General features: G+C 57.6%; 57 protein-coding genes, 3 tRNA genes and 1 pseudogene (1 of these 61 only partly in view). 29 read left to right on the top strand and 32 right to left on the bottom strand.

The genetic code is table 11. The annotated features are described in order from the left end of the window. Window positions 1-3: 3 nt before the first annotated feature. Genes folK through C5F52_RS13825 form a run of 5 tightly spaced genes read right to left on the bottom strand, consistent with a single transcriptional unit; the run spans window position 4 to window position 4,471 of the window. Complete coding sequence (folK, locus tag C5F52_RS13845) at window positions 4-483, bottom strand: 2-amino-4-hydroxy-6-hydroxymethyldihydropteridine diphosphokinase (RefSeq protein ID WP_104798940.1); 480 nt, start codon at window positions 481-483, stop codon at window positions 4-6. Window positions 484-492: 9 nt separating this feature from the next. Next, entirely contained in the window at window positions 493-2,037 is a 1,545-nt protein-coding gene (pcnB, locus tag C5F52_RS13840) for a polynucleotide adenylyltransferase PcnB (RefSeq protein ID WP_104798939.1), read from the bottom strand. Then, window positions 2,034-2,705, bottom strand: a complete 672-nt coding sequence (locus tag C5F52_RS13835; RefSeq protein WP_104798938.1) for an HAD family phosphatase — start codon at window positions 2,703-2,705, stop codon at window positions 2,034-2,036. The genes pcnB and C5F52_RS13835 overlap by 4 nt, the downstream gene beginning before the upstream one ends. Then, the gene (gene hda, locus C5F52_RS13830; RefSeq protein ID WP_104798937.1) at window positions 2,705-3,391 is read right to left on the bottom strand and encodes a DnaA regulatory inactivator Hda; all 687 of its coding nucleotides are present in this window, start codon (window positions 3,389-3,391) and stop codon (window positions 2,705-2,707) included. Before hda ends, C5F52_RS13835 begins: the two co-directional genes overlap by 1 nt. 6 nt (window positions 3,392-3,397) lie before the next feature. After that, window positions 3,398-4,471 (bottom strand): AI-2E family transporter, encoded by a 1,074-nt coding sequence (locus tag C5F52_RS13825; RefSeq protein WP_104798936.1) that lies wholly within the window; start codon window positions 4,469-4,471, stop codon window positions 3,398-3,400. Between the two features lie 82 nt (window positions 4,472-4,553). On the opposite strand from C5F52_RS13825, the gene purM reads away from it, so the two are divergent. Continuing rightward, window positions 4,554-5,582, top strand: coding sequence for a phosphoribosylformylglycinamidine cyclo-ligase (purM, locus tag C5F52_RS13820; RefSeq protein WP_104798935.1), 1,029 nt, complete (start codon window positions 4,554-4,556; stop codon window positions 5,580-5,582). Between the two features lie 55 nt (window positions 5,583-5,637). Here purM and C5F52_RS13815 read toward each other — a convergent pair. Both C5F52_RS13815 and murJ read right to left on the bottom strand, forming a co-directional pair. After that, a pseudogene (locus tag C5F52_RS13815) lies at window positions 5,638-6,348 on the bottom strand (SirB1 family protein); the annotation flags it as partial. Between the two features lie 12 nt (window positions 6,349-6,360). Next, the gene (gene murJ / locus C5F52_RS13810) at window positions 6,361-7,926 is read right to left on the bottom strand and encodes a murein biosynthesis integral membrane protein MurJ (protein ID WP_104798933.1); all 1,566 of its coding nucleotides are present in this window, start codon (window positions 7,924-7,926) and stop codon (window positions 6,361-6,363) included. Window positions 7,927-8,010: 84 nt separating this feature from the next. Here murJ and rpsT point away from each other — a divergent pair, with 84 nt between their 5' ends. Beyond that, window positions 8,011-8,310, top strand: a complete 300-nt coding sequence (rpsT, locus tag C5F52_RS13805) for a 30S ribosomal protein S20 (protein ID WP_104798932.1) — start codon at window positions 8,011-8,013, stop codon at window positions 8,308-8,310. Between the two features lie 135 nt (window positions 8,311-8,445). Here the strand turns inward: rpsT and C5F52_RS13800 are convergent, their stop codons facing one another. Further along, entirely contained in the window at window positions 8,446-8,769 is a 324-nt protein-coding gene (locus tag C5F52_RS13800; protein WP_104798931.1) for a DUF3579 domain-containing protein, read from the bottom strand. A 222-nt stretch (window positions 8,770-8,991) separates the two neighbouring features. Here C5F52_RS13800 and C5F52_RS13795 point away from each other — a divergent pair, with 222 nt between their 5' ends. The 3 genes from C5F52_RS13795 to C5F52_RS13785 are packed head-to-tail and all read left to right on the top strand — an operon-like array spanning window position 8,992 to window position 11,437. Continuing rightward, on the top strand, window positions 8,992-10,194 hold the full coding sequence (locus C5F52_RS13795; protein WP_104798930.1) for an aspartate aminotransferase family protein: 1,203 nt from the start codon (window positions 8,992-8,994) through the stop codon (window positions 10,192-10,194). Continuing rightward, the gene (gene argF, locus C5F52_RS13790; RefSeq protein WP_104798929.1) at window positions 10,191-11,132 is read left to right on the top strand and encodes an ornithine carbamoyltransferase; all 942 of its coding nucleotides are present in this window, start codon (window positions 10,191-10,193) and stop codon (window positions 11,130-11,132) included. Before C5F52_RS13795 ends, argF begins: the two co-directional genes overlap by 4 nt. Then, window positions 11,132-11,437, top strand: a complete 306-nt coding sequence (locus C5F52_RS13785; protein WP_104798928.1) for a YkgJ family cysteine cluster protein — start codon at window positions 11,132-11,134, stop codon at window positions 11,435-11,437. The genes argF and C5F52_RS13785 overlap by 1 nt, the downstream gene beginning before the upstream one ends. 5 nt (window positions 11,438-11,442) lie before the next feature. Here C5F52_RS13785 and C5F52_RS13780 read toward each other — a convergent pair whose 3' ends face one another. Continuing rightward, complete coding sequence (locus C5F52_RS13780) at window positions 11,443-12,663, bottom strand: FAD-dependent monooxygenase (RefSeq protein ID WP_104799075.1); 1,221 nt, start codon at window positions 12,661-12,663, stop codon at window positions 11,443-11,445. Between the two features lie 81 nt (window positions 12,664-12,744). Here C5F52_RS13780 and C5F52_RS13775 point away from each other — a divergent pair, with 81 nt between their 5' ends. Next, entirely contained in the window at window positions 12,745-13,716 is a 972-nt protein-coding gene (locus C5F52_RS13775; protein WP_104798927.1) for a tripartite tricarboxylate transporter substrate binding protein, read from the top strand. 32 nt (window positions 13,717-13,748) lie between these two features. Beyond that, entirely contained in the window at window positions 13,749-15,116 is a 1,368-nt protein-coding gene (gene yegQ / locus C5F52_RS13770) for a tRNA 5-hydroxyuridine modification protein YegQ (RefSeq protein ID WP_104798926.1), read from the top strand. A 99-nt stretch (window positions 15,117-15,215) separates the two neighbouring features. On the opposite strand, the gene acnB is transcribed toward yegQ, so the two are convergent. Genes acnB through C5F52_RS13750 form a run of 4 tightly spaced genes read right to left on the bottom strand, consistent with a single transcriptional unit; the run spans window position 15,216 to window position 20,600 of the window. Continuing rightward, the gene (acnB, locus tag C5F52_RS13765) at window positions 15,216-17,807 is read right to left on the bottom strand and encodes a bifunctional aconitate hydratase 2/2-methylisocitrate dehydratase (protein ID WP_104798925.1); all 2,592 of its coding nucleotides are present in this window, start codon (window positions 17,805-17,807) and stop codon (window positions 15,216-15,218) included. A gap of 43 nt (window positions 17,808-17,850) precedes the next feature. Continuing rightward, window positions 17,851-18,600, bottom strand: a complete 750-nt coding sequence (locus C5F52_RS13760) for a hypothetical protein (RefSeq protein WP_104798924.1) — start codon at window positions 18,598-18,600, stop codon at window positions 17,851-17,853. A 13-nt stretch (window positions 18,601-18,613) separates the two neighbouring features. After that, window positions 18,614-19,594 carry a CoA ester lyase gene (locus C5F52_RS13755; protein ID WP_104798923.1) on the bottom strand — a complete coding sequence of 327 codons (981 nt, stop codon included), beginning with the start codon at window positions 19,592-19,594 and terminating at the stop codon, window positions 18,614-18,616. Between the two features lie 19 nt (window positions 19,595-19,613). Further along, a complete protein-coding gene (locus tag C5F52_RS13750; protein ID WP_104798922.1) occupies window positions 19,614-20,600 on the bottom strand; it encodes a malate dehydrogenase in 987 nt (328 codons plus the stop codon). A 220-nt stretch (window positions 20,601-20,820) separates the two neighbouring features. On the opposite strand from C5F52_RS13750, the gene C5F52_RS13745 reads away from it, so the two are divergent. The 8 genes from C5F52_RS13745 to C5F52_RS13710 all read left to right on the top strand — a co-directional run bounded on the left by C5F52_RS13745 (window position 20,821) and on the right by C5F52_RS13710 (window position 27,223). Further along, window positions 20,821-21,558, top strand: coding sequence for a GntR family transcriptional regulator (locus C5F52_RS13745; RefSeq protein WP_236657878.1), 738 nt, complete (start codon window positions 20,821-20,823; stop codon window positions 21,556-21,558). A gap of 96 nt (window positions 21,559-21,654) precedes the next feature. Next, on the top strand, window positions 21,655-22,086 hold the full coding sequence (sdhC, locus tag C5F52_RS13740) for a succinate dehydrogenase, cytochrome b556 subunit (RefSeq protein WP_104798920.1): 432 nt from the start codon (window positions 21,655-21,657) through the stop codon (window positions 22,084-22,086). Between the two features lie 17 nt (window positions 22,087-22,103). After that, window positions 22,104-22,469 carry a succinate dehydrogenase, hydrophobic membrane anchor protein gene (gene sdhD, locus C5F52_RS13735; RefSeq protein WP_104798919.1) on the top strand — a complete coding sequence of 122 codons (366 nt, stop codon included), beginning with the start codon at window positions 22,104-22,106 and terminating at the stop codon, window positions 22,467-22,469. A gap of 3 nt (window positions 22,470-22,472) precedes the next feature. Continuing rightward, window positions 22,473-24,269, top strand: coding sequence for a succinate dehydrogenase flavoprotein subunit (gene sdhA / locus C5F52_RS13730; protein WP_104798918.1), 1,797 nt, complete (start codon window positions 22,473-22,475; stop codon window positions 24,267-24,269). Between the two features lie 13 nt (window positions 24,270-24,282). Next, window positions 24,283-24,987, top strand: a complete 705-nt coding sequence (locus C5F52_RS13725; RefSeq protein WP_104798917.1) for a succinate dehydrogenase iron-sulfur subunit — start codon at window positions 24,283-24,285, stop codon at window positions 24,985-24,987. A 31-nt stretch (window positions 24,988-25,018) separates the two neighbouring features. After that, window positions 25,019-25,342, top strand: coding sequence for a succinate dehydrogenase assembly factor 2 (locus tag C5F52_RS13720; protein WP_104798916.1), 324 nt, complete (start codon window positions 25,019-25,021; stop codon window positions 25,340-25,342). Window positions 25,343-25,392: 50 nt separating this feature from the next. Continuing rightward, a complete protein-coding gene (gltA, locus tag C5F52_RS13715) occupies window positions 25,393-26,706 on the top strand; it encodes a citrate synthase (protein ID WP_104798915.1) in 1,314 nt (437 codons plus the stop codon). A gap of 133 nt (window positions 26,707-26,839) precedes the next feature. After that, a complete protein-coding gene (locus C5F52_RS13710) occupies window positions 26,840-27,223 on the top strand; it encodes a hypothetical protein (protein WP_201747020.1) in 384 nt (127 codons plus the stop codon). Between the two features lie 36 nt (window positions 27,224-27,259). Here the strand turns inward: C5F52_RS13710 and C5F52_RS13705 are convergent, their stop codons facing one another. Together C5F52_RS13705 and C5F52_RS13700 are read right to left on the bottom strand one after the other, a co-directional pair. Next, window positions 27,260-27,580: a DUF5710 domain-containing protein gene (locus tag C5F52_RS13705; RefSeq protein ID WP_104798914.1), complete on the bottom strand. Its 321-nt coding sequence runs from the start codon at window positions 27,578-27,580 to the stop codon at window positions 27,260-27,262. Window positions 27,581-27,597: 17 nt separating this feature from the next. Then, entirely contained in the window at window positions 27,598-28,494 is an 897-nt protein-coding gene (locus C5F52_RS13700) for a recombination-associated protein RdgC (protein WP_104798913.1), read from the bottom strand. Window positions 28,495-28,711: 217 nt separating this feature from the next. Here C5F52_RS13700 and C5F52_RS13695 point away from each other — a divergent pair, with 217 nt between their 5' ends. The 4 genes from C5F52_RS13695 to C5F52_RS13680 are packed head-to-tail and all read left to right on the top strand — an operon-like array spanning window position 28,712 to window position 32,343. Then, window positions 28,712-29,800: a TRAP transporter substrate-binding protein gene (locus C5F52_RS13695; RefSeq protein ID WP_104798912.1), complete on the top strand. Its 1,089-nt coding sequence runs from the start codon at window positions 28,712-28,714 to the stop codon at window positions 29,798-29,800. Window positions 29,801-29,815: 15 nt separating this feature from the next. Further along, the gene (locus C5F52_RS13690) at window positions 29,816-30,655 is read left to right on the top strand and encodes a Rossmann-like and DUF2520 domain-containing protein (protein WP_104798911.1); all 840 of its coding nucleotides are present in this window, start codon (window positions 29,816-29,818) and stop codon (window positions 30,653-30,655) included. Further along, window positions 30,652-31,803 (top strand): alpha-hydroxy acid oxidase, encoded by a 1,152-nt coding sequence (locus tag C5F52_RS13685; protein ID WP_104798910.1) that lies wholly within the window; start codon window positions 30,652-30,654, stop codon window positions 31,801-31,803. Before C5F52_RS13690 ends, C5F52_RS13685 begins: the two co-directional genes overlap by 4 nt. A gap of 33 nt (window positions 31,804-31,836) precedes the next feature. Then, on the top strand, window positions 31,837-32,343 hold the full coding sequence (locus C5F52_RS13680) for a hypothetical protein (protein ID WP_146100085.1): 507 nt from the start codon (window positions 31,837-31,839) through the stop codon (window positions 32,341-32,343). On the opposite strand, the gene C5F52_RS13675 is transcribed toward C5F52_RS13680, so the two are convergent. Further along, complete coding sequence (locus C5F52_RS13675; protein ID WP_104798908.1) at window positions 32,340-32,741, bottom strand: hypothetical protein; 402 nt, start codon at window positions 32,739-32,741, stop codon at window positions 32,340-32,342. The genes C5F52_RS13680 and C5F52_RS13675 overlap by 4 nt on opposite strands. A 247-nt stretch (window positions 32,742-32,988) precedes the next feature. Here C5F52_RS13675 and C5F52_RS13670 point away from each other — a divergent pair, with 247 nt between their 5' ends. Continuing rightward, window positions 32,989-33,630, top strand: a complete 642-nt coding sequence (locus C5F52_RS13670) for a hypothetical protein (RefSeq protein WP_104798907.1) — start codon at window positions 32,989-32,991, stop codon at window positions 33,628-33,630. A gap of 159 nt (window positions 33,631-33,789) precedes the next feature. Here the strand turns inward: C5F52_RS13670 and C5F52_RS13665 are convergent. From C5F52_RS13665 to rph, 4 genes are all read right to left on the bottom strand, one after another. Beyond that, a tRNA-Ser gene (locus C5F52_RS13665) sits at window positions 33,790-33,879 on the bottom strand. 52 nt (window positions 33,880-33,931) lie between these two features. Continuing rightward, entirely contained in the window at window positions 33,932-35,146 is a 1,215-nt protein-coding gene (hemW, locus tag C5F52_RS13660) for a radical SAM family heme chaperone HemW (RefSeq protein ID WP_104798906.1), read from the bottom strand. Window positions 35,147-35,156: 10 nt separating this feature from the next. After that, on the bottom strand, window positions 35,157-35,762 hold the full coding sequence (rdgB, locus tag C5F52_RS13655) for an RdgB/HAM1 family non-canonical purine NTP pyrophosphatase (RefSeq protein WP_104798905.1): 606 nt from the start codon (window positions 35,760-35,762) through the stop codon (window positions 35,157-35,159). Between the two features lie 30 nt (window positions 35,763-35,792). Further along, a complete protein-coding gene (rph, locus tag C5F52_RS13650; protein ID WP_104798904.1) occupies window positions 35,793-36,527 on the bottom strand; it encodes a ribonuclease PH in 735 nt (244 codons plus the stop codon). A 114-nt stretch (window positions 36,528-36,641) separates the two neighbouring features. On the opposite strand from rph, the gene C5F52_RS13645 reads away from it, so the two are divergent. The 4 genes from C5F52_RS13645 to C5F52_RS13630 all read left to right on the top strand — a co-directional run bounded on the left by C5F52_RS13645 (window position 36,642) and on the right by C5F52_RS13630 (window position 40,762). After that, a complete protein-coding gene (locus C5F52_RS13645; protein WP_104798903.1) occupies window positions 36,642-37,565 on the top strand; it encodes a YicC/YloC family endoribonuclease in 924 nt (307 codons plus the stop codon). Next, window positions 37,565-38,188: a guanylate kinase gene (gene gmk / locus C5F52_RS13640; protein WP_104798902.1), complete on the top strand. Its 624-nt coding sequence runs from the start codon at window positions 37,565-37,567 to the stop codon at window positions 38,186-38,188. The genes C5F52_RS13645 and gmk overlap by 1 nt, the downstream gene beginning before the upstream one ends. A gap of 16 nt (window positions 38,189-38,204) precedes the next feature. Then, entirely contained in the window at window positions 38,205-38,408 is a 204-nt protein-coding gene (rpoZ, locus tag C5F52_RS13635) for a DNA-directed RNA polymerase subunit omega (protein WP_104798901.1), read from the top strand. A gap of 77 nt (window positions 38,409-38,485) precedes the next feature. Further along, complete coding sequence (locus C5F52_RS13630) at window positions 38,486-40,762, top strand: bifunctional (p)ppGpp synthetase/guanosine-3',5'-bis(diphosphate) 3'-pyrophosphohydrolase (RefSeq protein ID WP_104798900.1); 2,277 nt, start codon at window positions 38,486-38,488, stop codon at window positions 40,760-40,762. A gap of 13 nt (window positions 40,763-40,775) precedes the next feature. Here the strand turns inward: C5F52_RS13630 and greB are convergent, their stop codons facing one another. The 8 genes from greB to C5F52_RS13590 form a co-directional block, all read right to left on the bottom strand. After that, window positions 40,776-41,318, bottom strand: a complete 543-nt coding sequence (greB, locus tag C5F52_RS13625) for a transcription elongation factor GreB (RefSeq protein WP_104798899.1) — start codon at window positions 41,316-41,318, stop codon at window positions 40,776-40,778. Window positions 41,319-41,332: 14 nt separating this feature from the next. Further along, entirely contained in the window at window positions 41,333-41,779 is a 447-nt protein-coding gene (locus C5F52_RS13620; RefSeq protein ID WP_104798898.1) for a glycine zipper family protein, read from the bottom strand. Window positions 41,780-41,789: 10 nt separating this feature from the next. After that, complete coding sequence (locus tag C5F52_RS13615; protein ID WP_104798897.1) at window positions 41,790-42,491, bottom strand: substrate-binding domain-containing protein; 702 nt, start codon at window positions 42,489-42,491, stop codon at window positions 41,790-41,792. 14 nt (window positions 42,492-42,505) lie between these two features. Next, complete coding sequence (locus C5F52_RS13610) at window positions 42,506-44,722, bottom strand: molybdopterin cofactor-binding domain-containing protein (RefSeq protein WP_104798896.1); 2,217 nt, start codon at window positions 44,720-44,722, stop codon at window positions 42,506-42,508. Then, a complete protein-coding gene (locus C5F52_RS13605; RefSeq protein ID WP_104799073.1) occupies window positions 44,719-45,189 on the bottom strand; it encodes a (2Fe-2S)-binding protein in 471 nt (156 codons plus the stop codon). Before C5F52_RS13605 ends, C5F52_RS13610 begins: the two co-directional genes overlap by 4 nt. Window positions 45,190-45,194: 5 nt before the next feature. Further along, on the bottom strand, window positions 45,195-46,160 hold the full coding sequence (locus C5F52_RS13600) for a tripartite tricarboxylate transporter substrate binding protein (protein WP_104798895.1): 966 nt from the start codon (window positions 46,158-46,160) through the stop codon (window positions 45,195-45,197). Between the two features lie 178 nt (window positions 46,161-46,338). Continuing rightward, window positions 46,339-46,415 (bottom strand) — tRNA-Arg (locus C5F52_RS13595). Between the two features lie 123 nt (window positions 46,416-46,538). Next, window positions 46,539-46,615: transfer RNA gene (locus C5F52_RS13590), tRNA-Ile, on the bottom strand. A gap of 96 nt (window positions 46,616-46,711) precedes the next feature. Here C5F52_RS13590 and C5F52_RS13585 point away from each other — a divergent pair. Beyond that, entirely contained in the window at window positions 46,712-47,647 is a 936-nt protein-coding gene (locus tag C5F52_RS13585) for a DMT family transporter (protein WP_201747019.1), read from the top strand. A gap of 25 nt (window positions 47,648-47,672) precedes the next feature. Here C5F52_RS13585 and C5F52_RS13580 read toward each other — a convergent pair whose 3' ends face one another. Together C5F52_RS13580 and hrcA are read right to left on the bottom strand one after the other, a co-directional pair. Continuing rightward, window positions 47,673-48,530, bottom strand: coding sequence for a metal-dependent hydrolase (locus C5F52_RS13580; RefSeq protein ID WP_104798893.1), 858 nt, complete (start codon window positions 48,528-48,530; stop codon window positions 47,673-47,675). A 162-nt stretch (window positions 48,531-48,692) separates the two neighbouring features. Beyond that, complete coding sequence (hrcA, locus tag C5F52_RS13575; protein ID WP_104799072.1) at window positions 48,693-49,694, bottom strand: heat-inducible transcriptional repressor HrcA; 1,002 nt, start codon at window positions 49,692-49,694, stop codon at window positions 48,693-48,695. Window positions 49,695-49,732: 38 nt separating this feature from the next. On the opposite strand from hrcA, the gene C5F52_RS13570 reads away from it, so the two are divergent. The 3 genes from C5F52_RS13570 to rapZ are packed head-to-tail and all read left to right on the top strand — an operon-like array spanning window position 49,733 to window position 53,174. Further along, entirely contained in the window at window positions 49,733-50,629 is an 897-nt protein-coding gene (locus C5F52_RS13570) for an NAD kinase (protein ID WP_104798892.1), read from the top strand. After that, window positions 50,626-52,302: a DNA repair protein RecN gene (gene recN, locus C5F52_RS13565; protein ID WP_104798891.1), complete on the top strand. Its 1,677-nt coding sequence runs from the start codon at window positions 50,626-50,628 to the stop codon at window positions 52,300-52,302. The genes C5F52_RS13570 and recN overlap by 4 nt, the downstream gene beginning before the upstream one ends. Further along, window positions 52,299-53,174, top strand: a complete 876-nt coding sequence (gene rapZ / locus C5F52_RS13560; protein ID WP_104798890.1) for an RNase adapter RapZ — start codon at window positions 52,299-52,301, stop codon at window positions 53,172-53,174. The genes recN and rapZ overlap by 4 nt, the downstream gene beginning before the upstream one ends. On the opposite strand, the gene mutY is transcribed toward rapZ, so the two are convergent. Then, window positions 53,164-54,258: an A/G-specific adenine glycosylase gene (gene mutY, locus C5F52_RS13555; protein WP_104798889.1), complete on the bottom strand. Its 1,095-nt coding sequence runs from the start codon at window positions 54,256-54,258 to the stop codon at window positions 53,164-53,166. The two genes, rapZ and mutY, sit on opposite strands and share 11 nt — an antisense overlap. Beyond that, the gene (gene mutM / locus C5F52_RS13550) at window positions 54,243-55,058 is read right to left on the bottom strand and encodes a bifunctional DNA-formamidopyrimidine glycosylase/DNA-(apurinic or apyrimidinic site) lyase (RefSeq protein WP_104798888.1); all 816 of its coding nucleotides are present in this window, start codon (window positions 55,056-55,058) and stop codon (window positions 54,243-54,245) included. The genes mutY and mutM overlap by 16 nt, the downstream gene beginning before the upstream one ends. Window positions 55,059-55,097: 39 nt before the next feature. On the opposite strand from mutM, the gene C5F52_RS13545 reads away from it, so the two are divergent. Then, window positions 55,098-55,289 carry the 5' portion of a tetratricopeptide repeat protein gene (locus C5F52_RS13545; RefSeq protein WP_104798887.1) on the top strand. The gene runs 1,452 nt beyond the window's last position, so 192 of the gene's 1,644 nt are visible here — the first part of the coding sequence; it begins with the start codon at window positions 55,098-55,100; its stop codon lies beyond the right edge, outside the window.

Here is a 55,289-nt window from a genome sequence, read left to right as displayed (position 1 = left end):
AGATCAGCGAATTTTCTCAATCGTTTGATGGCTCACGGCCGCCAACAAATCGGCCGTGACGCGTTCAGGACACACCTGCGCCAAGGGCACCAGCACAAAGGCCCGTTCTGTCCACCGTGGGTGCGGCAAGGTCAACTCTGTCGTGGCAAGTTGTGCGTCGCCATGAAAAATGAGGTCTAAGTCCAAGGTACGCGGCGCATTTTTATAGGGCCGCTGGCGGCCATGCGCTTGCTCAATTTGCTGCAGGACATGCAACAAATCCAACGGCGACAGCTGGGTCTCAAGCAAGGCCACCGCGTTGATGAAATCCGGCCCTGAAGCTTCGTGAGGTGCCGTTCGGTACAGCGACGAAGCGCGTACCACGCGGGTATCGTCGAGCTGGGTCAGATCGCCCAAGGCCTGCTGCACCACCGCTCTCGCATCGCCCAGGTTGGCGCCAAGTGCCACACATGCCAACACGGGTGACACGCTCAAGGCCGCCATCGTCACCGCTTACTCTGCGCTGGGCGCGCTCTCGCCGCCGCCCGTAGGCTTGCGACGACGACGACGGCGCTTTTTAGCAGCCCCATCGGAAGCCTCGGTCTCACCTTCGGGCTCCACCTCGCGGAAACGCGGGTCCACCACAGGTTTTTCGGCACGACGCACCGAGTGCACGCGCGGCGTGCGCTGGGCTTTTTGCTGCTCCAAACGGACTTGTTGCAACAAGTCTTCGCGCGTGGCGTCGTCGGCCATGCTGAACTCTTGCCACCAGTCGGCCAAGACCACATCGATCTCGCCCACATCAGCACGCAAGCGCATGAAGTCAAAGCCAGCACGGAAGCGCACTTGCTCGACCATGGTCCAAGGACCGCTGCCCACGCGTTTGTCGAAGCGGGGCTGCATGGTCCAAATTTCGCGCATGTCCGCACCCAACTTGCCTCGGCCCGACACATCGCCAATCCGAGACTCAAACACCTCGTCAATCGCATCTTGCAGCGCAGGGAATGACGGCTGTTTGACGCGTCGCTGAGCCCAAATATCACGCACATCTGACCACAACACGCACGCCAACAAGAAGCTAGGCGCCACAGGCTTGCCCTCGCCCACACGGCGATCGGTATCGCTCAAAGCGGCTTTCACGAAGGCGTCATCCGCACGCTCAACCACGATGTCGAGCAAGGGGTAAATGCCTTTGTGCAAACCTTGAAGCTTGAGCTGTTCAAGGCTGGCAAGGGCATGGCCGGTTTGCAACAGCTTGAGCATTTCGTCAAACAAGCGGCTTTGCGGCACATCGGCCAGCAACTTGACCGCGCGTTTCAACGGCGCAGCTGTTTTGGCCTCTAGCTTGAAGCCCGAAGCCGCCAATTTGGCCGCAAAACGCACCGCACGGATGATGCGCACGGGGTCTTCGCGGTAGCGCAAAGCGGGGTCGCCAATCATGCGGATGACTTTTTTCTTCGCATCGGCAATGCCGCCGTGGTAGTCGATCACGTTACCCGTTTCGGGGTCGTAGTACATGGCGTTGATGGTGAAGTCACGGCGTGCCGCGTCTTGGTCTTGCGGACCCCACACGTTGTCGCGCAGCACACGACCGCTGGCGTCGACGGCGTGTTTCATGTTGGCCAGCTCTTGCTTGCTGCTGCGCTCGTTGCCTTTGACTTGCTCGGCATCGGCGTTGTCCAAATGCGCACGGAAGGTGGACACCTCAATCACCTCATGCTCGCGACCGCGGCCATACACCACGTGCACGATGCGAAAGCGTCGGCCAATGATGAAAGCGCGACGGAAAGCCGCTTTGACCTGCTCGGGTGTGGCATTGGTGGCCACGTCGAAGTCTTTGGGCTTCAAGCCCAACAGCAAATCGCGCACCGCACCGCCCACGATGTAGGCCTCAAAACCGCGATCTTGCAGGGTGCGAACCACGTTGAGGGCACGCTCGTCGACCCAGTCGACGTTGATGCCATGCACCTTGGCAGGCACCACTTGGCGTTTGCCCAAATTGGGCTTGGTGCTGTCAGGCGATTTGCCCATCAGCTTGTTGATGAATTGTTTGATCATTGTTTTGGGAAGAGTTCCAAAATCGGCCAGCCTTTTTCTAAGGCCACGGCGCGCAGTGTGTTGTCGGGATTGGTCGCCACGGGGTGGTTGACGCGCTCCAACAGGGGCAAATCGTTGCGGGAATCGCTGTAGAACGTGGTGTTCACATCAGTCCAGTCCAAGCCTTCGCGTGTGAGCCATTGTTGCAGACGTTGCACTTTGCCTTCGCGCAAAGTCGGCACACCGCTGATTTCGTTGGTGAACCAGCCCTTGGCATCGCGCACCAACTCCACCGCAATCAGCTCGTCCACGCCAAAGGCTTTGGCAATCGGGCGGGTCACAAACTCGTTGGTCGCGGTGATGATGATGACGCGCTCGCCCGCATCGCGGTGCTTCTGCACCAAAGCCAAGGCTTCGGGTCGAATGGCCGGTTGAATCACCTCTTGCATGAATTGCGCGTGCGCCTCGGCCGCCACTTCGGGGCTGCGTTGGCAAAACGCCTCGGCGGCAAAGCGCACGTATTCATGAATATCCAAAGTACCCGCTTGGTAATGGGCGTAGAACTCATCATTTCGCTGACTGAACGTGTCGCGCGCATGCCAACCCAGCCGCACGGTGAATTCGCCCCACGATTGGTCTGAGTCAATTGGCAGCAAGGTGTGGTCTAAATCAAATAAAGCGAGTTTCATCACATGTTTTCCAGCATTGATTTGAGCAACGGAATGGTGATGGCGCGTTGCGTTTGCAAGGCGTAGCCATCCAGTTGATCGAGTAATTGAATCAGGCTGCTGAGGTCGCGGCTGAAACGCTTGAGCATGAAGTCCATCACCTCATCGCTCAAAAACACGCCCCGCTCATCCGCCTGTTGGCGCAGCACCGCGCGACGCTCGGGCTCGCTCAGAACCTGCAATTGAAAAATATGGCCCCAGCCCAAACGGGTGCGCAAGTCTTCGCGCAGCATCAAGGCGCTGGGCGGCACATCCCCTGCCGACAAGACCCAGCGCTGCTGGCCATCGTCCGGCGTCATGGCGTTGACAAACCAATTGAACGCGGCGTGCTGCTGCACGGCGGTGTAAAGATGCACATCGTCCAAAATGACCACCCGCCACGCGTCATCAAACGCCGTGGGTTCAGACACCGACGCGTCCATCCAACCCACCGCACACCCTTGATCGCGCAACGCAGCTTGGGCCGCACGCAACAAATGGGTTTTGCCAGAGCCGCCTTCACCCCACAGATATGTAGGCACAGGCGAACGCATGTCACTGGCCACCCACAACTGAATGTGCTGCCAAGCCGCCACATTGGGGCCAGCCAAAAAATTAGTCAGACTTGGGCCCGAAGCCAAGCCAATGTCGAGCGCGATTTGCTGCATGCGGCGTCAATGCCCTCGGTACAAACGGCTGGCGTGGTACTGCGCGCGCAGACGACGAATGGCCACCAGCAACACGGCACTGACTGGCAAAGCCACCAACACACCGACAAAACCAAACAATTCGCCAAACGCCATCAAGGCAAAGATGACATGCAAGGGATGCAAACCAATGCGCTCCCCCACCAAACGCGGCGTCAACACAAAACTCTCAATGACTTGACCCAAGCCGTACACCACGCCCACCATAAGCAGCGCTTCAGAAGGCGAAAACTGTAGAAATCCAGCCAAGGCCGCCAACACCAAGCCCACGCCAAACCCGAGGTACGGCACAAACACGGCCAAACCGGTGAACACACCGATCGGGAATGCCAGCTCTAGGCCAAAAGCCCAAAGCGCCAAGCTGTAATAAATCGCCAACAGCGCCATGACCGACAACTGGCCACGCAGGTATTGCCCCAAGACTTGGTCGCATTCATCGATGAATCGGTCATACGCACTGCGCATGGGCAAAGGCACCAAGGCCTCCACATGGCGCACCACACGGCGCCAATCCAGCAATAAATAAAACAGCACCACGGGCACCAAAACCAAGTTCCCGACCACCGCCAAGGCCACACTGCCGCCGATGCGCAAAGAGGTCAGCGCTTGTTTGAACACCTCGTCGAGAGACGTGCTGAAAATTTGTAACACCCAAGACTTCAGGCTTTCAGCATCCCATGCCACAGAGATGCCCATCGATTGCAGCCACGGCGTCAACACCGCTTGACCGCGCACCAGCAATGCGGGCAATTGCTCACGCATGCGCGGTAGCTCACTGGCCAAAATTGGCACCAACAAAGTCATCAAAGCGAGCAAAAGCAGCACAAGGGCACATTCCACCAACACCACAACCGCCATGCGAGGCAAGCGTCCGCCCGACAACCGTTCTAACCCGCGCACCAAAGGACTGAGGGCGTAAGCCAACACGGCGGCCACCACAAACGGCATCAACACGGGCCCCAGCAGCCACAAAATCAGCACAACCACGGCGATGAGGCCGGTCCATGCGAGGGCGTGTCGTTGCGCGGGGGTGAATTGCATACAGCGGGACGGGTGATGGCTTTAAAATTAAGCCTTGATTCTATCGGCGCGCACCTTCTGCACGCCTCAGCACCTCCTCACTATGAACAAACCCCTTTCCTACAAAGACGCCGGTGTCGACATTGACGCAGGCGACGCCTTGGTCGAACGCATCAAACCTCTGGCCAAAAAAACCATGCGCGAGGGCGTTTTAGCAGGCATTGGCGGTTTTGGCGCTTTGTTTGAAGTCCCCAAACGTTACAAAGAACCTGTGCTCGTCAGCGGCACAGACGGCGTGGGCACCAAGCTCAAACTGGCATTTGAATGGCAAATGCACGACACCGTGGGCATCGACTTGGTGGCCATGAGCGTGAACGACGTGTTGGTGCAAGGCGCTGAGCCCCTGTTCTTCCTCGACTACTTTGCGTGCGGCAAGTTGCATGTGGACACCGCAGCCGCCGTCGTGGGTGGCATCGCCAAAGGGTGCGAGCTGTCAGGCTGCGCTTTGATTGGCGGCGAAACCGCTGAAATGCCCGGCATGTACCCCGATGGCGAATACGACTTGGCGGGCTTTGCCGTCGGTGCCGTAGAGAAATCCAAAATCTTGACCGGTCAAGATGTGAAACCTGGCGATGTGGTCTTGGGCTTGGCCTCGGCGGGCGTGCACTCCAACGGTTTTTCGTTGGTCCGCAAGGTGATTGACCGCGCAGGTGCCAACGCCCCCGCCACCCTAGATGGCAAGCCGTTCAAAGAAGCCATCATGGCCCCCACCCGCTTGTATGTGAAGAGCGTGTTGGCCGCATTGGCCACCCAACCCATCAAAGCGTTGGCGCACATCACGGGCGGTGGTTTGCTTGAAAACATCCCACGCGTCTTGCCCGAAGGCATGGCGGCGCACTTGACCAAGGGCAGCTGGCCACAAACTGAGTTGTTTGCTTGGTTGCAAAGCACAGCGGGCATCGACGACATCGAGATGAACCGCACGTTCAACAACGGCATCGGCATGGTGGTGGTCATCGACGCAGCCCACGCTGCTGCTTGTGCGGAGGTGCTGCGTGCCCACGGCGAGCAAGTGCACACCATTGGTGTGATTGCCGAACGCGGCAATACAGCAGCGGTGTTGGTGCAATAACCTTGCTTCGATAAGAGCCGGACGCAGCCCCAAAGGGCTGTCAGCCGACTTCAGGCGCCTCGGGAATCAAAACCTGCAGGCGCTTTTTCACAAGTGCGAGACGCGGCGCATCGTTGTGGCTGACGTACACCTCTTCCAAATTGCGCAGCATGCGAGCCATGATTTCGCGGGGTGTGGCGGTGCGCAAACATTGCTTGAGCAAGTCGTCTGACACCTCACCGTTGCGCACCAACCCTGACTCGTTATACAAAGGCATAAGTCGCTCCATCAGGTCCTCTTTGCCCAGCGAACGGCCAGAAAAAGGATCGATCACAGCCATGCCATCGTGCGGGTGAGGCAAACGCACTTTCACCAAAAAATGCCCCGGAAAGCTCACCCCTTGGGCCTCTAAACCAAGACCCGCCGCCAACTCCAGCCACAACACCGCCAGACTGATGGGAATGCCGCGACGCGTGCGCAGCACCACATGCAAAAAGCTGTTGTCAGGGTCGTAGTAATCGTTCAAGTTGCCGCCAAAGCCCAACTCATCAAAGAAAAACTGGTTCAGCAAACGCAGTTTTTGCAGCGCGCCAGCGTCTGAGGGCAAACGTTGCTTGAGGCGCCCGCCGAGTTGGTCGACGTGATCGAGCACTTCCTGAATATCGAGTTCAGGGTATTCATCTTGAGCCAAGCTGGTGGCCGCTTCAAGCAAGGGAAAGTGGGCATCGCTTTGCACCAAAGACTCAAAGTATTCGAGTGCGGTGGGCACTTCTAATTTGAAATTCATGCAACTCGCCTTTCATCGACGCAACAAAACACGCAGCTTCAAGCCCGTGAGTGCCAGCGTACCAAAGTACAGCACCGCACTGACGGCCAACACGCACGCCATCAAACCTACGCGCCAGATCGGTGTGGCGTGCAATGCCGTCCAGTCCCAAGACTGGGCGGCCCAACACAACCAAGCCCCAAGCACGGCACATGCCACCAGCACTTGCAGCACAAAACGCAGCCAGCCCGTGCTCATGACATACGTGCCGTTGTGACGCAGGCCCCACAGCAGCCAAGCCGCGTTCACCAAAGCGCCCAGACCGATCGACAGGGCCAAACCAGCATGGGCGAAAAAGGGCACGAACACCAAATTAAACAGTTGCGTGATGACCAACACAGCCACCGCAATGCGCACGGGCGTGCGTATGTTTTGACTGGCGTAGTAACCGGGTGCCAGCACCTTGATGGCCACCAAACCCAGCAAGCCCACACCGTAGCCCATCAGGGCCAGCGTGGTTTGCTGCACATCGTGTGCGCTGAAAGCGCCGTAGTTGTAAAGCACCGCCACCAAGGCTTTTGAAAACACCAACAAAGCCAAGGCACAAGGCAGCGCCAGCACCACCACCAAACGCAAACCCCAGTCCAGCATGTCCGAGTATTTGGCCGTGTCGTTGGCCGCTTTGGCTGCTGAGAGTTGCGGCATCAGCACAACGCCCAACGCCACGCCCAATAAAGCCGTCGGAAACTCCATCAAACGATCGGCATAACTGAGCCAACTCACGCTGCCCGATACCAAATGCGAAGCAATTTGTGTGTTGATCAACAGCGAGATTTGCGCCACGCTCACCCCCAACAAGGCGGGCACCATGAGCTGCAAGATACGTTTAGGCCCCGGACCCGACCACGCTTGACGAATGTCGCGCCAGCGCAAACCGATGCGTGGCAAGAGCCCCAAACGTCGCAAAGCCACCAGTTGCACGCTGAGCTGCGCCACACCGCCCAACATCACACCGGCGGCCAAGGCATATATGGGCGGCACACCCAAAGTGCCAAACCAAGGGCCGCCCCACCAAGCGGCCACGATCATGGACACGTTCAACAGCACGGGTGTGGCCGCTGGCACGGCAAAGCGCTTCCACGTATTGAGCACCCCCGCCGCCAAGGCCACCAGCGACATGAAGGCAATGTAAGGAAACATCCAACGGGTCAACACCACCGCGACCTCAAAACCTTCGGATGACTGCTGCAAGCCACTGGCCATGGCCCAAACCAACCAAGGTGCCGCCAAAACACCCACAACGGAGGTTAAAAACAAGGCCCAAGCCAACAACGTCGCGACTTGGCTGATCAATTCATGGGTGGCCTCATCGCCCTGCTGCTGACGGCTGGCCGCCAACACAGGCACAAAAGCTTGGCTGAATGCGCCTTCGGCAAACAAGCGCCTAAACAGATTGGGAATGCGAAACGCCACATTGAAGGCATCCGTCAAGGCGCTGGCACCGAAGGTGGAGGCAATGAGGAGTTCGCGCATCAAGCCCGTGATGCGGGAAATAAGGGTCAAGCCCGAGACGATGGAGGCAGATTTGAACAGTGACACGGCTCACAGTGTAGCGACCGCCGCGTTTGAAGCTACAATCGTGGGCTTTGCTGGCATCATCCACAAACCTCTAGGAAATTCATCATGGCATCAGCTAAACCCAAGAAAAAAAACCCACGCCTGGCATCAGGTCGTAAACGCGTCCGTCAAGACATCAAAATCAATGCCGCCAACACCTCGTTGCGCTCGAAGTACCGCACTGCGGTGAAGAACGTCGAGAAAGCCGTTTTGGCTGGCGACAAAACCAAAGCCACCGAACTGTTTGCCAAGATGCAAGCTGTGGTGGACACGGTTGCCGACAAAGGCATCTTCCACAAGAACAAAGCAGCTCGCGATAAGAGCCGCCTCTCCACCAAGGTCAAGGCCTTGGTCCTCGCCGCCTGATCATTCAGGCAAACAGCCCGGCTTGATTCGTCAAGCCGCCGTTTGTAACGGGTGCGCTGCCAGCAAAGAAAAAGCAAAAAGCCGCTGCAAAGCGGCTTTTTTGTGGCCTGGACTTTTTCAATCCCAGCGTGAGGCTCAAATTTTAGATGGGGGATGCTCGGGCAGCAGGCAAGCCTCAACCACTTGCAAGCCATTGTCTTTGGCGAAGTTCATCACAAAGCTCCAAGCCATGGGCTCTTCATCGCGTAAGTCGGTGTGAACAATGACGCACTTGTTGCCGTCCAAGGTATTGGGCACACACCAAGGCGAGTAGCTCAAGTGGCTACCCGGCGTTGCGCCGCCTGGACGAAACTGGCTCATCACCCCAGCCAGACGCTCAGCCCAATCGCTGGGGCGGAATGTGCGTCCGTCTTGGGTAATTCCCAGAATAAATACTTCTTTGGCTGAGGGTGAAACCATCGGGTAGATGCTGAATGTTGGGCTTGAGCGACGGGGGATCTCCCTCTGTCGCTAGTGTGTCAGGTATTCTATCTTATATAAGACTTGTGACATTTTGACTTCGCAAAGTCACCACAACAAACGTGTCAATGTTCTTTCACAGAAGCGTCAAAAGCACCCTCTAAAATCACGCTTCAACGGCTCAACCTTCGTTGGGTCGTTTTTTATTTCAGGAGTTCACGCATGTCTGTTTTCATTGAAGCCGCCTCACCGCACACCATGAACACCTATGGCCGATTGCCCATCGCACTCAGCCATGGTCAAGGTTGCCGAGTCTGGGACGTCAATGGCAAACAATACCTCGATGCCCTCGCTGGCATCGCCGTGAACACGCTCGGACACAACCACCCCGAGTTTGCACCTGCGCTGCAAGACCAAATCGGCAAGATCATCCACACCTGCAATTACTTCCATGTGCCCGACGCCGAAAAGCTCGCCGCCAAGTTGGTCGAGTTGTCGAACATGACCAATGTGTTTTTCTGCAATTCAGGTCTGGAAGCCAACGAGGCAGCCATCAAGCTGGCCCGCAAATTCGGCCACGACAAAGGCATCACCAACCCCAAAATCGTGGTGTACGAAAAAGCCTTCCATGGCCGCAGCATCGCCACGCTCAGCGCCACCGCCAATGTGAAGCTGCAACAGGGTTTTGGTCCGCTGCTCGAAGGCTTCATCCGTGTGCCGCTCAACGACATGGAAGCCCTGAAAAACGCCACAGTCAACGACCCCGATGTCGTGGCCGTGTTCTTTGAAACCATTCAGGGCGAAGGTGGCATCAACCCCATGCGCGCTGACTACTTGCGCGAGGTGCGCGCGCTGTGCGACCAGCAAGACTGGCTGCTCATGATCGACGAAGTGCAGTGCGGCATTGGGCGCACCGGCAAATGGTTTGCCCACCAATGGGCAGGCATCGTGCCTGACGTCATGCCTTTGGCCAAAGGTCTGGGCTCTGGCGTGCCGATCGGCGCGGTCGTGGCTGGCCCCAAAGCAGCCCATATCTTCCAGCCTGGCAACCACGGCACTACCTTTGGCGGTAATCCCTTGGCCATGCGTGCGGGTGTAGAAACCATCCGCATCATGGAAAAAGATGGCCTGCTGGAGAACGCGGCCAATTTGGGCAAGCATTTCCACGACAAACTCACGGCCGAACTCGGTGGCCTCAAGGGTGTCAAGGACATCCGTGGCCAAGGCCTGATGATCGGCATCGAATTGGACCGCCCTTGTGGCGTTTTGCTCACGCAAGCTACCCAAGCAGGTCTGATCATCAACGTGACAGCCGACACCGTGGTGCGTCTCTTGCCGCCCTTGATCATGACCACAGCAGAGGCCGACGAGGTGCTCGCCATCCTCGTGCCCTTGATCAAAACATTTTTGGCAGAAGTCGCATGACCCAAACGCTGAAACATTACCTGCAATTCACTGACCTCACGGCCGACGAATATGCCTACCTGTTCACGCGCGCTGCGGTGATCAAAAAGAAATTCAAGTCCTACGAGAAACACCATTCACTGGCTGACCGTACGCTGGCCATGATTTTCGAAAAAGCCTCCACACGCACGCGTGTGAGCTTCGAAGCAGGCATGTACCAACTGGGCGGCTCGGTGGTGCACTTGACCACGGGCGACAGCCAACTCGGACGCGCAGAGCCCATCGAAGACAGCGCCAAAGTCATCAGCCGCATGGTCGACTTGGTGATGATTCGCACCTATGGCCAAGACAAGATCAACAGCTTCGCCAGCAATTCGCGCGTACCCGTGATCAACGGATTGACCAACGAATTCCACCCCTGCCAGATCATGGCGGACTTGTTCACCTTCATCGAACACCGCGGCTTGACTGCCCACCCGCTCGACTGCCTCAAAGGCAAAGTGGTGGCTTGGGTTGGCGACGGCAACAACATGGCCAACACTTGGCTGCAGGCCGCCCACATGCTGGGCTTCACCGTCCACGTCAGCACGCCCAGTGGCTATGAGGTCGACCCCGCCATCGCAGGCCTCTCCAACAGCGATTGCTACAAAGTTTTTGCAGACCCCATGCAAGCCTGCCAAGGTGCAGACTTGGTCACCACCGACGTGTGGACCAGCATGGGCTTTGAAGCCGAAAACGAAGCCCGCAAACAAGCCTTCAACGACTGGTGCGTGGACGCCGACATGATGGCGGCCGCCAAACCCAACGCGCTGTTCATGCACTGCTTGCCCGCCCACCGTGGCGAAGAAGTGTCGGCCGACGTGATCGACGGTCCGCAATCGGTCGTCTGGGACGAAGCCGAAAACCGCATGCATGTGCAAAAAGCCTTGATGGAGTACTTGCTGCTCGGACGTCAGTGATGTCGGCCTGTACCAGCTGCGGCGCCTGCTGCGCCAGCTTTCGGGTGGATTTCAGCATGGAAGAAATGGACACACACGGCGGCTCTGTCCCGTCGGGTTTGGGCCAAGAACTCACCGCCACCCTGTGCCGCATGCGCGGCACCGATTACTCGCCGCCGCGTTGCGCCGCACTCAGCGGCAAAGTGGGCGAGAAAGCCACTTGCGGCATTTACGAATGGCGCCCCTCCCCTTGCCGAGAATTTAAAGAAGGCAGCCCCGCCTGCGAGCGGGCTCGCATGCGCCAAGGTCTAGCGCCGCTCAGCTAAAAGACTCAACGGTGGCCGTCACCGTACAACCACGGCACATCCATCAAACGCGCGCCAATGACGCGTAAGCCCATATCGCGGCCCACACGCAGCGGCCCGGTGGCATGAAAAATATGACCATTGCGCACCGCTCTCGCCTGCACCCGTGCGTTACGTTGCCAGCGGGCTTGTGCAAAATTTTTCAGCCGCTGAGGCACATCATTTGCCGTGGCTTCGACAAGCTGCGCCGCCAACACAGAAGCATCCTCAATGGCCATGCCTGCGCCTTGCGCCAGATACGGCAGCATGGGATGCGCTGCATCGCCAACCAATACGATGCGACCCTGCGCATGCTCGTGTGCGCCACGCATGGGGGGCCTGCCGCACAAAGGCCACAAACGCCAATCGCGGCAGGCAGCCATCAAATCGGTGAGCGTCGTGCAGGCACCCCGCAACGCATGATGCAACTCCACCAAAGTTTGCGATTCAGACTTTTGGGCATTCCATGTTTGCAAGGCCTGCAAATTATGAGCATCGGCGTCTAACAAACGTCCCTCCGCCAGACACACCACATTCAAATAATCGCCGCTGCGCACGGGGTAGCTCACCACATGGGTTTGCGAGCCCATCCAAACCGAAATATCTTGGCTGCGCAAGTGCGCGGGCAAGTCAGACTGCGCCACCAAAGCGCGGTATGCAATGTGACCTGTGAATGCCAGTAAACCATCGCCGAGCAATTGCTGACGCAACGGGCTCCATACGCCATCGGCAGCCACCGCGACGGCGGCTGTGTGTTGCTGCGCTTGCCCATCTTGCATGACATCGAACACGGCAGCTTGCGTCGATTGGGCGAACCGCGACACCACAGCGTCGCTTTGCACATCAACGCCTTGGGAATGGGCTGCCTGAAGCAACAACCCATGCAAATCGGCGCGGTGAAGGGTCACGTACGGCGCGCCATAGCGACCGGTGGCATCTTTGATGGACAAGGTGGCCAACACCTCGCCAGTGCTCATGCTGCGGGCCTGCAGAACAGAGGGAAACGCGGCGACTTGCTTAAATGCATCGCCCAAATCCCATGCTTGCAAAATGCGGGTCACATTAGGCCCCAGCTGAACGCCTGCGCCGACCTCTGAAAACTCAGGCACGCGCTCAAACACGGTGGCACGCCATCCGGCGCGCGCAGCCGCAAAACCAGCAGCCAAACCAGCAATACCGCCGCCTGCAATTAACAACGATTTCGTCATCCCCAGATTGTGCATGCCTCACTTCTGCTTTTATGATGACCAGAACCTGTCACAGTACAAACAATTTTACGGAGCCTCGCCATGAAACGCCGCGCCCTCATTCAAGCTGTTGCGAGCGCCAGCTTGTTGCCTTTGTTCGCACTAGGCCAAGACAAATATCCAAATAAAACCATCACGTGGGTCTGCCCCTATGCAGCGGGTGGCAATGCCGACAGCCGCTCACGTCAAGTGGCCAAGGCCATGGGCGCTATCTTGGGACAAACCATCGTCATCGACAACAAAGCAGGGGCTGGCGGCAACATCGGCACCGAAGCCATTGCACGCGGCAAGCCCGATGGCCATACCCTAGGAATGGGCAATTTCGCCCCCTTGGCAGTCAACCAAGCCTTGTTCAAAAAACTCAACTTTGATCCGCTGAACGACCTCACCCCCATCTGCTTGATTGAGCGCGGCCCCCTCATCTTGATGGTGCGCAACGACTCGCCCTACAAAACCGTCAAAGACCTCGTCGCAGCAGCCAAAGCAACGCCCGGCAAACTCAGCTATGGCTCGGGCGGCATTGGTGGCTCCCACCATTTGAGCGGTGCGTTGTTTGAACATTCGGCGGGCATCGACATGATTCACGCCCCCTACAAAAGTGGCTCTGCCGCCGCTACCGACTTGATGGGCGGCCAAGTGCACATGATGTTTGAGCAGATGTATGCCGCCATGCCGTCCATTCAGGGCGGTCGCATGCGTGCGCTGGCCATCACCAGCAAAAAACGCTCACCCTTACTGCCTGACCTGCCCACTATGGGCGAGCAAGGCTTCCCAGAAGTTGACGTGCTCAATTGGCAAGGCTTGATTGGCCCTAAAGGAATGTCGCCCGAGTTGGTCAAACAACTCAACACTGTGTGCAACCAAGCCCTGCAAACGGCTGAGGTGAAAGACAAAATCTTGAGCCAAGGCAACGAAGTGGGCGGCGGCACGCCAGAGCAGTTTGCGGCACTCATCAAGACCGAAGCTCCTCGCTGGGCCAAGGTGGTGCGGGATGCGAAAATCGACCCTGAATGATTTTTCCAGATGCCCCGTCAGCATCGCACCCCATGACCACTCTCAAAGCACCTGAACTTCTTTTGCCTGCGGGCTCGCTCGACAAGATGCGCGCCGCGTATGACTTCGGCGCAGACGCCGTCTACGCCGGCCAACCCCGTTACAGCTTGCGCGCACGCAACAACGAGTTCCGCCTTGAGCAAATTGGCATCGGCATTGCCGAAGCCCACGCGCGTGGCAAGAAGTTCTTTGTCACCAGCAACTTGCTGCCCCACAACGACAAAGTGCGCACCTACTTGCGTGACATCGAGCCCATCATCGCGATGAAGCCCGATGCACTGATCATGGCCGACCCTGGCCTGATCATGATGGTGCGCGAGAAGTGGCCCGAGGTGGACATTCACCTCTCGGTGCAAGCCAACACGGTCAACTGGGCTGCGGTGAAGTTTTGGCAAAACGTGGGCGTGAAACGCATCATCTTGTCGCGTGAACTCAGCTTTGACGAGATCGAAAAAATCCGCCAAGAGTGCCCAGACATGGAGCTCGAAGTGTTTGTACACGGCGCGCTGTGCATTGCGTATTCAGGCCGCTGCTTGTTGTCGGGCTACTTCAACCGCCGCGACCCCAACCAAGGCACATGCACCAACGCCTGCCGCTGGAGCTATGGCACACAAGCCAGCGCCACCGACCCCAACACCGGCGAAGCCATGGCCATTCCCATGGAAGGCGACTTTGACTTTGCCAAGTCACAACAAGAAGCCGAGTCCAGCTTCTCGTCCTGCGGCAACGGTGAACGCCACCCTGCCGCCGACAACATTTATTTGCTCGAAGAAAAAGGCCGCCCCGGCCAGCTCATGCCCATCATGGAAGACGAGCACGGCACCTACATCATGAACAGCAAAGACTTGCGTGCTGTCGAATACGTGGAGCGCCTCACCAAAATAGGCGTGGACTCACTCAAGATTGAAGGCCGCACCAAGAGCCTCTACTACGTGAGCCGCACCGCGCAGGTCTACCGCCGCGCGATTGACGATGCAGTGGCAGGCCGCCCGTTCAACCCCGAGCTCATCACCGAACTCGAAGGCTTGGCCAACCGTGGCTACACCGCAGGCTTGATGGACCGCCGCCCTGCTAACGACTACCAAAACTACGAAACCGGCCACTCCATGGCACATCGCAGCCAGTTTGTGGGCGAAGTGCGCGGCGTGGCAAACGGTTGGGCTGAGATTAAAACCAAAAACAAATTCTCAGTCGGCGACACGATCGAGATCATTCACCCCAGCGGCAACCGCAAGGTCAAGTTGGAACAAATGAAAGACAAAAACGGTGCCTCCATCGACGTGGCCGCAGGTAGCCCCACGCATGTGTGGATTCCTGTCGATGGTCCTGTTGAAGGCGGCCTATTGGCACGCATGTTCTGAGCCACTCAGCAACAAAAAAAAAACCCCGCAAGGCTCGCGCTTTGCGGGGTTTTGTTTTATCACCCAAGCACCGAAATGCTGGGTGAAGACGCAGACAGCTTACGCAGTCACGCCTTTGGCCGTTTCAACGTACTCGTCGATCTGGTTGAAGTTCAAGTACTTGTAGATGGCTTCGCCGTCTTTGTTCACCACACCCATGGCTTCGTGGTATTCGGCCACGGTTGGGAACTTGCCCATCTTCGAGGTGATGGCCGCCAACTCGGCAGACGCCAAGTACACGTTGGTGTTCTTGCCCAAACGGTTGGGGAAGTTACGTGTGGAGGTAGACACCACGGTCGCGCCTTCGCGCACTTGCGCTTGGTTACCCATGCACAACGAGCAGCCTGGCATCTCAGTACGTGCACCAGCAGTGCCGAACGCAGCGTAGTGACCTTCTTTGATCAGCTCGCTCTCGTCCATCTTCGTTGGAGGTGCGACCCACAACTTGACGGGGATGTCGCGTTGACCACCGAGCAGCTTAGCCGCTGCGCGGAAGTGACCGATGTTGGTCATGCACGAACCGATGAAAGCTTCGTCGATCTTGGTGCCAGACACTTCAGACAAGAACTTGGCATCATCTGGGTCGTTCGGGCAGCACACGATGGGCTCTTTGATGTCGGCCAAATCGATGTCGATGACGTGTGCGTACTCGGCATCTTTGTCGGCTTCGAGCAGGTTAGGCGCAGCCAACCATTGCTCAACCTTCTCAATGCGGCGAGCCAGCGTGCGTGCGTCGGCGTAGCCATCGGCAATCATGTTCTTCATCAGAACCACGTTGGACTTCAAGTATTCCTCGACAGGCTCTTTGTTGAGCTTGATCGTGCAACCGGCAGCTGAACGCTCGGCAGAGGCGTCTGACAATTCAAACGCTTGTTCAACCTTGAGGTTGGGCAAGCCTTCGATTTCCAAGATGCGGCCCGAGAATTCGTTGATTTTGCCGGCCTTGGCCACAGTCAACAAACCTTTCTTGATGGCGTACAAAGGAATGGCATGCACCAAGTCGCGCAAGGTGACGCCGGGTTGCATCTCGCCTTTGAAGCGAACCAAAATGGACTCAGGCATGTCCAAAGGCATCACGCCTGTGGCGGCGCCGAAAGCCACCAAACCTGAACCGGCTGGGAAGCTGATGCCGATGGGGAAACGTGTGTGTGAGTCGCCACCAGTACCGACGGTGTCAGGCAACAACAAACGGTTCAACCATGAGTGAATCACACCGTCGCCTGGACGCAGGGCCACGCCGCCACGGTTGCTGATGAACGCTGGCAATTCGCGGTGCGTTTTCACGTCCACCGACTTGGGGTAAGCCGCGGTGTGGCAGAACGATTGCATGACCATGTCAGCCGAGAAGCCCAAGCAAGCCAAGTCTTTCAACTCGTCGCGTGTCATCGGGCCGGTGGTGTCTTGTGAACCCACGGTAGTCATCTTGGGTTCGCAATAAGTGCCGGGGCGCACGCCTTGGCCTTCTGGCAAACCAACCGCACGACCGACCATCTTTTGAGCCAATGTGAAACCGGCTTTTGTCGCGATGGGCGCTGTGGGCAAACGGAACAAAGTAGAAGCTGGCAAGCCCAAGAACTCACGAGCCTTGGCGGTCAAGCTGCGACCGATGATCAAGTTGATACGGCCACCGGCGCGCACTTCGTCAAACAACACATCGCTTTTGAGTTTGAACTCAGTCACCGTCGCGCCGTTTTTCACGATCTTGCCGTCGTAGGGCAAGATGTCGATCACGTCACCCATTTCAAATTGGGTCACGTCCACTTCAATTGGCAATGCGCCAGAGTCTTCTTGGGTGTTGAAGAAGATGGGGGCAATCTTGCCGCCCAACGTCACGCCACCGAAACGCTTGTTTGGCACGAAGGGAATGTCTTGGCCTGTGGCCCAGATCACGCTGTTGGTGGCCGACTTACGGCTAGAACCTGTACCCACCACATCGCCCACGTAGGCCACCAAATGACCTTTTTTCTTCAGGTCTTCGATGAACTGCATAGGGCCGCGCTTGCCGTCTTCTTCAGGCTTGAACGCTGCGCCTTCGCGGGTGTTTTTCAACATCGCCAAGTAATGCAATGGAATGTCTGGACGGCTCCATGCGTCAGGCGCAGGAGACAAGTCATCGGTGTTGGTCTCGCCAGGCACCTTGAACACGGTGACTGTGATTTTCTTTTCGACTTCAGGACGTGTGGTGAACCACTCGCCTTCGGCCCAGCTTTGCATGACTTCTTTGGCCTTGGCATTGCCAGCCTTGGCTTTTTCAGCGACGTCGTTGAAGAAGTCAAACATCAACAATGTTTTCTTCAGTGCTTCAGCGGCCACAGCAGCCACTTCCGCGTCGTCGAGCAACTCGATCAGGGGGTGCACGTTGTAGCCACCCACCATGGTGCCCAGCAACTCAGTGGCTTTGGCTTTGGAAATCAAAGCAACCTTCAACTCACCGTGAGCGACAGCTGCCAAGAAAGAAGCCTTAACTTTGGCCGCATCGTCCACGCCGGGTGGCACGCGGTGGGTCAACAGGTCCATCAAGAACGTTTCTTCACCCGCGGCAGGGGCTTTGATCAACTCGATCAATTCAGCCGTTTGTTTGGCATCCAAAGGCAGTGGGGGGATGCCCAGCGCTGCGCGCTCGGCCACGTGGTCACGGTAGGCTTTCAACATGGTTTTTTCTCCGGTCTATCAAATCAAAAAGGAAAGGGGTGGCTTATTTTTTCGCGAAGCTGGGGCCATCGAGCAAGGTCGACGGTGGGCCAGATTTCATGCGGGTGGCAACTTCAAGTTGGTTGGCACTTTGACACTCGTCAGCCATACGCTGGCCGAGCTTGCTGTTCATCAGCATCGATTTATGAGGCAACTGCAGCCACATGGCACCGGCATGCGAGTCTTCCAAGCGCACCGCACCGGTGGTGGTGGTGACAGGCGTCATGTGAAAGCGATGTTGGCGCATTTGCACCCAGTAGCTGCCGGGTTGGCCAGCGTCGGGGGTGACAGACACAGCGTTACCCAACTCACACACCATGCGGCCAACGTGCACGTCGTCCGTCGCTGTAGTTTGCGCAACGGGCATCGTTGCGGGCGCAGCCAAGGCAGTGGCGGGAACGGGCGCAACCGGTGCAGGCTTGGTAGCGGGCACGAGCGCAGTCAAAGCGGGTGCAGTGGCTTGAGGCACGGCAACCGTGGGCATGGGCGGCGTTGCAGTGGTCGAAACAGTTGCAGGCGTAGCAGCGGCGGCTGAAGCTGCAAAGGCAGCACGCCTTTGCGCCATTTCATTTTGGGTGGCTAAGTTGGCCAGTTCAGCAGGCGACAGTTTCGGGGCTGCTTTGGCGTTCGGTTTGGCCACTTTTTGGACATGGGCGTGTTGTTGTGTTTTGTTTTTAGCGGGTGCATCGTCAACAGCAGCCCAAGCCAAGCTCGAACACAAACAACCCAACAATCCTGCATACAAATAACGCATGAACACCTCCGAATTAGTCTTGGAAAAATCGTTGGATTTCAGCGGGCAAGTAACGACCCGTGCGGTGTGCACGTTCCAAAACTTGCCAAAAGAAACGGTAACTGGCGCGGTCATGCAACTGACCACGGTGGCTGATGGGCGCCCAATCGGCGGTGTGCGCAGCCAACACAATCTCGCTGGCCACTTCAATATCCGCGGCCTTGGGAGACATGGCTTCCAAAATGGGGCGAATTTGCGCAGGGTGAATGCTCCACATGCGGGTGTAACCCAGCTCATGGGCCGCACGCTCAGCTGCGGCACGCATGGCCTGCGTGTCGTTGAATTCGGTGACCACGCAATGCGAAGGCACTTTGCCGTGGGCATGACAAGCGCTGGCGATTTCCAGCTTGGCACGCACCACCAACGGATGGGTGAACTGACCGACTGAGGACATGCCACCCGCAGGAATGGCACCGCCATGGGCAGAGACAAAGTCCATCAAACCAAAACTGAGCGATTGCACACGTGCGTGCGCCGCAATGTCAAAGGCACGGTGAACGGCTGCTGGCGATTCAATCAGCACATGCAGCGGTAAATCGTGAGCACCGGCTTGGTTCAAGGCTTGCTCGGCGCGCACCACGTCAGCGACCGACTCCACCTTGGGCACCATGATGTGCGTCAAACGGTTCGCAGCCTTGCCCGCAATCTGGGCAATGTCTGCATCAAAACTGGGGTGATCGACGGGGTGCACGCGCACAGCCACACGGGCTTGGGGCGCGGCAGCCAGTGCCAACTCGGTGACCAGCGCGGCATGCTCTGCCTCGCCGCCCACGGGGGCACCGTCTTCACAATCGAGCGTGACGTCGAAAACGCAGGTTCCAAACTCTTGCGTCATCTCGGCTTGCAATTGCAAGCTTTTGCGCATCCGCACGTCGACACCGCTGTAGTGGTCACAGACAGGAAGCAACGCTCCCGAGGCCTGTGCTCCTAGCAGAACGTCGCGCGGATGGCTCATCACGTTTCTCTGTTGAGAATTAGACCAAGTGGGCCACGCCAGCTTGTTCGTCGGTCAACTCTTTCAGCGTCTTGTCGATGCAAGCTTGGCTGAATTCGTCGATGGCCAAGCCTTCGACCACTTTGTATTCACCGTTTTCGCAAGTGACGGGGAAACCGAACATGACATCTTTAGGAATGCCGTACCAGCCTTGCGACGGGATACCCATGGTGACCCACTTGCCGTTGGTGCCCAAGGCCCAGTCGCGCATGTGGTCGATGGCAGCGTTGGCAGCCGAAGCAGCCGAAGACAGGCCACGGGCTTCAATGATGGCCGCGCCGCGCTTGCCCACGGTAGGCAAGAACACGTTGGCGTTCCATTCTTGGTCGTTGATCATGGCCTTGACAGACTCGCCCTTGATGGTGGCGAAGCGGTAGTCGGCGTACATGGTGGGCGAGTGGTTGCCCCACACGGTCAATTTTTCGATGTCGGCTACGGCCTTGCCTGTTTTCGCAGCGATTTGCGAAGCAGCGCGGTTGTGGTCCAAGCGCAACATGGCGGTGAAGTTGCCTGGCTTCAAGTCAGGTGCCGACTTCATGGCGATGTAGGCGTTGGTGTTGGCGGGGTTGCCCACGACCAAAACTTTCACGTCGCGTGAAGCCACAGCGTTCAAGGCCTTGCCTTGGGCTGTGAAGATGGCGCCGTTGATGGCGAGCAACTCAGCGCGCTCCATGCCGGGGCCGCGTGGACGTGAACCGACCAACAAAGCGTAGTCGGTGTCTTTGAATGCGGTCATGGGGTCAGCATGCGCTTCCATGCCAGCCAGCAATGGGAATGCGCAATCTTCCAATTCCATCATCACGCCTTTGAGGGCTTTTTGAGCGCGTTCGTCAGGGATTTCCAACAATTGCAAGATGACGGGCTGGTCTTTACCCAACATTTCGCCAGAGGCAATGCGGAACAACAGGGCGTAACCAATTTGACCAGCTGCGCCAGTGACGGCAACGCGAACAGGCTTCTTGCTCATGAGAAAAACTCCAAGTAGTGATTGAAAAAGAAAGTCGACCAAGTTTACCCTCGAAAACCCTCGAAGGCATCTGTCTTATGTCTTATAGAAGATATGATCAGAGGTTGACAACGACCTGACGCCTCCCCTCCTTTTTGACTCGACCTTGATGGCCACGCTCCCCTCCCCCCTGTTCACCAACGCCACGTCGGCCCCCCTGTTGGGTGCTGACGCGTCTGGCATGGGCGGCTTGACACCAGCCTTCAGTCCGCTGTACCAACAAATCAAAGGACTTATTCTGCAAAGTTTGCAGTCTGGCGAGTGGAAACCTGGGGAAGCCATTCCCAGCGAAATGGACTTGGCCGCACGCTTTCGCGTCAGCCAAGGCACGGTTCGCAAAGCGATTGACGAGCTTTCAGCCGAAAACTTGGTGGTACGCCGCCAAGGCAAAGGCACATTTGTGGCCACCCATGCCGAGCAGCAGGTGCAATACCGCTTCTTAAAACTGCAACCCGACAGTGGCAACGTGCAAAGCGAAGGCCCTGCCGAACGCACCATCATTGATTGCAAACGCCTGCGCGCCAGTGCAGAAGTGGCCCGTGCGCTGAGTTTGCGCAGTGGCGATCCCGTGCTGCAAGTACGCCGCGTGCTCGCGTTTTCGGGTGTGCCGACCATTTTGGAAGACCTGTGGCTGCCCGGCACCCCGTTCAAAGGCTTGACCGCCGAGCGCTTGAGCGATTACCACGGCCCCATGTACGCACTGTTTGAAACTGAATTTGGTGTGCGCATGGTGCGTGCTGACGAAACCATCCGAGCCGTCAACCCAGACGCCGAACAGGCCCAACTGCTCAACGTCCCCGTCACCGCACCATTGCTGAGCGTGGAACGCGTGGCTTACACCTACAACGACACCCCCATGGAACTGCGCCGAGGCCTCTACCGCACAGACACCCATCACTACCGAAACGCCCTGAGCTGACGCATGAAACCCTCATGTCAGCTTGATGCGATGAAATACAAATAGAATGAAAAGTTGTTTTCACCCGCTGATAAACCCGAAGAAAGACCCTCACCCATGACCGAGCTTGCCAAAAAGCGGCCAGAGTTCCGCAACATCAATGCGTTCACTGACCTGCCCACCTACCGCCTTCCTGCGGCGGGAATTGTCTCGATCTTGCACCGCATCAGCGGCCTGATCATGTTTTTGTTGTTGCCATTCATCGTTTGGATGTTTGACACCTCTGTGTCCTCCGAAATTTCGTTTGCCAAGTTCAGCGCGGCCTTCAACGTGGGCTTGGGCTTTGTGCCAGGCTTCCTCGTGAAGTTGGTTGCCTTGGCCATCATTTGGGCTTACTTGCACCACTTGATCGCCGGCTTGCGCCACTTGTACATGGACGCTTGCCACGCTGTGAGCAAAGAGTTCGGCAAGTCTTCCGCCATCGTCACTTTGGTGCTGAGCTTGGGCCTGACCGCCGCTCTGGGCGCCAAGCTGTTTGGCCTTTACTGATTTCTAGGAGCTAAAAGATGTCCGTCAATTACGGTTCAAAGCGCGTCGTCGTGGGCGCGCATTACGGTTTACGCGATTGGTTGGCCCAACGCGTAACCGCTGCGCTGATTGTTTTGTTCACCGTGGTGGTGTTGGCCCAAGTGCTGCTCACCAGCGGCGACATTGGTTACGACAAGTGGGCTGGTATTTTCAGCACCCAATGGATGAAGGCCTTGACCTTCTCCGTGTTCATTGCTTTGACCCTGCATGTGTGGGTCGGCGTTCGCGATATTTGGATGGACTACGTCAAGCCTGTGGCTGTGCGTTTGTTCCTGCAAGTTTTCACTATGGTTTGGCTGGTGTCGTGTCTCGGCTGGGCCATTCAGGTTCTCTGGAGGCTCTAAGTCATGACAGCAAAAAGTTCAATTCCCCGTCGTAAATTTGATGTGGTCATCGTCGGTGCCGGTGGCTCTGGCATGCGCGCTTCGTTGCAACTCGCCCGTGCGGGTCTCAACGTGGCTGTTCTCTCTAAAGTGTTCCCAACTCGCTCACACACCGTGGCGGCGCAAGGCGGCATTGGCGCCTCTTTGGGCAACATGAACGAAGACAACTGGCACTACCACTTCTACGACACCGTCAAAGGCTCCGACTGGCTCGGCGACCAAGACGCGATCGAATACATGTGCCGTGAAGCCCCCAAAGTCGTGTACGACTTGGAGCACATGGGCATGCCTTTCGACCGCAACCCTGACGGCACCATTTACCAACGCCCCTTCGGCGGCCACACCGCCAACTACGGCGAAAAAGCTGTGGAACGTGCTTGCGCTGCTGCTGACCGTACCGGTCACGCCATGTTGCACACCCTGTACCAACAAAACGTCGCTGCCAAAACCACGTTCTTCGTGGAATGGATGGCCCTCGACTTGATCCGCGACGACGCGGGCGATGTCGTTGGCGTGACCGCCCTCGAAATGGAAACGGGCGAGTTGTACATCTTGGAAGCCAAAACCACGATGCTCGCCACCGGTGGTGCAGGCCGCATCTTTGCAGCCTCGACCAACGCGTTCATCAACACCGGCGACGGCCTCGGGATGGCAGCACGCGCTGGCATCCCACTCGAAGACATGGAATTCTGGCAATTCCACCCCACTGGCGTGGCCGGTGCAGGCGTGTTGTTGACCGAAGGCTGCCGCGGCGAAGGCGCGATCTTGCGTAACTGCAACGGCGAGCGCTTCATGGAGCGTTATGCCCCCGCTTACAAAGACTTGGCCCCACGCGACTACGTGTCACGCTGCATGGACCAAGAGATCAAAGAAGGTCGCGGCTGCGGTCCTAACAAGGACTACATCAACCTCGACATGACCCACTTGGGTGCTGACACCATCATGAAGCGTTTGCCTTCGGTGTTCGAAATTGGCCACAACTTTGCCAACGTTGACATCACCAAAGAGCCGATCCCCGTGATCCCTACCATCCATTACCAAATGGGCGGCATCCCCACCAACATCAACGGCCAAGTTGTGACGCAAAACGCCAACAACGAAAGCGTGGTGGTGAACGGTTTGTACGCTGTGGGCGAATGCTCATGCGTGTCGGTGCACGGCGCCAACCGCTTGGGCACCAACTCTTTGTTGGACTTGTTGGTGTTTGGCCGCGCTGCGGGCAACCACATCGTCGAATTCAACAACAAAGTCAAAACACACAAGCCACTGCCTGAAAACGCGGCTGACGTGACCTTGGCTCGCTTGGCCCGTTTGGACGCCAACACCACCGGCGAATACGCCCAAGACGTGGCCAACGACATCCGCGACACCATGCAGCAACACGCCAGCGTGTTCCGCACACAAGCGTTGATGGACGAAGGCGTCAAGCAAATCGCAGCCCTGCGTGAACGCGTGGCCAACATCGGTTTGAAAGATAACTCCAAGGTGTTCAACACCGCACGCATCGAAGCGCTGGAAGTTGAAAACTTGATCGAAGCTGCGCAAGCCACCATCGTCTCGGCTGCGGCACGTCACGAAAGCCGTGGCGCCCACACCGTGAACGATTACGGTGACACGCCTGAGCACCCCAACGGTCGTAACGACCAAGACTGGCACAAGCACACCCTGTGGCACAAAGAAGGCAACGCGCTCTCTTACAAGCCCGTGCAAATGAAGCCATTGACCGTCGAGAGCGTCAAGCTCCAGACCCGTACTTTCTGATCAGGTAAACACCATGACAAAACGCACGTTCCAAATTTATCGCTACGACCCAGACACCGACGCCAAGCCGTACATGCAGACCATCGAGGTCGAATTGGATGGCAATGAGCGCATGCTCTTGGATGCTTTGATGAAACTCAAAGCCGTCGACCCCACCATTTCGTTCCGTCGCTCATGCCGCGAAGGCGTGTGCGGTTCCGACGCGATGAACATCAACGGCAAAAACGGCTTGGCCTGCTTGACCAACATGCGCACCCTCCCCGGCGTGATCGTGTTGAAGCCGCTGCCAGGCCTGCCAGTCATCCGCGATTTGATCGTGGACATGACTCAGTTCTTCAAGCAATACCACTCCATCAAGCCTTACTTGGTCAACGACACGCAACCGCCTGAAAAAGAGCGTTTGCAGTCGCCCGAAGAGCGTGACGAGCTGAACGGTTTGTACGAGTGCATCTTGTGCGCCAGCTGCTCCACCAGCTGCCCATCGTTTTGGTGGAACCCTGACAAATTCGTCGGCCCTGCTGGTTTGTTGCAAGCCTATCGCTTCATTGCCGATAGCCGCGACCAAGACACCGCTGGCCGTTTGGACAACTTGGAAGATCCTTACCGTTTGTTCCGTTGCCACACCATCATGAACTGCGTCGACGTGTGCCCCAAGGGTTTGAACCCCACCAAGGCCATCGGCAAGATCAAAGAAATGATGGTTCGTCGCGCCGTCTAAGGCGAGACAACGCATCACACAGAGCACCAGGATGGACGCCAGCGCACCATTTCGTGACACGTCGGTCGGCGACGAGCAGCTCAATGGCCTCGATGGCCAGCTGCCCTTGGGTGAACGCGCGCTCAGCAAACTGCATTGGCGCAGCCGACGCGGTTTGCTAGAGAACGATTTGTTCATCCAACGCTTCTTCGAACGGCACGAATCTCGCTTAACGGTGGGACACGCACGCGGCATGTATGAACTGATGGACCTGTCTGACAACGACTTGCTCGACATTTTGTTGAAGCGCAAAGAGTTGCCAGACGCACCACTGTCCGAAGATGCCGTCACCGTGCTTCAGATGTTGCGTCACTGACCGATCCCTGAAACGAAGTCACGCTTTCAAAAGAAATTTAGGAAAACACCATGAAACTTGCAGATAACAAAGCAACCCTGTCGTTCAGCAACGGCAGCCCCAGCATCGACATGCCCGTGTACAGCGGCAGCGTCGGTCCTGACGTCATCGACATCCGTAAGTTGTACGGCCAAACCGGCATGTTCACCTATGACCCAGGTTTCTTGTCGACCGCGTCGTGCCAATCGGGCATCACCTACATCGACGGCGACAAAGGTGAGTTGCTGTACCGCGGCTACCCCATCGAACAACTCGCCACCAACTGCGACTACCTCGAAACTTGCTACTTGTTGTTGAAGGGCGAACTGCCCAACGCCGCACAAAAAGCCGAGTTCGAAAGCACCGTGACCAACCACACCATGGTCAACGAGCAAATGCAATTCTTCTTGCGCGGCTTCCGCCGCGATGCTCACCCTATGGCTGTATTGACTGGCTTGGTGGGCGCTTTGTCGGCCTTCTACCACGACAGCACTGACATCAACAACCCAGAGCACCGCGAAATCGCAGCGATCCGTTTGATCGCCAAGATGCCAACTCTGGTTGCGATGGCCTACAAATACGGCGTGGGCCAGCCTTACATGTACCCACAGAACAACCTGAGCTACGCAGGTAACTTCTTGCGCATGATGTTCGGTACACCTTGCGAAGAGTATGTGGTCAACCCCGTGCTTGAGCGCGCCATGGACCGCATCTTCACCTTGCACGCAGATCACGAACAAAACGCTTCGACATCGACCGTGCGTTTGTGCGGTTCGTCAGGCACCAACCCCTTCGCAGCCATCGCTGCGGGCGTGGCTTGCTTGTGGGGCCCCGCACACGGCGGCGCCAACGAAGCGTGCTTGAACATGCTGGAAGAAATCCAAGCCATGGGCGGCGTCTCTAAAGTGGGCGAGTTCATGGAAAAGGTCAAAGACAAGAACTCTGGCGTCAAGCTCATGGGCTTTGGTCACCGCGTTTACAAAAACTACGACCCACGCGCCAAGATGATGCAAGAGACGTGCGACGAAGTGTTGAAAGAACTCGGCCTCGAGAACGATCCTTTGTTCAAGTTGGCCAAGGCTTTGGAAAAGATCGCTTTGGAAGACGAATACTTCGTCAGCCGCAAGCTCTACCCCAACGTCGACTTCTACTCTGGCATCGTGCAACGCGCCATTGGTATTCCCGTGAACTTGTTCACCGGCATCTTCGCCTTGGCACGTACCGTGGGCTGGATCGCTCAGTTGAACGAAATGATCAGCGACCCCGAGTACAAAATCGGCCGTCCACGTCAGTTGTTCACGGGCTCTGCTCACCGCAACGTCGAGCCATTGGCCACACGCAAGTAATTGCACACGCCCCATGTCGCGACACGTGCGCGACATGTTGACGCGATCTAAAGCCCCGCTGTTCACGCTGAACATCGGGGCTTTTTCATGCACGGCACCAGCCATGCGTTAGGCAGTGGTAGGCTCACGCGCTATGAGTTCTGTACCGTTTCTAAACACCCCCGAAGCCCTGCGCCAACTGGCCGATCAACCCCACTCGCCCTGCCAATGCAGCCTGCAACATTGCGCAGGCTGGGAGAGCGTCAGCGAGGCCGTATGGCCCGCACAACAGATGCAGCTCGTGGCCACCCTGCGCGACCCCGAGCTATATGAACCGACGTTTGAAGAACAGCATCCGAACGGCACCCGCTACGACGCAGCCGATGCGCCTGTGGCCCTGAAATTTTTCCCGTACAACCGCTGCGATGTGCATGCCTGCAGCCAATGCCAGCAACACGCGCTGCGCTACACCGAGTTTGGTGGCTATTACGTGGACCCACGCGCACGTCGCTTAGACGCAACGCTGATCACCGACTAAGCGGGGCAGACGGGCTTCAACGCGCCAAGACGCACCTTATGGCGTCTTGGCCAGCGAATGCTCGCAATGTTCCCAAGGAAGCACGGCACAGCCGCAATGCGGGATCTGAATGGTAGGCGAGGATGTCGCCACAGGCTTGGCCTTCTGTGTTGAAGCGCTGCGAGACTTGGCTGCAGGCTGAGCAGGCGCTGCGCCGGGCACGTCTTGGGCGGCTGCCAAATCAGGAATCCAGCGCATGAAGGGCGACAGGTCTTCCACGTTGACGACATACCAAACTTTTTTGGCGGCATCCCAGCGGGCGCCCAGCGCCTTGACGGCGTCTTTTTCGGCAAAGGGGGTAACTAAGTTGATTCTCATGTGTGAACGCCCGCCCTTTAACCCAGCGCCACCTCACCGCCGAGTGCATCCATCAGCTCGGGCAGCAGCTTGCGCAACTCGCCCGTAGCAATGGCCACATCGGCATCAAAACCTTCGTCTTTTTCGGTAGAGGTGGCTTCAAACACCACATCCAAAAATGCCAGCTTCTTGAGCTGCAGCGCCTCGGTCAGCACAAAAGACACGCGACTGTCCCACGTCAATGCCAAGCGCGTGGGCAGCTTGCCGCCTTCCACGTATTGCTTCACCTCTTCGGTGTCGAGCGGATGACGCACGTAGCGCACCACCGACTTCGACTCATCCGCGGCCTTCAGTTCGCACTCGCGGTCCACCGTGAAACCCGAGGGTGGCTCTTGTGTGATCAGCCATTGAGACATGGCAGCCTGAGGCGACATTTCGGTATTCAGCAAAGTCACGCTCAACCCCGCCAAAGACTTGACCAACATCGTCACCACTTCGTCGGCCTTGCCTTGGCTGCCGGCGTCCATCACCAGCAAATTGGTGGCGGGATCGATCCAAACCAGAACGGATGACTCTTTGGTGAACGCCATCGGCATCAAAGACATCTTCACGTCCTCTTTGATTTCCTTCATTTCTTTCTTGCCGGGCTTGCGGCCTGTGGTGGCCTCGATGTGGTCGCTGCGCTCTTTGGCCTTGCGCGTCACCACCGAGCCCGGCACGCTCTTGGTTTCTACTTTGAGCTTGAGAATGCGCTGACCGCTCACCGCCTCCACCAGCGGCCCGTGCGCCTCACCACGCGGCTCAATCCAACCGATCGCCTTTTCTTGGCTCGCACCGCAGGGCACGAAACGCTCGGCGTCTAAGGCTTGCTCGATTTGCTCTAGGGTGGGGCTCCAGCCCTCACCGATTCGATACACCATCACATTTTTGAACACGGGTCGCCTTTGCTTTTCGGTACGGGCCGAAATAAAAAAGCCAACCGCAAGAGTTGGCTTTGGGAGTTGCGTTGATTTTAGCCAGCCCCGTAGGAAGACCCGTTGGCGCCAAGTAAAAAGTTGCTTTGCGCTTTAGGTGACTGGCATTCAAAGAATTGCCACTAATATTTCATTTCAAAGTCAAACATCACACGAATCCATCTAAGGAGACAACCCCATGCAACGCAGAAATTTTGTCACCCGCGCAGGCCTTGTTGGCGGCATCGCCTCCACGCTGGCAGCGCCTGCCATTGCGCAATCGAGCCGTCCTGAAATTCGTTGGCGCTTGGCGTCGAGCTATCCAAAATCGTTGGACACGATTTACGGCGCCGTCGACAACATGTGCAAACGCGTGGCTGAATTGACCGACAACCGTTTCAAAATCAGCATGCATCCTGCGGGCGAATTGATGCCAGCGCTGCAAGTGTTTGATGCGGTGCAGGGAGGCTCGGTCGAAGCGGGCCACAGCGCCAGCTACTTCTACATCGGCAAAGACCCCGCTTTTGGTTTTGCCACTGCACTACCCTTTGGCTTGAACGCACGCGGTCAAAACGCATGGATGTATTTGGGTGGCGGCCAAGAGTTGATGAATGAGTTTTTCTCCAACTACGGCGTGCAGCACCTGCCCGTGGGCAACACCGGCGCGCAAATGGCGGGCTGGTACCGCAAAGAAATCAAAACCGTGGAAGACCTCAAAGGCTTGAAGTTCCGCGTGGGCGGCTTGGCCGGCATGGTCTTGTCCAAACTCGGCGTGGTACCCCAGCAACTGGCTGCGGGCGACTTGTACCCAGCTTTAGAAAAAGGCGTGATTGACGCCGCGGAGTTCGTGGGCCCCGCCGACGACGAGCACTTGGGGCTGCACAAAGTGGCCAAGTATTACTACTACCCTGGCTGGTGGGAAGGCGCTGCGACGCTGTCGTTGTTCATCAACCCCAAAGCCATGGCGGCCTTGCCTCCCGACTATGCAGCAGCCCTGCGCGTAGCTGCGGCAGAGGCCAACCAATGGTCAACGGCTAAATACGACGTCACGAACCCACAAGCCTTGCGCCGTTTGGTGGCAGGTGGTGCGCAATTGCGTCGCTTCCCGACGCCGGTGTTGAACATGTGCAGCACAGCAGCCACCGAGCTGTATGCCGAGTTGTCGGAAAAAAGCCCCGCGTTCAAGAAGATCTACACACCGTGGTCTAAGTTCCGCGACGAACAAGTGATGTGGTCGCAATTCTGCGAAATGCCCTTCGACAACTACATGGCCTCGCGCAAAGCCTAAAGACGGAATACAAACATGAAGCGCTTGAACGTGATTGGCTGTGGCCGCGTGGGGCAAACCATTGCACGCCTGTTGTTTGAAAAGAAGCAAATCACGCTTCAAGACCTTCATTCCCGCAACCTGTCCAACGCCGAGAAAGCCGCCAGCTTTCTCGGCGCCGGTCACCCCACCCCCAATTTGGCAGACATGCGCTCGGCTGAGGTGTGGATGCTGTCCGTCCCCGACTCGCAAGTTGCCCACGTCGCCCAGCAACTGGCCGACACCCTGTCGCCCGATGCACCGCCAGCCATCGCGTTTCATTGCAGTGGTTTTTTAAGCGCACAAGCCTTGGCGCCTTTGCATGCGAAAGGCTGGTACGTGGCCAGCGTGCATCCCGTGTTGAACTTTGCGGCGCCTGAAACCGGCATTCGACAATTTGCGGGCACGCCCTGCGCGCTTGAGGGCTCAGCCTTGGCCGTCGATTGGCTGCGCACGCATTTGTCAGCCATTGGCGGCGTGTGCTTTGACATCGACAGCGCACACAAAGCGCTGTACCACGCAGCAGCCGTGTTTGCGAGCAACTTCACCGGCGTGCTGCAAGGCATCGCACAAGACGCTTGGCGCAGCGCAGGCGTATCGCCCGAGATGGTGCAAACCTTGAACCGTGCCTTGCTCACCAGCACCACCGACAACTTACTGGCCTTAGGCCCTGCACAAGCCCTAACCGGCCCTGCTGCGCGCGGCGACACCGCCGTCGTGCATGCACAAGCTGCGGTGGTCGAGCAATGGAACCCTGTCGCGGCGCAAGCCTACCGAGCCTTGAGTGAACTCGCCGTCTCACTCAAACAAAACGGCACCACCTTGCTCCCACCATGACCCGACTCGAACGCGCCCTCTCCATTGCTGACCTGCGTGAATTGGCACGCCGACGCTTGCCCGCCTCCGTCTTTGAATTCATCGATGGCGGCGCCGAAGACGAGCGCACCTTGGCAGACAACCGCCATGCGCTGAGCCGCCACCGCATCGTGCCGCGCGTGTTGGTCGATGTGGCCAACCCGCAACTGGCCACCCCTATTTTTGGCCACACGTGGGCTGCGCCATTTGTGGTGAGCCCGATGGGCTCTTGCGTGCTTGGCTGGCCCGAGGCCGACATTGCCATTGCGCGGGCGGCCACGGCGCATGGCATTGCGTACACCTTGTCCACCATGTCGACCACCAGCATCGAGCGCATGGCAAACGCCGTGCAAGGGCGCTTATGGTTTCAGCTCTATGTGCTCAAAGACCCGAGCGTCAATGACAAACTGGTCGCCCGTGCACAAGCCGCAGGCTATGAAGCCTTGGTCGTCACGGTTGACTTGCCCGTGGGCGGCAAACGCGAGCGCGACCTGCGCAACGGCATTTCGATTCCGCTGCGCTTCAAAGGCAAACACCTTTGGGAAGGCATCACCCATCCCGTTTGGGCATGGCAAATGCTGCGCGCCGGACTGCCGGAGTTTGAAAACGTGCGTGGCCTCATGGGCGAAGAAGGTGCCGGTTTGACCATCGCCGCGCGCGTTGGCCAAAGCCTCAACGCCAGCTACCAATGGTCGGACTTGGCACGTTTGCGTGACCAATGGAAAGGCAAGCTGCTGGTCAAAGGCGTGCAACACCCCGCCGACGCAGCACGCATGGCAGAGATGGGCATTGACGGTATTTGGGTGTCGAACCACGGCGGGCGTCAACTCGACGGCGCCATTGCTGCGGCTGACGCCGTACCTGCCATTCGCGCCGCCATCCAAGGACGCGCCACCCTGATCATGGACTCTGGCGTGCGACGTGGCGTTGATGCCCTGACCGCCAAAGCCCTCGGTGCCGATGCTGTCGGCATTGGCCGCGCTGCCCTGCTGGGCGCCTGCGTGGGTGGTGAGAAAGGTGCTCATCGAGCCATTGAAATTTTGATCGATGAATTACGCCGCGCCATGCAACTCAGCGGTGTGAACGATTTTTCTACAGCGCAGGTTGAGTTGGTTGGTGCTGGTCATTGAACGGCAAAAACACATCCATTGAAGGTCTACTCTTTGTCTCTGATTTTGTTCCTGCGGCCCTTGCTATGGCTAAGCTGCCTGCTAGCCGCCCTGCCCAACCACGCGCAACAAGCCGATTGCGGCTTTGTCCAAAACCCTGACCGCCAAGCCTATTGCCGTGCCATCAGCGGCGGTGGGTCTAGCCACTGTGGATTTATTCGCGACAGCGATCTGCAAGCGCGTTGCCGCGCCGAAACGGGTGGCGGCAGCAGCCAGTGCGGATTCATTCGAGACCACGACATGCAGGCAGCTTGCCGCGCCAGCGCAGAGCGCGCCAACACGTCATCATCTAGCAGTTCGGGCCAATGCGGGTTCATTCAAAACCCAGACAAGCAAGCCTATTGCCGCGCTACCACCGGCGGGGGTAGCGGCCAATGTGGCTTTATCCGCGACAGCGACCTACAAGCCATGTGTCGGGCCGAAACAGGCGGCGGCAGCGGGCAATGCGGCTTTATTCGCGACCGCGACATGCAGGCCGCTTGCAGAGCTAAAACGCGCTAAGCCTGCGTATCCACCAAATGCGTGCCATCGGGCAAGTGTGGCCGCTGTGGGTGTGACGCATGCACGGTCTGTACTGCATGAGTCGTATGAGTGGCCAAGGGCGTGGCGTTGATCAGCTTGGCTTTGATCTCGCGCACGATCTGCTGCGCCAAGTACACACTGCCCGCATCTAGCGCTTTGGACAAGCGCACAAACTGCGCATCGGTGCTAAGCGATTGATCGAAATTCATCAACACCTTGAGCGCGTGCTTGGAAGCTTCTAGGTGGCCGTGCTCTACCGCGTCAATCAGCGCCAATTTCTTTTGACGCCGCTGGTGCTGCCTGTCTTGCGGCGTACTGCGGTGCCCACCGTAGCTACTGGAGTGGGCGTTGACACGCATCATGCTTGTGGGTTCCATAGAAAGCTCCTTCAAGATGTTCAGATCATTTCCGTGCGTTCCTTGTTGCGGTAATTGAGTTTTCCAATTGGTGACAAACATGCATAAGGTGTGCCAAAGCACAAGCGGCAATGGTTTGCCGATTTTTCATGCTTGACTGGAGGTGAACTGACAAGAAAAAACGGGCCACAATGAACGTGTTTCTGAATTTAGTGGAACTAGTAGTCCGTAATGAGCAACTTCGATTGGCGTACGTGAGAGGATAAAAATGGAACTGTTATTAATTGCGATCTTGGCATTGATGATCTATTTGGCCATCAATGCGACAAAAGGCTTAAATGTGTTGCGTCGCATGGCTGGCTACTCTGATGGAGGATTAAAGGGCAAGTTCATTCAGTCTGATATTTTGATTTCAGAAAAACACTCAGCATCCCCCTTGTACATTCGGCGTGAAGTTACGCAATCAGGTCTAACAGAAATATTAAAGATCGGCGCACTTGTCGAATTTGATAGCCTGGGCGTGGCCAAATATTTAATTGGTCAAGAGTTGGAGATTAGGTGTTGCGAGTCTTTCAATGATGGCGACCGAGATGGGGTTGTTGGGTTGCTAGTGAATAGACAAGACTTCGCATTGCAAGGACATTTGAACTGCTCAGAAAAAAGTTTTCTGTTTATTTGTGACCAGCTTTCAAAAGGGAAACCTCTTCTGCTCCGCGTTTATGGAAAGTTACTTGGCCCTGCTGTTAATGGAGTACAGGTGGGATCTGACTCTTTTGAAATTCTCGTTGATGGGCAATTAGCCGGCCCAGCTTATTTTTGTGAGAACTACGAAGCGTATTGGTCGAAATTGGAGGCTACAGAAAAAGAAAAACTGGAGTACTTCAACGAACAATTTAGATTGAGACGCTAAATGCCAACTGGCTGAGGACAGCACAGCACTAAAACTGCGAAGCACTACTGATCGGGTGTTGCTTGTGTGCTGCCCTGAGTAAACGTAATCTCAGCTGAAAGTCTGATCAAGTTAGATCGTTGAAATGAAAAACGCGCCACAAGGGCGCGTTTTTGCATTTGGCGGAAGCGGTGAGATTCGAACTCACGGAGGGCTCACACCCTCGCCGGTTTTCAAGACCGGTGCATTCAACCGCTCTGCCACGCTTCCTAGTTGAAATTCAGGCGAGATTGTAATGGTTCTTTGGGCGGTTTCCCCGAGTTCAAGCTTCTGGCAAAAACAAAGATTGCAAATCGCTCAAGAAATCAAAGCCGCGCTCGGTAGGCACCACGCGCTGAAAGTCGCGCGTGATGAGGCCTTTGGCTTCGGCTTCGGCCAGCGCGGCCTGAATGGCAGTCACGGGCAAGCCCGTGCGGTCGGTGAAGTCGGCCAACGAAAAGCCGTGGCGCAAGCGCAAAGCGTTGAGCATGAATTCAAACGGCAGCTCGGCACGCGCCACCTCAGTGCTTTGGGCCACGGCGCGGTCAGCGCGGCTGGTGTCTAGCGCGTGGTCCATGAACAGGCGCGGGTCACGGTTGCGCACTTGGCGCAGCACGCGATGGGCAAAGCTGAGTTTGCTGTGGGCGCCAGCGCCAATACCCAAATAATCGCCAAACTGCCAATAGTTGGTGTTGTGCCAGCAGCGGTGGTTGTCTTTGGCGTAGGCCGATACTTCGTAGCGGTGCAGGCCCACAGCGGCGGTGCGCTCGGTGATGCGGTCGAGCATGGCGTAGGCGTCGTCGTCTTCCGGCACTTGGGGCGGAAATTTGGCAAACACGGTGTTGGGCTCGATAGTCAAGTGGTACACCGACAAATGCGGGGGCTGCAAAGACAAAGCCATGTCAAGATCTTCGTCCAACTGCGCCAGCGTTTGGCCGGGCAAGGCGTACATCAGGTCGAGGTTGAAGGTGTCAAAGGCTTCACGCGCTTCTTCGACCGCGGCAATGGCTTGAGCGCGGTTGTGCACGCGACCCAAGGCTTGCAAGTGTTGGTCGTTGAAGCTTTGCACGCCCACCGACAAGCGGGTCACGCCTGCGGCGCGGAAGGCGCGGAAGCGGTCTTTTTCAAACGTGCCGGGGTTGGCCTCTAGCGTGATTTCGCAATCGGCCTCTAGGCGCAAGCGCGCGCGCATGTCGCTAATCAGCCGCTCAATCGCAGCAGGTGAAAACAAACTGGGCGTGCCGCCCCCAATGAAGATGCTGTGCACACTGCGGCCCCAGATGAGGGGCAGGCTGTGTTCAAGGTCAGCACACAAGGCGTCAAGGTAGCGCTGCTCGGGCAGCTCGCCGCCGACGCTGCTGTTGAGCTCGTGCGAGTTGAAGTCGCAATACGGGCACTTCTTCAGGCACCACGGCAAATGCACGTACAGCGAGAGCGGCGGCAAGCTGTTCAAAGACAGCGTACCGGGGCGCATGAGGTGTTGGATGTCTTGGGTCATCAAAAAAGCTTTAAGCAAACCAACGCTCACGCATGAGCGCCAACATTTGCTGCGCGGCTTGGCCGCGGTGGCTGTTGGCGTTTTTCACTTCGATGGGCAGTTCAGCAAAGGTTTTGCCAAAGCGCGGGATGAACATGATGGGATCGAACCCAAAGCCATTGCTGCCCACTGGCGCACGGGTAATTTCACCCACCGCTCGGCCCACGGCAATGAGTGGCTCGGGGTCATCAGGATGGCGCACGGCCACGAGGGTGCTGACTAGGGCTGCGCGGCGGTTGTCGATGTTGGCCATTTGCTCTAGCAAGGCACGCACGTTGTTGTTGTCGCTTTTTTCGTAGCCAAACTGGGTGGCATAAAAGGCAGTTTGCACGCCGGGTAGGCCGCCAAAGGCGTCCACACACAAGCCCGCATCGTCGGCCACAGCGGGCAAGCCGCTTTCACGCGCTGCGTGGCGGGCTTTGGCCAAGGCGTTTTCTACAAAGGTGTGAAACGGCTCTTCGGCTTCGCCAATGTGCAAATCACCTTGGCGCACCAGCTCGACGCCCAGCGGCGCAAACATGGCTTGCAACTCAGCAAGCTTGCCTTGGTTGTTAGAGGCGAGAACGATTCGCCGCATCTGAGGGCTAAGGGGCTGCGACATGGGCGTTTAGGCAGCCAAAGCTTCTTGCTGCATGGCGATGAGTTCGCGCACGCCTTTTTCGGCCAAGGCCAACAAGGCGTTCATTTGGTCGCGGGTGAAAGGCAGGCCTTCGGCGGTGCCCTGCACTTCCACATAGTGGCCAGCGCTGGTCATGACCACGTTCATGTCGGTGTCGCAGGTGGAGTCTTCGGTGTATTCCAAATCGAGCAAGGGCAAATCGCCCAACATGCCCACCGAAATCGCGGCCACGCCTTGGGTGATGGGGCTCTCGGTGAGTTTGCCTGCGGCAATCAGCTTGTTCACCGCGTCTTGCGCCGCCACAAACGCGCCGGTGATGCTGGCGGTGCGTGTGCCGCCGTCGGCTTGCAACACGTCGCAGTCCAAATGGATGGTGCGTTCGCCCAGTTTCTTCAGGTCAAACACCGCACGCATCGAGCGGCCAATGAGGCGCTGAATTTCTTGGGTGCGGCCCGATTGCTTGCCGCGTGCGGCTTCGCGGTCGCTGCGGGTGTGGGTGGCGCGGGGCAGCATGCCGTATTCGGCGGTGACCCAGCCTTCGCCCGAACCTTTTTTGTGGCCCGGCACTTTCTCTTCCACCGACGCGGTGCACAGCACTTTGGTGTGGCCAAACTCAATCAGCACCGAACCTTCGGCGTGCATGGTGTAGTTGCGGGTGATGCGCACGGGGCGCAGTTGGTCGGCAGCACGGGTGTGGCGAGAGGCGGGCAAGGTGGTGGTCATTTTTGAGGCTTCTGGCAGTTCGGTAAAACGCTAATTGTCGACCAATCGGCGGACTTGTTCGGCATGGTGCTTTAGCCCTGAGATAATGTTGTCTTTGCAAAAAGAACGACACACATGCCCATTTACAGCATGACAGGTTATGCCAGCGCGCAAACCGAGCTGCCTCGCGAAACGGTCGACACCGTGCCCACGGGTCCGGCCCTGCGCTTGGGACTGGAAATTCGCTCGGTCAACAGCCGCTTCCTCGACCTGACCTTCAAGATGCCCGAGGAGCTTCGTCCCCACGAAGCCGCCGTGCGTGAGTTGATCACCCAGCACCTCAAGCGCGGCAAAGTCGAAGTGCGCGCCAACCTTGAAAGCACCGCCAGCACAGAATTTGCAGCCCCCACACCGGCTTTGCTGCAACGACTCTCCGCCCTGCAAGACACCGTGCATGCTTGGTTGCCCAAAGCCAACCCACTCTCCGTGGCCGACGTCTTGCGCTTGACCACCGCCCAAACCTCCGCCCCGGCTGACATTGGCCCTAGCCTGCTCAAACTGGCCAAAACCACCTTGAAACAGCTCAGCGAAGGCCGTGAGCGCGAAGGCGCACGTTTGGCACAAACCCTGCGTGACCGCTTGAGCCAATTGCGTGCGTTGGCCCAACAAGCAGCACCGCTGGTGCCGCAGTTGGTCGAACAGCAACGTTTGAAATTCTTAGAACGTTGGCGCGACGCCATGGCCTTAGCCGAAGGCACCACACTGCCCGAAGCCGCCCAAGACCGCGCCTTGACCGAAGCCACCGCCTTTGCCATTCGCATTGACGTGGCCGAAGAGCTGACCCGCTTGGTGTCGCACTTTGACGAAATGGACGACTTGCTGGCCAAAGGCGGCAAAGCCGAAGGCGTGGGCAAGCGCCTCGACTTTTTAATTCAAGAGCTGCACCGTGAGGCCAACACCTTGGGCTCCAAGTCGGCCACCATGGAAATGACCCGTATTTCAGTCGACATGAAAGTGTTGATCGAACAACTCCGCGAACAAGTACAGAACCTCGAATAATGGACAACTTTCCCGGCAACCTCTTTGTGGTCGCAGCCCCCAGCGGGGCTGGCAAATCAAGCCTCGTCAAAGCGCTGATGGAGCTCGATGCCAAGGTGCGGCCCTCGGTGTCCCACACCACCCGCCAGCCACGCGGCCAAGAAAAACATGGACGCGAGTACTTTTTCGTGTCGGTCCCTGAGTTTGACCAAATGGTGGCGACCAACTCTTTCTTAGAGTGGGCCAATGTGCACGGCCAGCGCTACGGCACCTCGCGCAAAGCCATTGAAGACCGCATTGCACAAGGCGCGGATGTGATTTTGGAGATCGACTTCCAAGGCGCCATCCAAGTCAAAAAGCTGTTTGCCAACGCCGTGCTGATTTTCATCTTGCCGCCCAGCTGGGAAGAGCTCAAATCTCGCCTGCACAACCGCGGTGAAGATGCCGACGACGTGATCGCCCTTCGTCTGCAAAATGCGGCTGACGAGATGGCGCAGGCCAAAGAATTTGACTACGTTATAATCAATGAACTATTTGAGACCGCCTTGTTCGACCTGAAAGCGATCGTGCATGCCCAGCGACTCAAATACCTGGCACAGCGCCGGGCTCGGGCTGATATCTTTCAAGCCCTGAACATCACCTGAATTCTGGAGTATCCACATGGCCCGCATCACTGTTGAAGACTGTCTCGAACAGATCCCTAACCGCTTTCAGTTGGTGCTTTGCGCCACGTACCGCGCTCGCATGCTCAGCCAAGGCCACACCCCCAAGGTCGAAAGCAAAAACAAGCCAGGCGTGACCGCTCTGCGTGAAATCGCAGCCGGCCAAATCGGCATCGAAATGCTGAAAAAAGTTCCAGGTTAATTGATCTAACCCATCACTTAGCGTCAAAAAAGCACCGATTTTTCGGTGCTTTTTTCATTGCGGGTAAAGTGTTGTTTATGTCTGCTGCCAAGCCCTCTTCAAAGCCTGTGACCAAGCCTTCCACAAAACCAGTGGTGAGTCCTGCTGCTGCCAACGCAGCGGCGGCCAGTTTTGCTGCGTTGACAGAAAAACTCAGCTATTTGAATGCTGAAGGCTTAGAGATGGTGCGTCGCGCCTACCGCTACGCCGACGAGGCCCACTTGGGTCAGATGCGCAACAGCGGCGAGCCCTACATCACCCACCCCATTGCCGTCGCGGCTCAGTGCGCGGAGTGGAAACTCGATGCGCAAGCCCTATCCGCGGCCCTGTTGCACGACGCGATGGAAGACTGCGGCATCACCAAGGCCGATTTGATCGAGCGCTTTGGCATTCAAGTCGCAGATTTGGTCGACGGTTTGACCAAACTCGACAAGCTGGAGTTCAACACCCGCGAAGAAAACCAAGCCGAGTCGTTTCGCAAAATGCTGCTGGCGATGGCACGCGACGTGCGCGTCATCCTCATCAAGCTGGCCGATCGCAGCCACAACATGCGCACCATGGGCGATATGCCGCGTTCCAAATGGGGCCGCATCTCCAACGAAACTTTAGAGATTTACGCGCCCATTGCCCACCGCTTGGGTTTGAACCAAACCTACCGCGAACTGCAAGAACTGTCGTTTGAACACCTCTGGCCCTGGCGCCACAAAGTGCTCAGCAAAGCGGTGCAAAAAGCGCGTCATCGTCGCCGCGACTTGATGCAAAAAGTGCAGCAAGAAGTCGAAGCTGAATTTGCCAAAGCCGGTTTGAACGTTCGTATTTCGGGTCGCGAAAAAACGCTGTATTCCATTTACAAAAAAATGGACAGCAAGCACCTGAGCTTTGCCCAAGTGACCGACATTTACGGCTTTCGGCTCATATTGCCGCAAGTGGTCGACTGCTACACCGCCTTGGGCGTGCTGCACCAGATGTACAAACCGGTGCCTGGCAAGTTCAAAGACCACATTGCGATCGCCAAACTCAACGGCTATCAGTCGCTGCACACCACACTGGTGGGCCCCTCGGGTTTGAACGTCGAATTTCAAATGCGTACCGAAGCCATGCATTTGGTGGCCGAGACGGGCGTGGCCGCGCACTGGCTCTACAAAGACAAAGGTTCAGGCAACGAACCTGGTCAAAACTTGGGCAACAAGTGGCTGCAGTCGCTGCTGGACATCCAAGACGAAACGCGTGATGCCACCGAGTTCTGGGACCACGTCAAGGTCGACTTGTTTCCCGATGCGGTGTATGTATTCACCCCAAAAAGCCGCATCATGGCCATGCCTCGCGGCGCAACCGTGGTCGACTTTGCCTACGCCGTGCACAGCGATGTGGGTGACCGCACGATGGCTGCCAAGGTCAATGGCGAACAAGTGCCGCTGCGTACCGAGTTACGCAATGGCGATGTGGTGGAAGTGGTCACGTCCAGCGTGGCGGCCCCCAACCCGGCGTGGCTAGGCTTTGTGCGCACGGGCCGTGCACGCTCCAAGATTCGTCACCATTTGAAAACCATGGCGCATGCCGAGTCGCAACACTTGGGGCAAAAGCTTTTGGCCCAAGCCTTGCGCGCAGAAGGCATTGAACAAATGCCCGCACTGGACGAGGCACACGCCGCCTTGTGGGACAAACTGCTGCGCTTCACGGGCAGCAAAACGCAAGCCGAATTACTGATCGACATTGGTTTGGGCAAGCGTGTGGCCAGCATTGTGGCCAAGCGTTTGGCCTTGTTGCTGTCTGAAATTGGCCTCAAGCCCGACGCGCTGCTGATGAGCCGCGAACGCTTCACGGCGCACGAAAACGTGTCGCAAGGCAGCGTCATGGTCGATGGCAGCGAGAACGCCTCGGTGCAATACGCGCCGTGCTGCCGCCCAATTCCTGGCGACAACATTCTGGGTTATTTGGGTCGTGGCGAAGGCTTGGTGGTGCACACCGACCAATGTGGCGTGGCCCAACGCCTCAAACACAAAGACAGCGAACGCTTCATCGCTGTGGAGTGGGCCGAAGAGCCCACACGCGCCTTTGAAGTCGGCGTGGTGGTGACGGTGAGCAATGGCAAAGGCGTGCTGGCACGCGTGGCCTCCACCATCACCAATGCCGAAGCCGACATCACCATGGTCAACATGGCCGATGAAGTGAGCGGCCAAGAAGCCACCGATTTGCGCTTTGTTTTTGCGGTACGCGATGTTCAGCACTTAGACCTGGTGTTGCGCAATTTGCGCCGCGTGCCCTCTGTACTGCAAGCCCAACGCGTGGTCTCAGGCGTCGAGCGCGAACAATAAGCCCGCGACGGCATCACGCCGCTTTGGGCGCTGGATAGTGAACTTTTAAAACTTCGACCTCTTGCACGCCCAGCGGGGTGACCAACTTCACCACATCGCCTTCACGCGCTTTGAGCAAGGCACGGGCAATGGGTGACACCCACGTCACTTGCCCTTTCAGGCTGTCGGCTTCGTCAATGCCCAAAATCGTGACGGTGCGCTCGGTGTCCACCTCGTCCACATACGTGACGGTGGCGCCGAAAAAAACTTGATCACGCCCGTGATGCACGCTCGGGTCGGTCACCTCGGCGATCTCTAAACGTTTGGTCAAAAAACGAATGCGGCGGTCAATCTCGCGCAAACGCTTTTTGCCGTAGTGGTAGTCACCATTTTCGGAGCGGTCACCGTTGCTCGCGGCCCAATGCACGATCTCCACCATGCGCGGGCGCTCGTTGTCCATCAACTCAAACAACTCCGCACGCAACACGGCGTAGCCTTCGGGCGTGATGTAGTTTTTGCTGCCCGGAGGAATGGGCGGCAGCGTGCTGTCTTCGTCGTCAGCGTCCTGCGAACTCATGCGAGGTCAATCGCTCAATGCCAGCCGATGACTTGGTAACCACGCTCGCCCAAACATTGCTGCACAAATTGGCGGTACATGCCGCTGCCACCGATCGATTGTCCAGCCGCTGTCGCCGCGGCACCGCCGGCACCAATGGCTGCTGCACCGGCAGCAATGTTCCTTAAATCTGGTTTGTGACCGCTGAGCAACGATCCCACCACACCCGCAGTGCCCACGCCTGCGGCACCGGCTGCAGCCGCACGACCGGCATCAATCTTGTTGACAGCACCGACTTCCGATTGACGCGCCAGTTCTGAACACGCTTGCGCATCGGCCTGCGCTTGTGCAGGCCCCATGTGTTGGTAATGCGCGTTGGGATAAAACGCTGGCTTGGCCACCGGTGTGGCACAGCCCGACAACAGAGCGGCACTGAGGCCCACAGTGACAGCGACGAATGAGAAAGAGGCATGGTGTTTCATGCCGCGAATTTTAGTCCTGCAACTCAAAACCGCCAGCCATGCGCAACTCACGCGTCGAGGAGCCCGCCAACAACTGCGCCAGCTGCTGTGCCAACTCCGGTTGCTGCGCCGTGGTAGGAATGCCCAAGGCATAAACCGTGGCCAATTCAAACTCTTGGGGCAATAAACCGATCAAATCAATGCCTGCGGTGTATTTGATTTCGGTCACTTGCGTACAGCCAATCAAGTTGGCGCCCGTGTCTTTGGCCATGGCCGCCATCGCTGTCGCGCCATTCGGGAAGGTGCGAAAGCGGTCGGCCAGCTCCACATCCAAGCCCAAGGTTTGCAACACTTTGAAAAAGTGAATGCCGGCTGTCGCGAGCTTCGGGTCGGGAAAGTAAATGCCTTCTGCAGCGCGAAATGCGGCTTGCAAATCGGCGCGTGTTTGAATGGCTGGACGTGCCGCACCGGCCTTCACAGCAATGCCTGTTTTCACCACACCCAAAGCAGCCAAGCTACCCGCACGCACATGGCCCGAGGCGATCAAACCTTCGATCAAGGACTGCGTCAAGATGAGCAAATCACAAGGCTCACCGGCCAACAGTTTTTCTTTCATCGCGCCCACGGCGCTGAAGGTGCTGTGAATTTGGCAGGCATGGGCCGCTTCAAAATCGGCCTTCAAGGGGTTGACCAAACCGGCGGCGGCGCCGCCGCTCAAAATACAAAGTTCCATCTCATTTCCTTGGTTCAAATAACAGAAGGTGTCTCGCGATCAACAGCGTTGATGGCTTTGACAATGTGTTCGGGCGTCATGGGCATGTCGCGCACCCGCACGCCCAATGCATGAAAAACGGCGTTGCCAATCGCAGCCGCGCACGGGCCCAACGAGGCCTCACCCGCGCCCAACGACGCGTGCTCACCCGTGTCCATCAGCGAGACCGACACCTCGGGCACGTCTTCAAAACGAAGAATGGGGTAGTGCTCCCAGTCGACACTGAGTAGGCGTTGACGATCAAATTTGGCTGCTTCTAAGAGCGTCCAACTCGCGGCTTGAATGGCACCGCCTTCGAGTTGGTTGATGGCCCCGTCCGCGTCCACCACATGGCCGATGTCAGCGACCACCCACAAGCGTTTGAGGTGCACGCGCTCGGCCACCACCACTTCAGCCACCACGGCGCAATAGGCGCCTGTGTTTTTGTAACGGGCAAAAGCCAAGCCTTGGCCCCATTCGCCGTCAACCGAACTCGATGCGTTTTTGGTGGCATCGCGTTGCGCCCAGTTCGACGCGGCGGCCGCTTGTTGCAGCACGGCGCGTGCATGCGGGTCATGCAAATACGCCAAGCGCATCGCAAGAGGGTCTTGGCCAGCGGCGAACGCAACCTCGTCCATGAACGACTCTGCTGCAAACACATTCACATGCGCGCCCAAGGCACGCAGGGCAGACACACGCATGGGCATGTCCATCACGCGGTGGTTGACCACTTCCAGCGCAGGCAAGGCGTAAGGCGGCACGGCATTGCGCTCCGAGCCACCGCCCACGCTCATGGCGGCGTTCTCTGCCAACAACACGGGAAAGGGCTTTGCCGTCAACCAGCTGCCGAGTAAGGCCGGCGTGGCTTGACGGCCAGGGCGTGTGCCGTGGCCTTGGCTCCACACCGTGTGTTGCCAAAAGGTGAGGCCTTGCTGTGCGTCCAGCCCCGCCTGCAAACGCACGCTCATGGCGGGTCCTAAGGGTGACCAAGCCATTTCGTCATGGCGCGACCAAAGCACGCGCACGGGCTGGCCGTCGGTGAAACGCGCCAGCCACGCCGCATCAAAGGCCACGTCGTCAGCGCCGTTGTGGCCATAGCAACCCGCGCCTTGCACATGCTGCACCGTCACTTGCTCGGGCGCGCATGCAAAAGCCAGCACCAAATCGCGACGCAAATTGAAAATGCCTTGCGAATGGCTCCACACCTTCACGGCATCGCCTTGCCAATGCGCCAGCGCACACGAGGGTGACATGGACGCGTGCTGCACGTAGCCACGGTTGTAATCGGCTTGCAGGGTGCGCACGGTTTGCGCTTGCGCCTGAACCCATGCATCACCCGCGGCGTGCACGGTGCTGGTTTGTAAGGGGCTTTGGCGCAACCAATCTTGCAAGTGCTCGGCGTCGGGCAACACCGATGGTGTGGTCCACGCCTGAGCGTCGGTCAAATCAGCGATCAACCGATCGGCAGCTTGGGTGGCGGCAGCTTCACTGTGCGCCAACACGCCGATTTGCAAACCATCGCGGTAAACGCCTTGCACGTTGGGCAGGGCTTGCGCACGCAAAGCCGCTTGCGCCCATGCCGTCTCATTCAACGTGGCTTGCAAATTGGGTGGACGCACCATGCGCCCGTGCAGCACATGGGGCAAGTCAAGGTCTTGGATGAAATCTGCGTGACCTGAAAACTTGCGCCACAAATCAGGGCGAGGATGAGACCGTGGTTCAGTATGGGTTGTCGTTTTCGCAGGCCCAACCTCTTCGGGCAAGGCCTCTCGGTCAAGGTTGATGTGTCCGCACAAATCGCCGTACCCACACAAGGTACGCGAGCCGTGCATGAAGACGCCGTCCACCACCTGAATGTCGGATGCCAGCACCTCAAATTTCTCGGCCGCGCAGGCCACAAACAAAGCCTTCGCTTGGCGGCAAGCGTGTCGCACCGCGGTGCCCGAATCTTGCACCGACAAACTGCCCGAAGTCACGGCTTCATTGGGGCTGAAGGCGGTGCTGGCAGGCACAGCCTCAATCGCTTGTACGGACAAGCCCAACTCTTGGGCTGCGATTTGCACCAAGGCATGCAAGATGCCTTGGCCGATTTCAACCTTGCCCGACCTCACCTGAACCCGTCCATCGGGCAAGAAGGTCAACCACTGCGCCAAACGGCGGTTGGTCTGCAAGCTGCCGGGCAAGACGGAAGGCGTTGTGGTTGGCGCGGTCATGCAGACCCCATCGTTTGCGCCGCTTGGCACACCGCACGCACGATGCGGTTGTGCGCACCGCAGCGGCACAAGTTGCCTTGCAAGGCAGCACGCACTTGCTCAGGTGTAGGCTGAGGTGTGGCGTGAAGCAAGGCCGCCGCTGTCATCAACATGCCGCTGCTGCAGTAGCCGCATTGCGCCGCTTGCAGATTGGCAAATGCGGTTTGCAAGGCGTGCGGCTGCTCAGCCGTGCCCAAGCCCTCGACCGTGACCACGCGTTTACCCACCACAGCCCACATCGGCGTGCTGCACGCAGGAAGTGTGTGCTCATCCACCATCACATGGCACGCGCCACATTGCGACAAACCACAACCAAAACGCGTGGCCTTTTGGTGACAGGTGTGACGCAAAACATCGAGCAACACATCGTTGTCATCGGCCTGCACCACTTGGGGCTGGCCATTCAACTGAAAGCACAACTCAGCCATGTCGCTCAATCCGCTTTAGCGCCTGAAACTTTGACAATGTTGGCCCACTTGGCCACGTCTTCCGCGACGTACTTGGTGAAGACCGGTACCGACATGGACATGGGCACCGCACCCTGCTTGGCCCAAGTGGCTTTGACATCGGGGTTGTTCACAATTTTGTTGATCTCGGTGTTCAAGCGCGTGACGATGGCCTCTGGCGTGCCTGCGGGCGCCATGAGCCCCAACCAAATGACGGCTTCGTATTTCAGTAAACCTTCGTCATTGGCCGTTGGCAACTCTGGTATCACCAATGAACGAACTTTGCCGGTCGTGGCCAAACCGCGCACCTTACCTGCCTTGATGTTTTCAGACATCGTGGTCACGGCATCAAACATCATGTCCACCTGCCCTGACAGCACATCGGTGCGCGCAGCCGCACTGCCTTTGTAGGGAATGTGCGTCATGTCAATGCCCGCCATGTGTTTGAACAACTCGCCCGCCATGTGGTACGGCGTGCCGTTGCCTGAGGAGGCGTAGTTGAGCTTGCCCGGATTGGCACGCGCGAGCTTGATCAACTCAGGCAAGGTGTTGACTTGCAATTTGGGATGAACCACCAACACCAAGTCGGAATAGTTGACGGGCGCGATGGGCGCGAAGTCTTTGAGCAGATTGAACGGTTTGTTCGAAATCAACGACTCATTCACCGTTTGCGTGTTGGACATCATCAGCAAGGTGTAACCATCGGCAGGCGACTTGGCGACGGCATCGGTCCCAATGATGGAACCCGCACCTGGACGGTTATCCACCACAAAGGGCTGGCCCAACGCATCTTGCAAACGCTGCGCCATGAACCGCGCATAGTTGTCGGCAGGGCCACTGGCCGCAAAAGGCACGATGATTTTGACGGGCCGATTCGGATAGCCCTGTTGGGCCTGAACCGTCAAGGCAGCGGCCAACCCAAAGAACGCAGAAATAACGCGTGTGAATTTCATGTGCTTGTCTCCATTTTTTAATGCGCCACTGAGACTTGTGGGCACATTAAAGAAGAAAACACAAAAACAAACGGTCACCTAAAGCAATCACCCTGATTCGATGACGTCAATCGATGCAAAAAATGAAGGCACAAAAGAAAAAGGGCTTACATCCGAAGATGTAAACCCTTGTTCAATTTGGTGCGGCTGGCAGGAATCGAACCCACGACCCCTTGGTTCGTAGCCAAGTACTCTATCCAGCTGAGCTACAGCCGCTTGGATGAATCGTAGTATAGCACAGAATTGTGCAGGTCTTCAAGAAGACATCCATGGAAGTCGATTGCCATCGACTTCACACAAACAAAAAAGGAGCTGCTTTGACACAGTCTCCTTTCACGTTGGTAGGGCGTGACAGACTTGAACTGTCGACCAAAGGATTATGAGTCCTCTGCTCTAACCAACTGAGCTAACGCCCCATCTCAAGTCGGTGATTGTAGAGGCTGTGCTGCCATACCAAGCTTGAGCAGCATCGCGAGTGCATCGGCCACGACCTCGGTCGTATCATCGCCCGCATGAAACTCTCCCCTCGATCAGCTGGCCTCGTCTCAGCCGTGGTCACGGTACTGATTTGGACATCCTTCATCGTCATCGCCCGCGCTTCAGCATCCCACAACCTATTGCCACTCGACATCGCGTTTTTGCGAATTTTGGGGGCAGGCAGTGTGTTGTTGCCTTGGGGTTGGTGGTTACTGCGCAAGCAACGTGCAGCGGGTGACAAAGTGGGCTCGTTGTGGGGCTTGTCGCCCTTGCCGCTACGCATCACGGCCATTGCGGGCGTCTTTGGCAGCATGCTTTACGCCATGCTGGCTTACTCAGGCTTTTTCTTCGCGCCAGCCGCACACGCCTCGGTGCTGATGCCGGGTAGCTTGCCACTGTGGACTTCTCTGCTGGCCATCGTGATTTTGAACGAGCGTATTTCTCAAACGCGCGCCATCGGTTTGGCCTGCATCGTGTTGGGCGATTTGATGGTGGGTGGCGCCAGTTTGCTCAAAGCATTTGAGGGCGGCGAGGTGTGGAGAGGCGACTTGCTGTTCATGAGCGCCGCGTTCTGCTGGTCTTGCTACAGCGTGACGGTGCGCCGCCACTCGCTAGACCCCGTGCGCGCCACCATCGCCATCACGGCGTTCTCGTGCGTCACGTTTGTACCGGTCTATGCATTGGCCGTTTCAAGTGGCCTGATCGCAAGCCACTTAAACGCAGCACCAGCGTCCGAAATGTTGTTCCAAGCGATCTACCAAGGCGTAGGCTCGGTGGTCATTTCAGGCATCACCTTCAATGTGATGATTCGCCATTACGGCCCTGTGCGCTCCACCATGATCACCGCCCTCGTGCCCGGCCTCTCGGCGTTGGGCGCGGTGGCGGTGTTGGGTGAACCCATGCACCTGAATTTGCTCGCAGGCCTCGCGCTGGTGACCTGCGGCATTTTGTTCGGCGTGCGTAAGTCTTAAGGCCTGAATCTGATCAAACCTTACTTCAGAACTCGATGGTTTGACCTTCAGTCATGGGCACCACCTTGATGGCGCTGCCTTTCATCGCGTCTTGAAATTCAGCCAAGGTGCCTTTGGTCAAAGGGTTGGAGTTGTAGTGCATGGGCATGACCATCTTGGGTTGAATCCAAGTACGAGCAGCGTAAGCCGCGTCTTCTGGGTCCATGGTGAAGTTACCGCCAATGGGCATCAACACCAAATCAGGCTTGTAACGCTCGCTGATGAATTTCATGTCGCCAAACAAGCCGGTATCACCCATGTGCCAAATCTTGAAACCGTTTTCCAGCTCAATGATGTAACCCACCGCTTCGCCAGCAGGGTGTGACTCGTTTTTGCCGGTGGCAGGGTTGTTCCAAACAATCAGCGATGAATGCTCCGCCGCCACAGCCGTGACTTTGATGCCGGGCAAGGGTTTGACATGGCCTGTTTTGTTAAAGCGGTGACCCAAGTTGGCAGGCAACATGCCCAGCGTGATCAAGGGCGTCACCATGTCGGCGGGGCCGTACAGCACGGTGTTGTTCAGTTTGGCCAAGGCAGGTGCATCGCCCAAGTGATCGACGTGGGCGTGCGTGACCAGCAGCAAGTCAATTTTGCCCAGAGCAGCGAAATCTGTTTTGTAAGGTGCGGGGGCTTTGGGGCCACCGGTGAGCCAAGGGTCGATCACGATGGTTTTGCCGCCCGGTGTCTTGATGCGGTAACCCGCTTGCCCCAGCCACAGCATTTCAGTTTTGCCATTGGCAACAGGTGCTGCGCCCGCCGTTTGGGCCGTGGCATGGCCACCACACAGCGCCACGGCTGTGAGCGCAACAGCGCAATTGAGTTTGAGCCAAGCGGCTAATTTCATAAAGTTTCCTTCGGGTTTAAAAATCACACGCGCGTATGTTTAGTCAAAAACCAAGCCGTGAAAAGAGGGTTTCCCGCATCGCCCATTGCAGCAGGTCAAACAAGCGACAGCCATTCAGCGCACGATTCAGCAGTGCGCACTGCGGGCGTTAACTAGAAACTGTTATTTGTGGCTCAGCGCGTTGCTGACCAGCTTGGACGTGATGTCCACGATGTGAATCATGCGGTCGTAAGCCATGCGGGTTGGGCCGATCACGCCCAAGGTACCCACCACTTGGCCATCCACCTCGTAGGGGGCACTGACCACCGACAACTCTTCCATCGGCACAATTTTGCTTTCACCGCCAATGTAAATACGCACACCTTCAGCTTGGGCTGAAATGTCCAACAGGCGGACCAACTGGGCTTTTTGCTCAAACAAATCAAAGGCGCGGCGCAGATTGCCCATGTCGCTGGAAAAATCGCTGACCGACAACAAATTGCGCTCGCCGCTGATCACCACGTCGTCTTGCTCTTGTGCCAAAGCCTCGGTGCTGACTTGCACAGCCGCTTGCATCAAGGTGGCAATCTCGCTGCGCAAAGACTCCACCTCGGCCAGCAACTTCTCGCGCACTTGCTCAATGGCCATGCCTGCGAAATGGTGGTTCAAATAGTTGGACGCTTCGATGAGTTGGGACGCCGTGTAGTCCGCCTCAGTGAAGATGACGCGGTTTTGCACATCGCCTTCGGGCGACACAATGATCACCAACAAGCGCCGATCAGACAGCCGCAAAAACTCAATGTGACGAAACACCGAACTGCGGCGCGGCGCAATCACCACCCCCACAAACTGCGACAAGTCGGACAGCAAATGCGCTGCATTGGCGATCACCTTTTGCGGCTGATCGGGCGCCAAGCTCGGGGCATGCAAGTGCCCGCGATCCGCGGTCAACATCGTGTCCACAAACAAACGGTAGCCGCGTGCCGTCGGGATGCGCCCTGCCGAGGTGTGCGGACTGACGATCAGGCCTAAGGCCTCCAAATCAGACATCACATTGCGCACAGTGGCGGGCGACAACTCAATGCCCGTGGCGCGAGAGAGCGTGCGTGAGCCGACGGGTTGCCCGTCGGCGATGTAGCGCTCTACCAGCGCTTTCAGCAACAACTTGGCGCGATCGTCTAGCATGGTCATTTGTTGTCGAATTTTAGTGATGTAATTTGCCTATGAAATCAAAGTTTCGTCACATTGCCTTACTTGGAAAATACCAACTCCCGACTGCGGGCGGCACCAAGCCATCATCTCGCTTGATCTTGGAGAAGGTGGCTCAGTTTTTACACACCCAAGGCTGTGAAGTCATTTTGGAGCACGACACCGCCGCCAACACCGGCCTCACGGGTTACCCCGTGATGGACGTGCAAGGCATTGGCAAAACCTGCGATTTGGCCTTGGTGGTCGGTGGCGACGGCACGATGCTGGGCTACGGCCGTCAATTGGCGCCCTACAACGTGCCGCTGATTGGCATCAACCAAGGTCGCTTGGGTTTCATCACCGACATCCCGCTGGAAGATTTCCAAACCACCCTCAAAGCCATGATCAACGGCGAATACGAGGAAGACAAACGCGCCATGATGCACGCCAAAGTGTGGCGCGACGGCCATTGCGTGTTTGACGCACTGGCCTTGAATGACGTGGTGGTCAACCGTGGCGCCACCACCGGCATGGTGGAAATGCGCGTGGAGGTGGATGGGCATTTCGTGGCCAACCAGCGCGCAGACGGTTTGATCATCGCCACCCCCACCGGCTCCACCGCCTACGCTTTGTCAGCGGGCGGTCCGCTGATGCACCCCTCCTTGCCCGCTTGGGTGATGGTGCCGATCGCGCCGCACACCTTGTCAAACCGCCCCATCGTGTTGCCTGATACGGGCGAAGTGGTGATTGATTTGGTCGCGGGCCGCGACGCCAGCGCCAACTTTGACATGCAGTCACTCGCATCGTTGCTGCTGGGCGACCGCATCACGGTCACGCGCTCGAAGCACCATGCGCGGTTTTTGCACCCACGCGGCTGGAACTACTTTGACACCTTGCGTAAAAAACTCCACTGGAACGAGGGCGTGGCATGAGTTTGCAGCACATCGTCTTGCGTGATTTTGTGATCGTGCGTGAGCTCGATCTGAACCTCTCTCAGGGCTTTACCGCACTCACCGGCGAAACCGGAGCTGGCAAATCCATCTTGATTGATGCGCTGCAGTTGGTCATGGGCGCGCGCGCCGATGCGGGTGTGGTGCGCGAAGGGGCCACACGGGCCGAAATTTGCGCCGAGTTTGACACCACACCTGACTTACACGCTTGGCTGGAAGACGAAGGCTTTGCCAATGTTGCCGAACAAGGCAGCTTGCTGCTCAAACGCACCATCGACACACAAGGCAAAAGCCGCGCGTGGATCAACGGCAGCCCCGCCACCGCCACCCAACTGCGCGCCTTGAGCGACCGTGTGCTCGACATCCACGGCCAACACGCTTGGCAAAGCTTGACCCGTCCCGACGCCGTGCGCGGTTTGCTCGATGCCTATGCCGGCGTGAACCTGCAAGCCTTGAACACAGAATGGACCACTTGGCGACGCGCCATCCAAACCCTGCAAGAGGCACGCACCGCACAGGCCACGCTGCAAGAAGAACGTGAGCGTTTGTTATGGCAAATGGCCGAGGTCGACAAACTCGCCCCCGCCACGGACGAATGGCCAGAGCTCAACAGCCAACACACCCGCCTGTCACACGCACAAGCCTTGATGGATGCGGCTCAAAGTGCCATCGCCGCCCTCGAAGACGACGACCAAGGCGCCTTGCGCTTGCTGAGCAAAGCCCAAGACGCCTTGCAAGACCAAGCCGACGTGGCGCCCGAGTTTGCCAATTGGGTGGACGTGCTGGCCTCTAGCTTGGCCCAAGCCGGTGACGTGGCGCACTCGCTGCACGCCTACCTCAGCCACGCCGAACTCGACCCCGAGCGCTTGCAAGCCTTGGACGACCGCATGTCGTTGTGGATGTCGCTGGCACGCCGCTTCAAGCGCACACCCCAAGAATTACCCGCGCTGTACCAAGAGTGGAAAGCACGCCTCTCCCACCTCGACGCCGCCACCGACTTGGCCGCGCTCGAAGCCACTGAAGCCAAAGCCGCTGCGGCCTACCAAGCGCAAGCCCGCCTGATTTCTAAGGCCCGCACGCAAGCGGCGCCCAAACTCGCGACGGCCATCAGCCAAGCCATGCAAGGCTTGGGCATGCAGGGCGGTCGCTTTGAGGTGCAACTCGAACCTACCGAGCAAGCCACGGCCAGTGGCTTAGAAAGCGTCAACTTCTTGGTGGCAGGCCACCCCGGCAGCACACCGCGCCCCGTGGGCAAAGTGGCGTCGGGCGGCGAACTGTCGCGCATTGCCTTGGCCATTGCAGTGACCACCAGCCAGTTGGGCACCGCCCAAACCTTGATCTTTGACGAAGTCGACTCCGGCGTGGGTGGCGCCGTGGCCGAAACCGTGGGCCGCTTGATGCAGCAACTGGGGCGTGATCGCCAAGTCATGGCCGTCACCCATTTGCCCCAAGTCGCAGCCTGTGCCGATCACCACTGGGTGGTGTCCAAACACAGCGATGCACAAGGCACGGCCAGCCAAGTCACTGCACTGAGTCGCGCAGATCGCGTGGGCGAAATTGCCCGCATGCTGGGCGGCGAGAAAGTTTCTGAAACAACCTTGGCCCATGCCCGCGAAATGCTCAGCCACACCGTGCACCCGAAAGCCAGCGTATGAAACAAGAATTGGTCCTTATCACTGGCATGTCGGGCTCCGGCAAGTCGGTCGCCCTGCACGCCTTGGAAGACGCAGGCTATTACTGCGTGGACAACCTGCCGCCTGAATTGCTGCTGCCTTTTGTGCAACTCGAACAACAGCACAGCGCCAGCAAAATTGCCATCGCGATGGATGTGCGCAGCGCCCAATCGTTGCCGTTGGTGCCTGCCCAACTGGCACATTTACGGGCGTTAGACGTGGATGTGCGCATGCTGTTTTTAGATGCCACCACAGAAATTTTGGTGCACCGTTTTTCGGAAACACGCCGTCGTCACCCCTTGTCACGCAAAGACGATGAGCCGGTGCGTGACCAACAACGCGACTTGGTGGAGGCGATTGAGTTGGAGCGCGAATTGCTCTCCGAGCTGCGTGAAGAGTCCCACATCATCGACACCAGCTTGCTGCGCAGCACCAAGCTTCAGAGCTACATCAAATCGCTGATTTCCGCGCCCGCCACGCAACTCACGTTGATGTTTGAGTCGTTTGCATTCAAGCGCGGTATTCCCGTGCATGCCGACTACGTGTTTGATGTGCGCATGCTGCCCAACCCCCATTACGAACCCATGCTGAGACCGCTCACGGGTCGTGATGCACCTGTGGCTGAGTGGCTGGCAGAGCAAACCCCGGTAGAAAAAATGGCCGAACAAATCAGCCATTTTTTGGATACGTGGTTGCCTGACTTGAACCACGACCACCGCAGCTACGTCACGGTCGCCATTGGTTGCACAGGTGGGCAACACCGGTCCGTGTATTTGGTGGAATTGCTGAGCGAACGCTTTGCCAAGAACTGGATCACGCTCAAGCGTCACCGCGAGTTAGACGTCAACCCGTAAGCAGTTTGCGCACGGGCGCGGGCAAACCCAGGGCTGGCCAATCGGCAGCTCCCACCCAAGCAGCGCCTTCGGCTGATTCAGAGGAGGCATCAACCCCTGCAACGCTTGAGGTCGCAGTAAAAGACACCGGTTTGGACAACACCAACCGAACGGGATGCAAGTACAAGTCTTTGTGCGTCAACACATGTTTGAACACGGGGCCATCGACCAATTGGTTTCGCTGCGATGCAGGCACAGCCGCTTGCAACGCCTCAAAACTGTCAAACACAGGCAGGCAATACAAGCCCGCCCACACACCCGTTTGCGGACGCTGCATGAGCCACACATCCCCTTGTGCCGTCTGCGCGTGCAACAGCCACAGCTGTTCTGAGCTGCGCTTGAGTTTGCGGGTTTTGACGGGGTAACGCTCAGGCGAACCCTCCAAAGCAGCGACACACTGCGCCTGCACCGGACAACGGTCGCATTGCGGTTTTTTAGGCGTGCACACCGTGGCGCCTAAATCCATCACGCCTTGGGTGTAGCGTGGCATAGCTTGAGCTACATCGGCTTGGGGCAACATGGATTGGGCGATCTGCCACAGCGTTTTCTCATGGCGTGAAGATGCCAAGTCTTCTTTAAATCCCAAAAATCGCGTGAGTACGCGCTTGACGTTGCCATCCAAAATCGCAATCGGCTCGCTGAAGCACAGCGAAGCCACGGCGGCGGCGGTGGATCGACCAATGCCGGGCAGGGTTTGCAAAGTTTCTGAGTTGCGTGGAAAAACGCCACCATGCAAAGCGACCACATCTTGGGCGGCACGATGCATATTGCGTGCGCGGCTGTAATAACCCAAGCCGCTCCACAGGCCCAGCACCTCGTCTTGATGCGCCGCGGCCAAATCGGCCACCGTGGGAAAGCGCGCCATAAAGCGCGCAAAGTAGTCGCGCACCGTCACCACTTGCGTTTGCTGCAACATGATTTCAGACAGCCACACGGCATAGGGATCTCGGGTGTTTTGCCAAGGCAAGTCGTGGCGACCGTGCTGCAACTGCCACGCCACCACCGCCTCAGCGAACGTTGGGGATGGCGTCAAGGTTTTTGGCATACAGGGCAAAAGTAGGTGGAGCGCTGCCCTTGCTGAATGCGGCGAATGGCAGTGCCGCACACACGACAAGGTGCGCCGGCACGGTCATACACATGGGCTTCCAACTGAAAGTACCCCTGCTGACCATCCGCACTGGAAAAGTCACGCAAAGTGCTGCCGCCTTTTTGTACCGCACGCGCCAGCACGTCGATGATGGCCAAACGCAGCTTTTCTGCCCGAGGTCGGCTGACGCGCTCGGCACGCACCGTCGGACGAATGCCTGCCAAAAACAGGGCTTCAGACGCGTAGATATTGCCCACCCCCACCACCAACTCGCCACCGAGCAGCACTTGCTTGATGGCTGTTTTACGTTTTCGCAGGCCCAGATGAAAAGCGTCCAGCCCAAAATCGCCGTTCAAAGGCTCGACACCCAAATGCCCCAGCAGCTTGACGGCTTCGGGACTGTGTTCATCCGCGGCATAGACCACCGCGCCAAATCGACGTGGGTCATTGAGGCGCAACAGGCCTTGGCTGGTGTCTAAATCGAAATGGTCGTGCGCTTGGGGCGGGCTTCGGTCATCGCTGAAACGCAAACTGCCCGACATGCCCAAATGCCACAGCAGCAAGCCTTTGTCCAAATCAACCAACAAATATTTGCCGCGACGACGCACGCCCAACACCACGCGCCCCCGCAAAGACTGCGGGCCGCAGCCTAACGACCAACGTAACGGTTTGCCGACGCGCACGCCGGTGATGCGGGCACCCGCAATGCGATCCGCAAAGCTCAAACGGGTAACTTCAACCTCAGGTAATTCGGGCATGGACAGACTCAAAAAAACTGCCGCGATTATGATGCCCCTATGAAATTCCCCTTGTCTGCAGCCCGTCTCTGGGCTATGCGTGTCGTTCTGTATGCAGGTGCTTGTACGGTATGGGCCACAGCGAGCCAAGCGCAAACCGAGCCCGAGGTTGAAAAAATCAACAACTCGCCCATGTCGGGCGAGCTTTTGTATGAAATTTTGCTGGGCGAGTTGAACCTGCGCCAAGGTGAG

The organism is Limnohabitans sp. TS-CS-82, assembly GCF_002943475.1.
Note: the sequence above shows the minus strand (reverse complement) of the source record. Positions and strands in the feature narration are given on the sequence as shown.

Bases quoted from the DNA above. Each gene is read 5' to 3' on its own strand.
- folK (WP_104798940.1), bottom strand. From the start codon at position 483: ATGGCGGCCTTGAGCGTGTCACCCGTGTTGGCATGTGTGGCACTTGGC.
- pcnB (WP_104798939.1), bottom strand. From the start codon at position 2,037: ATGATCAAACAATTCATCAACAAGCTGATGGGCAAATCGCCTGACAGC.
- C5F52_RS13835 (WP_104798938.1), bottom strand. From the start codon at position 2,705: ATGAAACTCGCTTTATTTGATTTAGACCACACCTTGCTGCCAATTGAC.
- hda (WP_104798937.1), bottom strand. From the start codon at position 3,391: ATGCAGCAAATCGCGCTCGACATTGGCTTGGCTTCGGGCCCAAGTCTG.
- C5F52_RS13825 (WP_104798936.1), bottom strand. From the start codon at position 4,471: ATGCAATTCACCCCCGCGCAACGACACGCCCTCGCATGGACCGGCCTC.
- purM (WP_104798935.1), top strand. From the start codon at position 4,554: ATGAACAAACCCCTTTCCTACAAAGACGCCGGTGTCGACATTGACGCA.
- rpsT (WP_104798932.1), top strand. From the start codon at position 8,011: ATGGCATCAGCTAAACCCAAGAAAAAAAACCCACGCCTGGCATCAGGT.
- C5F52_RS13800 (WP_104798931.1), bottom strand. From the start codon at position 8,769: ATGGTTTCACCCTCAGCCAAAGAAGTATTTATTCTGGGAATTACCCAA.
- C5F52_RS13795 (WP_104798930.1), top strand. From the start codon at position 8,992: ATGTCTGTTTTCATTGAAGCCGCCTCACCGCACACCATGAACACCTAT.
- argF (WP_104798929.1), top strand. From the start codon at position 10,191: ATGACCCAAACGCTGAAACATTACCTGCAATTCACTGACCTCACGGCC.
- C5F52_RS13785 (WP_104798928.1), top strand. From the start codon at position 11,132: ATGTCGGCCTGTACCAGCTGCGGCGCCTGCTGCGCCAGCTTTCGGGTG.
- C5F52_RS13780 (WP_104799075.1), bottom strand. From the start codon at position 12,663: ATGACGAAATCGTTGTTAATTGCAGGCGGCGGTATTGCTGGTTTGGCT.
- C5F52_RS13775 (WP_104798927.1), top strand. From the start codon at position 12,745: ATGAAACGCCGCGCCCTCATTCAAGCTGTTGCGAGCGCCAGCTTGTTG.
- yegQ (WP_104798926.1), top strand. From the start codon at position 13,749: ATGACCACTCTCAAAGCACCTGAACTTCTTTTGCCTGCGGGCTCGCTC.
- acnB (WP_104798925.1), bottom strand. From the start codon at position 17,807: ATGTTGAAAGCCTACCGTGACCACGTGGCCGAGCGCGCAGCGCTGGGC.
- C5F52_RS13760 (WP_104798924.1), bottom strand. From the start codon at position 18,600: ATGCGTTATTTGTATGCAGGATTGTTGGGTTGTTTGTGTTCGAGCTTG.
- C5F52_RS13755 (WP_104798923.1), bottom strand. From the start codon at position 19,594: ATGAGCCATCCGCGCGACGTTCTGCTAGGAGCACAGGCCTCGGGAGCG.
- C5F52_RS13750 (WP_104798922.1), bottom strand. From the start codon at position 20,600: ATGAGCAAGAAGCCTGTTCGCGTTGCCGTCACTGGCGCAGCTGGTCAA.
- C5F52_RS13745 (WP_236657878.1), top strand. From the start codon at position 20,821: ATGGGCGGCTTGACACCAGCCTTCAGTCCGCTGTACCAACAAATCAAA.
- sdhC (WP_104798920.1), top strand. From the start codon at position 21,655: ATGACCGAGCTTGCCAAAAAGCGGCCAGAGTTCCGCAACATCAATGCG.
- sdhD (WP_104798919.1), top strand. From the start codon at position 22,104: ATGTCCGTCAATTACGGTTCAAAGCGCGTCGTCGTGGGCGCGCATTAC.
- sdhA (WP_104798918.1), top strand. From the start codon at position 22,473: ATGACAGCAAAAAGTTCAATTCCCCGTCGTAAATTTGATGTGGTCATC.
- C5F52_RS13725 (WP_104798917.1), top strand. From the start codon at position 24,283: ATGACAAAACGCACGTTCCAAATTTATCGCTACGACCCAGACACCGAC.
- C5F52_RS13720 (WP_104798916.1), top strand. From the start codon at position 25,019: ATGGACGCCAGCGCACCATTTCGTGACACGTCGGTCGGCGACGAGCAG.
- gltA (WP_104798915.1), top strand. From the start codon at position 25,393: ATGAAACTTGCAGATAACAAAGCAACCCTGTCGTTCAGCAACGGCAGC.
- C5F52_RS13710 (WP_201747020.1), top strand. From the start codon at position 26,840: ATGAGTTCTGTACCGTTTCTAAACACCCCCGAAGCCCTGCGCCAACTG.
- C5F52_RS13705 (WP_104798914.1), bottom strand. From the start codon at position 27,580: ATGAGAATCAACTTAGTTACCCCCTTTGCCGAAAAAGACGCCGTCAAG.
- C5F52_RS13695 (WP_104798912.1), top strand. From the start codon at position 28,712: ATGCAACGCAGAAATTTTGTCACCCGCGCAGGCCTTGTTGGCGGCATC.
- C5F52_RS13690 (WP_104798911.1), top strand. From the start codon at position 29,816: ATGAAGCGCTTGAACGTGATTGGCTGTGGCCGCGTGGGGCAAACCATT.
- C5F52_RS13685 (WP_104798910.1), top strand. From the start codon at position 30,652: ATGACCCGACTCGAACGCGCCCTCTCCATTGCTGACCTGCGTGAATTG.
- C5F52_RS13675 (WP_104798908.1), bottom strand. From the start codon at position 32,741: ATGGAACCCACAAGCATGATGCGTGTCAACGCCCACTCCAGTAGCTAC.
- C5F52_RS13670 (WP_104798907.1), top strand. From the start codon at position 32,989: ATGGAACTGTTATTAATTGCGATCTTGGCATTGATGATCTATTTGGCC.
- hemW (WP_104798906.1), bottom strand. From the start codon at position 35,146: ATGACCCAAGACATCCAACACCTCATGCGCCCCGGTACGCTGTCTTTG.
- rdgB (WP_104798905.1), bottom strand. From the start codon at position 35,762: ATGCGGCGAATCGTTCTCGCCTCTAACAACCAAGGCAAGCTTGCTGAG.
- rph (WP_104798904.1), bottom strand. From the start codon at position 36,527: ATGACCACCACCTTGCCCGCCTCTCGCCACACCCGTGCTGCCGACCAA.
- C5F52_RS13645 (WP_104798903.1), top strand. From the start codon at position 36,642: ATGCCCATTTACAGCATGACAGGTTATGCCAGCGCGCAAACCGAGCTG.
- gmk (WP_104798902.1), top strand. From the start codon at position 37,565: ATGGACAACTTTCCCGGCAACCTCTTTGTGGTCGCAGCCCCCAGCGGG.
- rpoZ (WP_104798901.1), top strand. From the start codon at position 38,205: ATGGCCCGCATCACTGTTGAAGACTGTCTCGAACAGATCCCTAACCGC.
- C5F52_RS13630 (WP_104798900.1), top strand. From the start codon at position 38,486: ATGTCTGCTGCCAAGCCCTCTTCAAAGCCTGTGACCAAGCCTTCCACA.
- greB (WP_104798899.1), bottom strand. From the start codon at position 41,318: ATGAGTTCGCAGGACGCTGACGACGAAGACAGCACGCTGCCGCCCATT.
- C5F52_RS13620 (WP_104798898.1), bottom strand. From the start codon at position 41,779: ATGAAACACCATGCCTCTTTCTCATTCGTCGCTGTCACTGTGGGCCTC.
- C5F52_RS13615 (WP_104798897.1), bottom strand. From the start codon at position 42,491: ATGGAACTTTGTATTTTGAGCGGCGGCGCCGCCGCCGGTTTGGTCAAC.
- C5F52_RS13610 (WP_104798896.1), bottom strand. From the start codon at position 44,722: ATGACCGCGCCAACCACAACGCCTTCCGTCTTGCCCGGCAGCTTGCAG.
- C5F52_RS13605 (WP_104799073.1), bottom strand. From the start codon at position 45,189: ATGGCTGAGTTGTGCTTTCAGTTGAATGGCCAGCCCCAAGTGGTGCAG.
- C5F52_RS13600 (WP_104798895.1), bottom strand. From the start codon at position 46,160: ATGAAATTCACACGCGTTATTTCTGCGTTCTTTGGGTTGGCCGCTGCC.
- C5F52_RS13585 (WP_201747019.1), top strand. From the start codon at position 46,712: ATGAAACTCTCCCCTCGATCAGCTGGCCTCGTCTCAGCCGTGGTCACG.
- C5F52_RS13580 (WP_104798893.1), bottom strand. From the start codon at position 48,530: ATGAAATTAGCCGCTTGGCTCAAACTCAATTGCGCTGTTGCGCTCACA.
- hrcA (WP_104799072.1), bottom strand. From the start codon at position 49,694: ATGCTAGACGATCGCGCCAAGTTGTTGCTGAAAGCGCTGGTAGAGCGC.
- C5F52_RS13570 (WP_104798892.1), top strand. From the start codon at position 49,733: ATGAAATCAAAGTTTCGTCACATTGCCTTACTTGGAAAATACCAACTC.
- recN (WP_104798891.1), top strand. From the start codon at position 50,626: ATGAGTTTGCAGCACATCGTCTTGCGTGATTTTGTGATCGTGCGTGAG.
- rapZ (WP_104798890.1), top strand. From the start codon at position 52,299: ATGAAACAAGAATTGGTCCTTATCACTGGCATGTCGGGCTCCGGCAAG.
- mutY (WP_104798889.1), bottom strand. From the start codon at position 54,258: ATGCCAAAAACCTTGACGCCATCCCCAACGTTCGCTGAGGCGGTGGTG.
- mutM (WP_104798888.1), bottom strand. From the start codon at position 55,058: ATGCCCGAATTACCTGAGGTTGAAGTTACCCGTTTGAGCTTTGCGGAT.